The organism is Streptomyces sp. NPDC054047 (assembly GCF_055585065.1).
The window spans coordinates 352933-410603 of record NZ_JBVJKV010000001.1; the positions used below are offsets into that span (position 1 = coordinate 352933).

The 57671-nt window shown below is 70.8% G+C and carries 51 protein-coding genes (2 of these 51 only partly in view); 20 read left to right on the forward strand and 31 right to left on the reverse strand.

Annotated elements, in window-relative coordinates; translation table 11 throughout:
• Positions 1–215 carry the beginning of a histidinol dehydrogenase gene (gene hisD, locus ACZ6ZP_RS01660; protein ID WP_361463727.1) on the reverse strand. It extends 1111 nt beyond the left edge of the window, so 215 of the gene's 1326 nt are visible here — the first part of the coding sequence; its start codon is at positions 213–215; its stop codon lies off the left edge, out of view.
• A gap of 237 nt (positions 216–452) precedes the next feature.
• Here hisD and ACZ6ZP_RS01665 point away from each other — a divergent pair, with 237 nt between their 5' ends.
• From ACZ6ZP_RS01665 to ACZ6ZP_RS01685, 5 genes are all read left to right on the forward strand, one after another.
• Positions 453–1967, forward strand: a complete 1515-nt coding sequence (locus ACZ6ZP_RS01665) for an oxidoreductase (protein ID WP_383819935.1) — start codon at positions 453–455, stop codon at positions 1965–1967.
• Positions 1968–2185: 218 nt separating this feature from the next.
• Complete coding sequence (locus ACZ6ZP_RS01670) at positions 2186–3193, forward strand: hypothetical protein (RefSeq protein ID WP_383819499.1); 1008 nt, start codon at positions 2186–2188, stop codon at positions 3191–3193.
• 11 nt (positions 3194–3204) lie between these two features.
• Entirely contained in the window at positions 3205–3945 is a 741-nt protein-coding gene (locus tag ACZ6ZP_RS01675; protein WP_361463731.1) for an LON peptidase substrate-binding domain-containing protein, read from the forward strand.
• A gap of 32 nt (positions 3946–3977) precedes the next feature.
• On the forward strand, positions 3978–4481 hold the full coding sequence (gene ybaK, locus ACZ6ZP_RS01680) for a Cys-tRNA(Pro) deacylase (protein WP_361463733.1): 504 nt from the start codon (positions 3978–3980) through the stop codon (positions 4479–4481).
• Between the two features lie 40 nt (positions 4482–4521).
• Positions 4522–4596: a hypothetical protein gene (locus tag ACZ6ZP_RS01685; protein WP_467690357.1), complete on the forward strand. Its 75-nt coding sequence runs from the start codon at positions 4522–4524 to the stop codon at positions 4594–4596.
• Positions 4597–4603: 7 nt separating this feature from the next.
• Here ACZ6ZP_RS01685 and ACZ6ZP_RS01690 read toward each other — a convergent pair whose 3' ends face one another.
• The 4 genes from ACZ6ZP_RS01690 to ACZ6ZP_RS01705 all read right to left on the reverse strand — a co-directional run bounded on the left by ACZ6ZP_RS01690 (position 4604) and on the right by ACZ6ZP_RS01705 (position 8580).
• On the reverse strand, positions 4604–5260 hold the full coding sequence (locus ACZ6ZP_RS01690) for a DUF2567 domain-containing protein (RefSeq protein WP_351162345.1): 657 nt from the start codon (positions 5258–5260) through the stop codon (positions 4604–4606).
• Between the two features lie 34 nt (positions 5261–5294).
• On the reverse strand, positions 5295–6113 hold the full coding sequence (locus tag ACZ6ZP_RS01695; RefSeq protein WP_383819494.1) for an ABC transporter permease: 819 nt from the start codon (positions 6111–6113) through the stop codon (positions 5295–5297).
• 40 nt (positions 6114–6153) lie between these two features.
• Positions 6154–7188 carry an ABC transporter ATP-binding protein gene (locus tag ACZ6ZP_RS01700; protein WP_383819491.1) on the reverse strand — a complete coding sequence of 345 codons (1035 nt, stop codon included), beginning with the start codon at positions 7186–7188 and terminating at the stop codon, positions 6154–6156.
• Positions 7189–7323: 135 nt separating this feature from the next.
• Positions 7324–8580 carry an NYN domain-containing protein gene (locus ACZ6ZP_RS01705; RefSeq protein WP_361463736.1) on the reverse strand — a complete coding sequence of 419 codons (1257 nt, stop codon included), beginning with the start codon at positions 8578–8580 and terminating at the stop codon, positions 7324–7326.
• Positions 8581–8838: 258 nt separating this feature from the next.
• On the opposite strand from ACZ6ZP_RS01705, the gene ACZ6ZP_RS01710 reads away from it, so the two are divergent.
• A complete protein-coding gene (locus ACZ6ZP_RS01710) occupies positions 8839–9024 on the forward strand; it encodes a hypothetical protein (protein ID WP_351162349.1) in 186 nt (61 codons plus the stop codon).
• A 73-nt stretch (positions 9025–9097) separates the two neighbouring features.
• Here the strand turns inward: ACZ6ZP_RS01710 and dnaE are convergent, their stop codons facing one another.
• A complete protein-coding gene (dnaE, locus tag ACZ6ZP_RS01715; protein WP_351162351.1) occupies positions 9098–12634 on the reverse strand; it encodes a DNA polymerase III subunit alpha in 3537 nt (1178 codons plus the stop codon).
• Positions 12635–12823: 189 nt separating this feature from the next.
• On the opposite strand from dnaE, the gene ACZ6ZP_RS01720 reads away from it, so the two are divergent.
• The 4 genes from ACZ6ZP_RS01720 to ACZ6ZP_RS01735 all read left to right on the forward strand — a co-directional run bounded on the left by ACZ6ZP_RS01720 (position 12824) and on the right by ACZ6ZP_RS01735 (position 17401).
• Positions 12824–14152, forward strand: coding sequence for a DUF2252 domain-containing protein (locus ACZ6ZP_RS01720; RefSeq protein ID WP_351162353.1), 1329 nt, complete (start codon positions 12824–12826; stop codon positions 14150–14152).
• A gap of 79 nt (positions 14153–14231) precedes the next feature.
• Positions 14232–14918 (forward strand): hypothetical protein, encoded by a 687-nt coding sequence (locus tag ACZ6ZP_RS01725; RefSeq protein WP_351162355.1) that lies wholly within the window; start codon positions 14232–14234, stop codon positions 14916–14918.
• Positions 14919–14962: 44 nt separating this feature from the next.
• The gene (locus ACZ6ZP_RS01730; RefSeq protein ID WP_469405191.1) at positions 14963–15781 is read left to right on the forward strand and encodes a thioredoxin domain-containing protein; all 819 of its coding nucleotides are present in this window, start codon (positions 14963–14965) and stop codon (positions 15779–15781) included.
• Positions 15782–15892: 111 nt separating this feature from the next.
• Entirely contained in the window at positions 15893–17401 is a 1509-nt protein-coding gene (locus ACZ6ZP_RS01735; protein ID WP_469405193.1) for a serine/threonine-protein kinase, read from the forward strand.
• A gap of 58 nt (positions 17402–17459) precedes the next feature.
• Here the strand turns inward: ACZ6ZP_RS01735 and ACZ6ZP_RS01740 are convergent, their stop codons facing one another.
• Complete coding sequence (locus tag ACZ6ZP_RS01740) at positions 17460–18029, reverse strand: dienelactone hydrolase family protein (protein WP_351162361.1); 570 nt, start codon at positions 18027–18029, stop codon at positions 17460–17462.
• Between the two features lie 30 nt (positions 18030–18059).
• Between ACZ6ZP_RS01740 and ACZ6ZP_RS01745 the strand changes: the two genes are divergently transcribed.
• Complete coding sequence (locus tag ACZ6ZP_RS01745; protein WP_351162363.1) at positions 18060–19151, forward strand: mechanosensitive ion channel family protein; 1092 nt, start codon at positions 18060–18062, stop codon at positions 19149–19151.
• Positions 19152–19178: 27 nt separating this feature from the next.
• On the opposite strand, the gene ACZ6ZP_RS01750 is transcribed toward ACZ6ZP_RS01745, so the two are convergent.
• The 5 genes from ACZ6ZP_RS01750 to ACZ6ZP_RS01770 form a co-directional block, all read right to left on the reverse strand.
• The gene (locus ACZ6ZP_RS01750; RefSeq protein ID WP_351162365.1) at positions 19179–20768 is read right to left on the reverse strand and encodes a Na+/H+ antiporter; all 1590 of its coding nucleotides are present in this window, start codon (positions 20766–20768) and stop codon (positions 19179–19181) included.
• Between the two features lie 91 nt (positions 20769–20859).
• A complete protein-coding gene (locus ACZ6ZP_RS01755; protein WP_351162367.1) occupies positions 20860–21330 on the reverse strand; it encodes a GNAT family N-acetyltransferase in 471 nt (156 codons plus the stop codon).
• Positions 21327–22268 (reverse strand): RluA family pseudouridine synthase, encoded by a 942-nt coding sequence (locus ACZ6ZP_RS01760; RefSeq protein WP_351162369.1) that lies wholly within the window; start codon positions 22266–22268, stop codon positions 21327–21329. Before ACZ6ZP_RS01760 ends, ACZ6ZP_RS01755 begins: the two co-directional genes overlap by 4 nt.
• A gap of 94 nt (positions 22269–22362) precedes the next feature.
• Positions 22363–23067, reverse strand: a complete 705-nt coding sequence (gene lspA / locus ACZ6ZP_RS01765) for a signal peptidase II (RefSeq protein WP_361463744.1) — start codon at positions 23065–23067, stop codon at positions 22363–22365.
• Between the two features lie 78 nt (positions 23068–23145).
• Positions 23146–24081 carry a TraR/DksA family transcriptional regulator gene (locus tag ACZ6ZP_RS01770; RefSeq protein WP_469405195.1) on the reverse strand — a complete coding sequence of 312 codons (936 nt, stop codon included), beginning with the start codon at positions 24079–24081 and terminating at the stop codon, positions 23146–23148.
• Between the two features lie 305 nt (positions 24082–24386).
• On the opposite strand from ACZ6ZP_RS01770, the gene ACZ6ZP_RS01775 reads away from it, so the two are divergent.
• Together ACZ6ZP_RS01775 and ileS are read left to right on the forward strand one after the other, a co-directional pair.
• Positions 24387–24578 carry a DUF1059 domain-containing protein gene (locus tag ACZ6ZP_RS01775; protein ID WP_160504522.1) on the forward strand — a complete coding sequence of 64 codons (192 nt, stop codon included), beginning with the start codon at positions 24387–24389 and terminating at the stop codon, positions 24576–24578.
• A 391-nt stretch (positions 24579–24969) separates the two neighbouring features.
• Positions 24970–28110, forward strand: a complete 3141-nt coding sequence (gene ileS, locus ACZ6ZP_RS01780) for an isoleucine--tRNA ligase (RefSeq protein ID WP_361463823.1) — start codon at positions 24970–24972, stop codon at positions 28108–28110.
• Between the two features lie 161 nt (positions 28111–28271).
• Here the strand turns inward: ileS and ACZ6ZP_RS01785 are convergent, their stop codons facing one another.
• From ACZ6ZP_RS01785 to rsmH, 16 genes are all read right to left on the reverse strand, one after another.
• Positions 28272–29369, reverse strand: coding sequence for a DivIVA domain-containing protein (locus tag ACZ6ZP_RS01785; protein ID WP_351162375.1), 1098 nt, complete (start codon positions 29367–29369; stop codon positions 28272–28274).
• Between the two features lie 46 nt (positions 29370–29415).
• Positions 29416–29700, reverse strand: a complete 285-nt coding sequence (locus tag ACZ6ZP_RS01790; RefSeq protein WP_249590439.1) for a YggT family protein — start codon at positions 29698–29700, stop codon at positions 29416–29418.
• Between the two features lie 70 nt (positions 29701–29770).
• On the reverse strand, positions 29771–30415 hold the full coding sequence (locus tag ACZ6ZP_RS01795) for a cell division protein SepF (RefSeq protein WP_351162378.1): 645 nt from the start codon (positions 30413–30415) through the stop codon (positions 29771–29773).
• A 125-nt stretch (positions 30416–30540) separates the two neighbouring features.
• Positions 30541–31260 (reverse strand): YggS family pyridoxal phosphate-dependent enzyme, encoded by a 720-nt coding sequence (locus ACZ6ZP_RS01800; protein WP_351162380.1) that lies wholly within the window; start codon positions 31258–31260, stop codon positions 30541–30543.
• A 6-nt stretch (positions 31261–31266) separates the two neighbouring features.
• Entirely contained in the window at positions 31267–31977 is a 711-nt protein-coding gene (gene pgeF / locus ACZ6ZP_RS01805) for a peptidoglycan editing factor PgeF (RefSeq protein WP_383819471.1), read from the reverse strand.
• Between the two features lie 17 nt (positions 31978–31994).
• On the reverse strand, positions 31995–33218 hold the full coding sequence (ftsZ, locus tag ACZ6ZP_RS01810; protein WP_351162384.1) for a cell division protein FtsZ: 1224 nt from the start codon (positions 33216–33218) through the stop codon (positions 31995–31997).
• Positions 33219–33493: 275 nt separating this feature from the next.
• Positions 33494–34282 (reverse strand): cell division protein FtsQ/DivIB, encoded by a 789-nt coding sequence (locus ACZ6ZP_RS01815; RefSeq protein ID WP_351162386.1) that lies wholly within the window; start codon positions 34280–34282, stop codon positions 33494–33496.
• A 34-nt stretch (positions 34283–34316) separates the two neighbouring features.
• Positions 34317–35411 (reverse strand): undecaprenyldiphospho-muramoylpentapeptide beta-N-acetylglucosaminyltransferase, encoded by a 1095-nt coding sequence (gene murG, locus ACZ6ZP_RS01820; RefSeq protein ID WP_361463752.1) that lies wholly within the window; start codon positions 35409–35411, stop codon positions 34317–34319.
• A 6-nt stretch (positions 35412–35417) separates the two neighbouring features.
• Positions 35418–36740 (reverse strand): putative lipid II flippase FtsW, encoded by a 1323-nt coding sequence (gene ftsW / locus ACZ6ZP_RS01825; protein ID WP_351162390.1) that lies wholly within the window; start codon positions 36738–36740, stop codon positions 35418–35420.
• An 81-nt stretch (positions 36741–36821) separates the two neighbouring features.
• Positions 36822–38246: a UDP-N-acetylmuramoyl-L-alanine--D-glutamate ligase gene (murD, locus tag ACZ6ZP_RS01830; protein ID WP_361463755.1), complete on the reverse strand. Its 1425-nt coding sequence runs from the start codon at positions 38244–38246 to the stop codon at positions 36822–36824.
• Positions 38228–39298 carry a phospho-N-acetylmuramoyl-pentapeptide-transferase gene (gene mraY, locus ACZ6ZP_RS01835; protein ID WP_351162394.1) on the reverse strand — a complete coding sequence of 357 codons (1071 nt, stop codon included), beginning with the start codon at positions 39296–39298 and terminating at the stop codon, positions 38228–38230. The genes murD and mraY overlap by 19 nt, the downstream gene beginning before the upstream one ends.
• On the reverse strand, positions 39295–40707 hold the full coding sequence (locus ACZ6ZP_RS01840; protein ID WP_351162396.1) for a UDP-N-acetylmuramoyl-tripeptide--D-alanyl-D-alanine ligase: 1413 nt from the start codon (positions 40705–40707) through the stop codon (positions 39295–39297). Before ACZ6ZP_RS01840 ends, mraY begins: the two co-directional genes overlap by 4 nt.
• A 4-nt stretch (positions 40708–40711) precedes the next feature.
• Positions 40712–42364 carry a UDP-N-acetylmuramoyl-L-alanyl-D-glutamate--2,6-diaminopimelate ligase gene (locus ACZ6ZP_RS01845; RefSeq protein WP_351162398.1) on the reverse strand — a complete coding sequence of 551 codons (1653 nt, stop codon included), beginning with the start codon at positions 42362–42364 and terminating at the stop codon, positions 40712–40714.
• Between the two features lie 19 nt (positions 42365–42383).
• Positions 42384–44342, reverse strand: coding sequence for a peptidoglycan D,D-transpeptidase FtsI family protein (locus tag ACZ6ZP_RS01850; RefSeq protein WP_351162400.1), 1959 nt, complete (start codon positions 44340–44342; stop codon positions 42384–42386).
• Positions 44343–44347: 5 nt separating this feature from the next.
• Positions 44348–44911, reverse strand: coding sequence for a cell division protein FtsL (gene ftsL / locus ACZ6ZP_RS01855; protein ID WP_351162402.1), 564 nt, complete (start codon positions 44909–44911; stop codon positions 44348–44350).
• A gap of 48 nt (positions 44912–44959) precedes the next feature.
• On the reverse strand, positions 44960–45916 hold the full coding sequence (rsmH, locus tag ACZ6ZP_RS01860; RefSeq protein ID WP_469405200.1) for a 16S rRNA (cytosine(1402)-N(4))-methyltransferase RsmH: 957 nt from the start codon (positions 45914–45916) through the stop codon (positions 44960–44962).
• A 358-nt stretch (positions 45917–46274) separates the two neighbouring features.
• On the opposite strand from rsmH, the gene ACZ6ZP_RS01865 reads away from it, so the two are divergent.
• The 4 genes from ACZ6ZP_RS01865 to ACZ6ZP_RS01880 all read left to right on the forward strand — a co-directional run bounded on the left by ACZ6ZP_RS01865 (position 46275) and on the right by ACZ6ZP_RS01880 (position 51992).
• Positions 46275–46895, forward strand: coding sequence for a beta-class carbonic anhydrase (locus tag ACZ6ZP_RS01865; protein ID WP_469405203.1), 621 nt, complete (start codon positions 46275–46277; stop codon positions 46893–46895).
• Positions 46896–47120: 225 nt separating this feature from the next.
• Positions 47121–48140 carry an AAA family ATPase gene (locus ACZ6ZP_RS01870; protein WP_351162408.1) on the forward strand — a complete coding sequence of 340 codons (1020 nt, stop codon included), beginning with the start codon at positions 47121–47123 and terminating at the stop codon, positions 48138–48140.
• Entirely contained in the window at positions 48140–49507 is a 1368-nt protein-coding gene (locus tag ACZ6ZP_RS01875) for a DUF58 domain-containing protein (RefSeq protein WP_469405204.1), read from the forward strand. Before ACZ6ZP_RS01870 ends, ACZ6ZP_RS01875 begins: the two co-directional genes overlap by 1 nt.
• Before the next feature lie 52 nt (positions 49508–49559).
• On the forward strand, positions 49560–51992 hold the full coding sequence (locus tag ACZ6ZP_RS01880; protein WP_366462272.1) for a transglutaminase TgpA family protein: 2433 nt from the start codon (positions 49560–49562) through the stop codon (positions 51990–51992).
• Between the two features lie 146 nt (positions 51993–52138).
• On the opposite strand, the gene ACZ6ZP_RS01885 is transcribed toward ACZ6ZP_RS01880, so the two are convergent.
• The 3 genes from ACZ6ZP_RS01885 to ACZ6ZP_RS01895 all read right to left on the reverse strand — a co-directional run bounded on the left by ACZ6ZP_RS01885 (position 52139) and on the right by ACZ6ZP_RS01895 (position 54265).
• The gene (locus tag ACZ6ZP_RS01885) at positions 52139–52552 is read right to left on the reverse strand and encodes a DUF3040 domain-containing protein (protein ID WP_351162414.1); all 414 of its coding nucleotides are present in this window, start codon (positions 52550–52552) and stop codon (positions 52139–52141) included.
• A 272-nt stretch (positions 52553–52824) separates the two neighbouring features.
• Positions 52825–53601, reverse strand: coding sequence for a methyltransferase (locus ACZ6ZP_RS01890; RefSeq protein WP_351162416.1), 777 nt, complete (start codon positions 53599–53601; stop codon positions 52825–52827).
• A gap of 127 nt (positions 53602–53728) precedes the next feature.
• The gene (locus ACZ6ZP_RS01895) at positions 53729–54265 is read right to left on the reverse strand and encodes an SAV_6107 family HEPN domain-containing protein (RefSeq protein WP_469405206.1); all 537 of its coding nucleotides are present in this window, start codon (positions 54263–54265) and stop codon (positions 53729–53731) included.
• 162 nt (positions 54266–54427) lie between these two features.
• On the opposite strand from ACZ6ZP_RS01895, the gene ACZ6ZP_RS01900 reads away from it, so the two are divergent.
• The 3 genes in view from ACZ6ZP_RS01900 to ACZ6ZP_RS01910 are tightly spaced (at most 50 nt apart) and all read left to right on the forward strand, a layout consistent with a single transcriptional unit that may run on beyond the window.
• The gene (locus tag ACZ6ZP_RS01900) at positions 54428–55243 is read left to right on the forward strand and encodes an ATP-binding cassette domain-containing protein (protein WP_469405209.1); all 816 of its coding nucleotides are present in this window, start codon (positions 54428–54430) and stop codon (positions 55241–55243) included.
• A complete protein-coding gene (locus ACZ6ZP_RS01905; RefSeq protein ID WP_383819453.1) occupies positions 55215–57299 on the forward strand; it encodes a YhgE/Pip family protein in 2085 nt (694 codons plus the stop codon). The genes ACZ6ZP_RS01900 and ACZ6ZP_RS01905 overlap by 29 nt, the downstream gene beginning before the upstream one ends.
• A 50-nt stretch (positions 57300–57349) precedes the next feature.
• Positions 57350–57671: the 5' portion of a TetR/AcrR family transcriptional regulator gene (locus ACZ6ZP_RS01910; protein WP_351162424.1), read on the forward strand. Its footprint extends 296 nt past the window's final position; only the first 322 of its 618 coding nucleotides appear in the window; the start codon lies at positions 57350–57352; its stop codon lies off the right edge, out of view.

Below are 57671 nucleotides of genomic sequence, written 5' to 3' on the forward strand. Positions count from 1 at the left end.
GCGCTCGCGGGGACGCGGATCCGCGTCAGGACCACCCCGTCGAACCTCTCCGCGTAGTCGATCAGCGCCGCGTCGCCACGATGATGCACGTCCTCGCAGATGGGCCGCACCTTCTCCAGGGCGGCCGCGACGTCGAAGTCGGCACGGGGCAGCAGGGCGCGCAGGGCGGGGCCCTCGGGGAGGGCGTCGCCGCGCAGATCGATTCGGGAGATCACAGGGCCAATTCTCGCAGACCCTGATTGCGGGTCGAACGCCGTATCACTGGCTGATATAGATCCCGGAAGACACCGTTCACCACTAGCGTTCAGGCCGTCACGGAACGGGCATGAAACAGGTGTACGAGACACGGGCGCATCGCGGCACGGGATCGCAGTACGGGGAGGACAACAGCAGTGGTCGACGACACCGGCATCGGGGACCCGCCGGACGGACTGACTGCCGCCGAGATCGGCATGTGGCAGGCCTTCCGCAACGGCAGCGTCTACGACCTCCGGTCGGGGGACGCGATGGCGGACGATCCGCACGGCGGCCACCCCTGGGGTCCCGAGCGCAGCGTGCGCGCCCGCATCGTGTGCTGGCTGCTGCTCGAAGGGCCGCCCGCGCTCTCCGGCCGGGTCTCGTCGCTGAAGCTCTCGGGCCTCCAGATCACGGACGTGCTCGATCTCGCGGGCGGCGAGATCCTGCCCTACGCCGAGCTGAAGCACTGCCGCTTCGAGAAGGAAGTCCTCGTCCCCGAGGCCAAGTTCACCACCCTGCGCCTGGTCAACTGCTCGATCCCGCGCGTGGAGGCGGCCCGCGTGCACACGGAGGGCGACCTGCATCTGCCGCGCTGCCGGATCCACAACGGCATGCGGCTCACGGACGCCCAGATCGGCACCGACCTGCTGATCAACCAGGCCGTGATCTACCGCGACCGGCGCGGCAACTCGATCATGGGCGACGGCCTCTCGGTCGGCCAGGACCTGCAGGCCGAGATGATGGAGTCGCACGGCCAGCTGAGCCTGCGCGGGGCGAAGGTCGGCGTCTCCTTCAGCCTGCGCGGCAGCAAGCTCGCCAACCCCTACGGCCAGCGGGCGCTCAACGCCCCGCAGATGACCGTGGAGCGCACGCTCTACATGACGCCCGCCGCGCTCGGCGATCCCCCCATGACCAGTGGCACCACTCCCCCGCGCGGCACCCGCGTCCAGCGCTTCGAGTGCCAGGGCGGCATAAGGCTCGACGACGGGCGCTTCGGCGACGCCGTGGACCTGGCCCAGGCCCGCTTCACCCTGGAGAACGACCAGGAGGTGTCGCTGCGCCGCGTCCAGACCCCCGAGCTGCGCTTTCTCGGCGAGGCCCCGCAGCGCGGCAAGATCATTCTGTCCGGCGCCAAGGTCGTCAACCTCATCGACAAGTCGACCAGCTGGCCGGGGCCCGGCGGCCTCCAGATGGGCGGCTTCAGCTACGAGAACCTCGTCCCGCAGGGCAGCTTCCCGCTCTCCCGGCGGCTGGCCTGGGTGGCGGCGGCGACCGCCGAGTACAACCCCGAGCCGTACGAGAAGCTGGCCACCGTCCTGCGCAACGGCGGCGAGGACGCCGACGCCCGCGAGGTCCTGCTGGCCAAGCAGCGCCGCCGCCGCGAGACCCTGCCGCTCGCGGCCAAGCTCTGGGGCTTCGCCCAGGACTGGACGGTGGCCTACGGCTACCGGCCGGGCCGGGCCGCCCTGTGGATGGCGGTGCTCTGGGCGGTGAGCGCGGTGGCCTTCACGCGCGCCGACCACCCGGCGATCAAACCGGGCGAGCACCCGAACTGGAACCCCGCGCTCTTCTCCCTCGACCTGCTGCTCCCGGTCATCAACCTCGGCCAGGACAGCTACTGGCAGCTGCGCGGCGGCTGGCAGTGGTTCGCGGCGATCCTGATCTTGCTCGGCTGGGTGCTCGCGACGACGGTGGCGGCGGGGGCGACGAGGCTGCTGCGGAGGAACTGACGGGGCCGGAGCGGCTCCGGGGGCGGCCGAAAAGCCGCAGGGAGCCGCAGGGAGCCGGCGAAAGCCGAGGGAAGCCGACGGGAGCCGCAGGGCAGCTGACGGGGGCCAGATATTTTGCCTTCCCTTGACCATCGGGCAGGCAACCTGACGACCGATGCAAAAGCTTCACCGGCCACCCCCTGGTACTGCCCCGACCTGCGGTTTTCAATACCCACACGATGGCACTCCTGCGCGCCCTGATCCGCACCGCACGAATGGTCAGGAACACCCCCCTCCTGGCCGCCGACCTGACCCCCGACGACGAGGTGCTCCTCGACGCACCCGACGACCGGCTCGGCCCCGCCCTGGTCGCCGCGGGCCGGGGCGACTACGACCCCGCGGCCAAGCTCCTCGCGATGACCCGCGAGGGCAACGAATGGGAGAACCGCGACCGCTACACCACGCGCCTCGCCACCTTCGCCCGCTCCCGCCCGGAGTGGTTCGACGCCTGGCAGTGCGCCGCGCCGCACGACCCGGACGCGCTGCTCGTCAAGGCCGAGCTCGCGGTCGTCCGCGGCTGGGAGTCGCCCGCCCACGCCGAGCTGCTGCGCGAGAGCGCGCCGCTGCTCGTCGCGGCCACCGAGGCCGACCCGCGCGACCCCGTCCCGTGGCGCATCGCCCTGGACCACGCGCGCGGCACCCATGCCCCGCACACGGTCTTCGACGAGATCTGGGCCGAGGCGGTGCACCGCTCCTCGCACCACTACGGCTGCCACACCTCGGCGCTCCAGTACCTGTCGGCCGCCTGGTACGGCTCGCACCGCCAGTGCTTCGACTTCGCCGAGCGCGCGGCCCGGGACGCGCTGCCCGGCTCGCTGATCCAGGCGCTGCCCGCGCGGGCCGCGCTCGCCTACCTCACCAGCGCGTCGGGGAGCGTGCCGCGCGAGCGCCTGGACGCCGCCGCGGACCTCGGGATCGCCGTCTCCCACGAGTACGACGCCGGGGACCCCTGGCCCGCGGAGGTGCGCAACCTCCTCACCTACGTCCTCGTACGCCTGGAGCGGTGGACCGACGCCCTCGAACAGGTGCGCCTCATCGGGCCGCACGCGACGTCCTTCCCCTGGGACCGGATGGCCGACGATCCACTGGGCCAGTTCCTCGAACTGCGCGACGGCATCCGCATCGAGGTGGCCTCCGAGACCCCGCTGCGCACCGGTGGCGGACGTCCCCGCTCCGGCGACCATTAGGCTTGAGGCTCGTGACCACCGTCCGGCTTCCGCTCTTCCCGCTCAACTCGGTGCTGTTCCCGGGACTCGTGCTCCCGCTGAACGTGTTCGAGGAGCGTTATCGCGCCATGATGCGCGACCTGCTCAAGACTCCCGAAGAGGAGCAGCGCCTCTTCGCGGTCGTCGCGATCCGTGACGGGCTCGAGGTGGCGCCGAGCGCCCCGGGCCTGCCCGACCCCACCGCCCAGCCCGAACAGGGGCCGACCGCCGGCTTCGGCGACGACCCGCTCAAGGCCTTCCACGCGGTGGGCTGCGTGGCGGACGCGGCGACGATCAGGGAGCGCGCCGACGGCGGCTTCGAGGTCCTCGCCACCGGCACCTCGCGCGTGCGCCTGCACTCGGTCGACGCGTCGGGCGCCTTCTTGACCGCCGAGGTCGAGGAGCTGCCCGAGGAGCCGGGCGAGGAGGCCGGCGCGCTGGCGGCGGGCGTGCTGCGGGCGTTCCGCGCCTACCAGAAGCGGCTCGCCGGGGCGCGCGAGCGGTCCCTCTCCACGGGCGCCGACCTGCCGGACGACCCGTCCGTGGTGTCGTATCTGGTCGCCGCCGCTGCCGTCCTCGACACCCCCACCAAGCAGCGGCTCCTGGAGGCGCCGGACACGGCCTCGCGCCTGCACGAGGAGCTGAAACTCCTTCGCGCCGAGACCGCGATCATCCGTAATCTGCCGTCGTTGCCCGCGACGGACCTCACGCGCGGCACCACGAGCCTCAACTGAACGAGCCGCAACTGACGTAAGGCGCGAGCGCTTTGGCGAAGAAGCAGAAGAAGCAGTCGGGCACGGGCGGCACCCCCGCGACGGTCGCCCTCACCGCGGCGGGCGCCGACTACACCGTGCACGCCTACGAACACGACCCCGCGCACCCCTCGTACGGCGAGGAGGCGGCGCAGGCCATGGGCGTCTCCCCCGACCGGGTCTTCAAGACCCTGGTGGCGGAGGTCGACGGCGAGCTGACGGTGGCCGTGGTCCCCGTGGCGGGCACCTTGAACCTCAAGGCCCTGGCCACGGCGGTCTCCGGCAAGCGCGCGGTGATGGCGGACCCCGCGGCCGCCGAGCGCACCACGGGGTACGTGCGGGGCGGCATCTCGCCGCTCGGCCAGCGCAAGAAGCTCCGCACGGTCCTGGACGACTCGGCCTCCGCGCACGCCACGATCTGTGTCTCCGCGGGCCGCAGGGGTCTGGAAGTGGAGCTGGCCCCCGGCGACCTCGCCCGTCTCACCGGCGCGGTACTGGCACCGATCGGGCGTGAATAGGCCCTCGACGGGGGCCCCGGGCTCGACTAGTACCACCCTCATGTCGAAGAAGACGCGCAAGAGGAAGTGGCGGGTGCGCAAGGGCAAGGCGAACCACGGGAGGCGCCCCGCCTGACGTCAGCTCAGCTGCCGTCGGCCCGTCCGGGGTCTCCGTAGGGCAGGGGGTACGGCTCGGGGTCGCGCGGCCCGAAGAGCGCGGTGAGACCGAGGTGGACCAGCAGGGCCGCCACGGGCCAGGCCAGCAGCGCGCCCTTGGCCTTGAGCTCCAGGGGCGCGTCGAACACGACGCCCTTGCCCACCGCCTTCGCGTGGGCGACGACATCGGTCTCCGGCCCCAGGAAGATCCCGAGCCGCCAGCCGAGCACCGCGCCGAGCAGCCCGCCGGCCGTGAGGCCGACGACGAGCGGAATCCCGCCGCGCTTGCGCAGCAGGAACACGACGGCGCCGCTCACCGCGCCGAAGGCGAGCGCGAGCAGGGTGAACGTTCCGTCGACCCCGATCGCCTGCTCTCCCTCGGTGTCCTTGAGGTACACCGCGTCGCTGTCGGTCACCAGCGGGACCCGTGGCGCCAGCCACAACCACAGGAGGCCGAGCAGTACGCCACAGACAGCGACCGCGACCATGATCACAGCGGCCTGCCGCACTTCGGTCTTCATGCCGGGACCGTCCTCCTCGTGCGCCGACAGGGGAACGGCTCCGGACGGCTCAGCGGCTTGCTGCCAGGGGTCGTGCGGGGGCTGGTCACGGGGCGGCTGGGAGGGCGTCAGCGGTGCAGTCACCCCAACATGGTGCCAGTCCTGCCTGAGGACCGCGTCACCGCACAGCCGCTCGGCGGTAGGCCCAGGTGGCGATCGCCAGCGAGGCGACGCCGACCCCCGCGCAGACCGCGAGATCCAGCGCGACGGCGGCCCAGTCGGGATGCGGTCCGAAGGTGCGGGCGAACGCCTCGACCCCGTACGTCGAGGGCAGCAGGTCACGGGCGTACTGCAGGAAGCCGGGCATCCGCTCGGCCGGAAGCACACCGAGGAGCAGCGCCGCCGACATGCCCAACTGTCCGAGCAGCGTGGCCAGTTCGGGCCGGGGCGCGAGCAGTCCGAGGGCGGCGCCGAGACCGGCGAGCGCGGCACCGGCCAGCGGGATCACCGCGGCGAGCACCCACAGGTTGGCCAGCGGAAGCCCGAAGAGCCCGCATCCGACGACCGCGGTGACCAGCGTGCCCGGCACGGTGAACGAGGCGTAGGCGGCCGCCGCTCCCAGGACCACCGACGCGGGCGGCACGGGCAGGGTGGCGTAGTGGTCCAGGCCGCCGTCGGCCCGCAGCTGCCCGAAGTACTGCGCGAGCAGGTTGAGCGCGACGAACGCGACGACGAGCACGGAGGAACCGGCGACGACGGCACGCGCCTCACCGCCCCCGTCGACGACGCCCCGCATCAGGATCATGATCCCGACGGACTGGAAGGTCGCCACGAAGAGCAGCGGGATGCGCGCGACCCGCGCCCGGGACAGCTGTGCCCGGTAGACGGCCGCGAGCGCGGGAAACAGCCGCGCACGGGGCCCCAGGGGCGCGGCGGCGTCGGCCTGCCGCTCGCGGTCGTCGGCCCGCACCGCGGCTTCCAGGGGAACGGCACTCACCGAACGACCCTCCTGTTGCTGTTCCTGCGCCTGGCGAAGGTCACGCCTTCACCAGCCCTTCCCCGTTCCCGCCCAGCGCGAGATACACGTCCTCCAAGCTCGGTGTGGCCAGTGTGAAGTCGTCCAGGGCGGAGAAGGCGGCTCCGCCGGTGACCGCCGCGACAGCGGCGCGCGCCTCGTCGGGGGCGAGCCGCAGGGACCACCGTCGCCCGGATTCCACCGCGGATGAGCGCAGCGCGGCGACCTCGGGGACGTCCAGCGGCGCCCGCTCCCGCCAGACGAGCTCCACCCGGACCTCGCCCGCGACCTGCTCCTTCAGCCCCAGGGGGCTGTCGCAGGCGATGACCTTGCCGTGGTCCAGGACGGCGACGCGGTCCAGGACCGTCTCGGCCTCGATGACGTTGTGGGTGACGAGCAGCACCGTGGTGCCGCGCTCGGCCCGGCGCCGGTCGACCGCGCCCCACACGGCGCGCCGCGCGATGGGGTCCATGCCGGTCGTCGGCTCGTCGAGGACGAGCAGCGGCCGCTCCCCCACCAGGGCGGTGGCGAAGCAGGCGAGCCTGCGCTGCCCGCCGGAGAGCTTCTTCAGGGGGCGCGACGCGAGCGGGAGGAGCGCGAGCTCTTCGAGTACGGCGTCCCGCTCGGCCCGCGCGGCGCGCACATCGAGGCCGCGCAGCCGCGCGGTCGTCTCGACGGCGAGCGAGACGGTCAGTTCGTCGAGGGCGGTGGACTCCTGCCCCAGGTAGGCCAGGATTCGCGCGGCCCGCTCGGGGTGGCGCAGGATGTCGTGCCCGAGGATCTCGACGCTCCCGCTGTCGGGCCGCATCAGGCCGGTCAGCTGGCGTACGAGGGTGGACTTGCCGGCGCCGTTGGGTCCCAGGAGGCCGAAGATCTCGCCGCGCCTGACCTCGAGGCTGATGCCGTCGGTGGCGCGCACCTCGGGCGTCGCGGGCGTGCCGCGCCTGCCACGGGCGGCGGGATACGTCTTGACGAGGTCGCGCACCGCGCAGACGACATCACTGCCGTGACCCTGTCGGAGCCCTTGTCGGACTGCCTGTGCCGAGCGCGTACTCACGAAGGACGAGGGTACGGGGTCCCGTGCCCGCAGCGACGCCCGGGGCGCCCCGTACGCCCCGTATCAGTCGTCTGCGGACGTGTTCGGTCACTCATCTGCGGACGTGCCCCGCTGTTCGTTCGCGTATCCGTTCGGTCACTCGCCGGAGCGGTCGCCCACCGGTGCGTGCTCGACGGCCGTGTGGACGTCGATCTCGCGCCAGAAGCCCGCCCGGATCGCGTACCGGTCGTGCTCGTCGATCTGGTCGTCCTTGTGGGCGAGCAGACCGAAGCGGGCCGCGTACCGCAGGAGCTCGCCGTCGACGCGGTGCGGGATGCGCGGGTACATCGTCGAGAGCTTCTGGAGGTTGTGCTGTTCCGGCAGGCGGGCCATCCAGCGGCGCGCGAACACCTGCCCGACCTCGAAAGGATCACCACCGACGGTGGTGATGTCCTCCTCCCGGTCGGCCCAGCGCTGCTCGGCCGTCGTCAGCTGGGCGAGCGTCGGCAGGGCGGCGGCCTCCGGGCTCTCCGCGGCGCCGCCGGGGCGCTCGACCCAGCCCTTGTCGGAGGACCAGCGCAGCGTGGCGTTGGTGGGGTGCGGGGCGGCCTGGGTGCCGGGGCCGCGCAGGGCGGCCAGGTCCTTGGGGGTGGGCACGCCCTTGCCCGGCGGGTGGTGGGCGCCGGCGCCGTCTCCGTTGGCCCCGGCCTCGGCGTGCTGTCCGTGCTGGGCGTGGTGCACTCCCGCGGCCTCGTCGGCGGCGCGCTGGGCGCTGGCGGCGAGCGCGGACTCCGGCAGGGGCGCGGAGAGGATCGCGGCGATCTCGGGGCGCGGGGCGGGAGGGGGCGCGCAGACGCCGGTGAGCTCCTTGGGGCGTACGGCCTTGGTGATCCAGGCGCGGTCCAGGACGCGGCGCTCGTCGGCCTCGGCGACGAGGTCCTCGGACTGGTTGTAGTCCCCGTCGGCGGCCTGCACGGCCCACAGGTGGACGGCGACGCCGTGCTCCTTGGCGGCCATCATGCCGGGCAGCAGGTCCCCGTCGCCGGTGACGAGCACGATGTCCGAGCAGGCGCGGTTGCGGGCCAGTTCCGTCAGCTCGGCGTGCATGGCGGCGTCGACGCCCTTCTGGGCCCACCGTCCGTCGCTCCGGGTCAGGGCGCCGAGCCGGACCGTCACGCGGGGCATGACGCGCAGCCTGCGGTGCTCGGGCTGCGGGACGCGGTCGGGGGCTCCGTCGAACCAGTAGATCCGCAGCAGGGGGCGCTCGGTGTCGGATTCGGCGCGCTCACGGATGCCCTGGATCAGGGCGGTGTGATCGACGGTGATCCGGGACCGCGACGGCTCGCCCGCGAGGAGACTCGCGGCCGCACCCAGCAGATACCCGGCGTCCACCAGGACGATGCAGCGGTCCACGCGATCCACCCTCTTTCCCTGGAGATTCCCTGGAAGCAATGGTTCGGGTTTCCTTCGAGTCTGCCCGACCCTGCGGAGGTTAACGGCCGGAACTCGATCTTCGGCGTGGCGTAGCTCCACTTCATTTTCCGGCGGGGCTCCGACGGGCCTCCGACAGGGCTTATTACGCACGGTAATTCTCTGAAATGCGCAGCTTGTCGCCATATGTGAATCTGGTCGCATCCTGGCCCCCAGATCCCCCTCAGGAGGAAGATCACTATGGCCAAGAACAAGAACCGCAAGCAGGGCGGCGACGAGAACCGCGCCTCGGCAGCGGAGCAGGCGTCGGAGCAGGCCAAGTCGTCGGCGGAGCAGGCCGAGTCGCGGATGAAGGACGCCGTGCAGTCGCAGGGCAGCCCGGCCGAGGTCGCGCGCAAGCACCAGCGTCGCTTCGGCCACAACTGACGCGCGCACAGGCGCATATGCGTGAAGGGGCGCACCCGGACTTCCGGGTGCGCCCCTTCGACGTGGATCGGACCTACCCGGCCAGACAGGACGCGCCGAGCAGCACCTTCAGGTCACCGAAAAGGGCGGGATCCGGCTGTACGCGGTGGCGGTCGAGCCGCAGCACCGTCGTCTTCTGCGCCCCCTGGAGCTTGATCCGCACCTCGCTGTTGCCGCGGTGGTGGCTGAGGATCTCGCCGAGGCGGGTGACCATCGGCGGGGTCACCTTCACCGTCGGAATGGTGATCAGGACGGGCGCGTTGGTGCCCGCGTTCGACAGGTCGGGGACCTGCATCTCCATCGCGACCAGGCGCGGCACGTCCTCGCGCTTGTCGAGGCGGCCCTTGACGAACACCACCGCGTCCTCGACGAGTTGGGTCGACACCAGCTGATAGGTCGCCGGGAAGAACATGCACTCGATGGAGCCCGCGAGGTCCTCGACCGTGGCGATGGCCCAGGCGTTGCCCTGCTTGGTCATCTTGCGCTGGAGGCCGGAGATGATGCCGCCGATGGTGACGATCGAGCCGTCCGAGTAGTCACCGCCGGTGAGCTGCCCGATGCCCGCGTCGGCCTTGTCGGACAGCACGTGCTCCAGGCCGAAGAGCGGGTGGTCGGAGACGTACAGACCGAGCATCTCCCGCTCCTGGGCGAGGAGATACGTCTTTTCCCACTCGTCGGTGGAGAACTCCACGTCGAGCCCGAAGCCCGGCTCGTCCCCGCCGTCCTCGCCCCCTCCGAAGAGGTCGAACTGCCCTTCCGCCTCCTTGCGCTTGACCTGCACGACGTTGTCGATCATCGGCTCGTACTGCGCGGTCAGGCCCTTGCGGGTGTGCCCCATGGTGTCGAAGGCGCCCGCCTTGATCAGCGACTCCGTGGTCCGCTTGTTGCAGGCGGCGGCCTCGACCTTGTCGAGGTAGTCCGGGAAGGAGGCGAACTTCCCCTTCGCCTTGCGCGAGCGGACGATCGACTCGACCACGTTCGTACCGACGTTGCGGACCGCCTCCAGGCCGAAGAGGATCACGTCGTCGCCCTGCGCGGCGAAGTTGTGCACGGACTCGTTCACGTTCGGCGGCAGCACCTTGATGCCCATGCGCCGGCACTCGTTCAGATAGACGGCCGACTTGTCCTTGTCGTCCTTGACCGAGGTGAGCAGCGCGGCCATGTACTCGGCGGGGTAGTTCGCCTTGAGATAGGCCGTCCAGTACGTGACCAGGCCGTACGCCGAGGAGTGCGCCTTGTTGAACGCGTACCCGGCGAAGGGCACCAGGACGTCCCACAGCGCCTGGATCGCGGCGTCCGAATAGCCGTTCTTCTTCGCTCCCTCCTGGAAGAGGACGAAGTTCTTCGCCAGCTCGTCGGGCTTCTTCTTGCCCATCACGCGGCGCAGGATGTCGGCTTCGCCGAGGGAGTAGCCGGCGATGATCTGCGCGGCCTTCTGCACCTGCTCCTGGTACACGATGAGGCCGTAGGTCAGGCCCAGCGTCTCCTTCAGGGGCTCTTCGAGCTCCGGGTGGATCGGCGTGATCTCCTGGCGGCCGTTCTTGCGCTCCGCGTAGTTGATGTGCGAGTTCATGCCCATCGGGCCCGGCCGGTAGAGGGCCGATACGGCGGAAATGTCCTCGAAGTTGTCGGGCTGCATCTGGCGCAGCAGCGAACGCATCGGGCCGCCGTCGAACTGGAAGACGCCGAGCGTGTCACCGCGGCAGAGCAGCTGGAAGGTCTTCGGGTCGTCGAGCGGGAGGGAGAGCATCTCCAGGTCGATGCCCTTGCCCGCCCGCACCATCTTGACGGCGTCGTCCATGATGGTGAGGTTTCGCAGGCCAAGGAAGTCCATCTTGAGCAGGCCGAGCGACTCGCACTGGGGATAGTCCCACTGCGTGATGGTGACGCCGTCCGTGTGGCGCGTCCAGAGCGGCGCGTGGTCCACGATCGGCTCGCTGGACATGATCACGCCGGCCGCGTGCACGCCCATCTGCCGGACCAGGCCCTCCACACCCTTGGCGGTGTCGATGACCTTCTTCACGTCCGGCTCGTTCTCGTACATCCCCCGGATCTCGCCCGCCTCGCTGTAGCGCGGGTGCTTGGTGTCCGTGATGCCGGAGAGGTCGATGCCCTTGCCGAGGACGTCGGCGGGCATCGCCTTGGTGAGGCGGTCGCCCATCGCGTACGGATATCCGAGCACGCGCGCGGAGTCCTTGATGGCGTTCTTCGCCTTGATCTTGCCGTACGTGCCGATCATGGCGACCTTGTCGGCGCCGTACTTCTCGGTCACGTACCGGATGACTTCCACGCGCCTGCGCTCGTCGAAGTCGATGTCGACATCGGGCATGGAGACGCGCTCGGGGTTGAGGAACCGCTCGAAGATCAGGCCGTGCGTGATCGGGTCGAGGTCGGTGATGCCCATGGCGTACGCGACGATCGAGCCTGCCGCGGAGCCACGCCCTGGGCCCACCGCGATGCCGTTGTTCTTGGCCCACATGATGAAGTCGGCGACCACGAGGAAGTACCCCGGGAACCCCATCTGGATGATGATGTCCATCTCGTACTCGGCCTGCTTCTGCCGGTCGTCGGGGACACCGCCCGGGTAGCGGCGGCCCATGCCGACCCGGACCTCCTCCTGGAACCAGGTGACTTCGGTGAAGCCCTCCGGGATCTCGAACTTCGGCATGAGGTCGCGCTTCTCGAACATCCCGGTGGTGTCGATCTGCTCGGCGACCAGGAGCGTGTTGCGGCAGCCTTCCTGCCAGGCGTCCGAGGAGTCGATGGCGTACATCTCGTCCGTGGACTTCAGGTAGTAGCCGGTGCCGTCGAAGCGGAAGCGGTCGGGGTCCGAGAGGTTCTTGCCGGTCTGGATGCAGAGCAGGGCGTCGTGCGCGGTCGACTCGTGGGCGTACGTGTAGTGCGAGTCGTTCGTGACCAGGGGCGGGATGCCCAGTTCCTTGCCGATCTTCAGGAGGTCGTCGCGGACCCGGCGCTCGATGTCGATGCCGTGGTCCATCAGCTCCAGGAAGTACCGGTCCTTGCCGAAGATGTCCTGGTACTCACCGGCGGCCTTGCGGGCCTCCTCGTACTGGCCCAGGCGCAGGCGGGTCTGGAGCTCTCCGGAGGGGCAGCCGGTGGAGGCGATCAGGCCCTCCGACCACTGGGAGATCGTCTCCTTGTCCATACGCGGCCACTTCTGGAGCCAGCCCTCGGCGTACGCGTCCGAGGAGAGCCGGAAGAGGTTGTGCAGGCCGGTGCTGTTCGCCGCCCAGATCGTCTTGTGGGTGTAACCACCCGAACCGGACACGTCGTCACGCTTCTGGTGCGGCTGGCCCCACTTGATCTTCCGCTTGTTGCGGCGGGACTCCGGGGCCACATACGCCTCGATGCCGATGATCGGCGTGACGCCCGCCTTCTGCGCCGAGTGGAAGAAGTCGTACGCCCCGTGCAGATTGCCGTGGTCGGACATGGCGATGTGCGTCATGCCCATCTCATTACAGGCGTTGAACATGTCCTTCAGCCGCGCGGCACCGTCCAGCAGCGAGTACTGGGTGTGGACGTGGAGGTGCGTAAAGGGCGGCTTGGTCACGGCGGGAGGCCTCCGGAGAACATCGGCAACGGACTGCGGGCAGTCTGGGGGGACAGCGTGGAAGTCTAATCCGGAGCACTGACAACCGGCGGGCACTCGGGGGTACCGTCGTGCGTTGGACAGGTCGGAACACCTGTCCCAAATGTCATGCACGACCTGGCACCACCCGTTATCTGGAGGCACCCCGCGATGTCGGACCCGCAGCCCACCGCTGAGCAGCGCGGCGAGCAGATCCTCTCCGTCTTCGACACCGCGTTCGGCGAGCTGCTCGCCGCGGACCCCGCCGCGTTCCGGGTGAAGTTCCGGAAGATGGCCGCCTCCGCCTTCGCGTTCTACCGCGGCACGGCCTGCCTCTTCTACGGGGACCTGGAGCGCGAGCAGCACGGCGGTCCGTACCTGGACGAGCGCACGGGACGGGTGTGGATCCACGGCGACCTGCACGCGGAGAACTTCGGCACGTACATGGACGCCCAGGGCCGCCTGATCTTCAACGTGAACGACTTCGACGAGGCGTACGTCGGTCCCTTCACCTGGGACCTGAAGCGCTTCGCCGCCTCCGTGGCCCTGATCGGGTACACGAAGGCGCTCAGCGACGAGCAGATCACCGACCTGGTACGGATCTACGCGGCGGCCTACCGCGAGCGCATCCACGACCTGGCGGCCGGCGCCAAGAGCGACGAGGTGCCGCCCTTCACGCTTGACACCGCCCAGGGCCCGCTCCTGGACGCACTGCGCGACGCGCGCTCGCTGACCCGCTTCGGGCTCCTGGAGTCCATGACGGAGATCCGCGACTTCGAGCGCCGCTTCGCCCCGGGCGGCGGCTCCATCGAGCTCGACGCGGCCACGCGCTACAAGGTGCTCGCGGCCTTCGACGGCTATCTGGAGACGCTGCCCGAGTCCTCGCTCACCCGGCCCGACTCCTACCGGGTGAAGGACGTCGTCGGACGCCGCGGCATCGGCATCGGCTCCGCGGGGCTGCCTTCGTACAACATCCTTCTCGAGGGCAACAGCGACGCGCTGGAGAACGACGTCGTGATCTACCTCAAGCAGGCCCAGACCCCGGCCGTCTCGCGGCACATCACCGACGGCGCGGTCCGCGACTACTTCCAGCACGAGGGCCACCGCACGGTGATCTCGCAGCGCGCGCTCCAGGCGCACGCCGACCCGTGGCTGGGCTGGACCGAGCTGGACGGCGCGGGCCAGCTGGTCGCCGAGGTCTCTCCGTACGCGGTGGACCTGGACTGGTCGGACATCGACGACTGGGACGAGATCGCCGCGGTCATCGCCGACCTGGGCCGCGCGACCGCCACGATGCACTCAGCAGCGGACGACGAGAGCGGCCACTCGGACCTGGTGCCCTTCTCCACGGAGCGCGCGATCGACGCCGCGATCGCGGCGGACGAAGAGGGCTTCGCGGGCCTCCTGGTGGACTTCGCGCACGAGTACGGCGCACGGGCCCGCAGGGACCACCAGATCTTCGTCGACCTGTTCCGCAACGGTCGGATTCCGGGTCTGTAGGCACGAAGAGGGCGCCGCGTAACTCATAGCCACCCTTTAGGGCTGCCTTATGGGAGCACATGGCACACTCGGCTGCGCGATGGACATATCCGGGACCCAGCTCAGAGCCGTGCGCGCGGCGCTCTTCACGACGCTCGTCGTGACGCTCTCCGCCGCGTCGCACGTCCTGCTGTCCCGCGTTCCGCTTCCGCTGACGACCGTCGCCGTGATCGCCGCGGCGGTCTTCGTCATCGCGTACGCGCTGGCGGGGCGCGAGCGCGGCTTCGGCCGCATCGCCGCCCTGCTGATCCCGCTGGAACTGGCCGCCGACACGGTGTTCACCACGGGGCAGCACGTCTGTTACGGCCAGGCGGGCGGCCCCGTCGCGGGCCCGCTGCGCTCCGTCGGCTTCGACGTGCTGTGCGGCGGTACGAGCGTCGGCACCCCGCTGGCGCAGATGACCGGCGGCGACGGACACCGTGCCGCCGTGCTGCTCGCCGACGCCGATCCGGGCGCCGCCTGGCTGCTGCTCGGCGCGCACATCGGGATCGGCCTGCTCGCGGCGGCCTGGCTGCGGCGCGGCGAGCGCGCCCTGGCCCAGGTGCTTCACGCGATGGCCGCGGCCACCTTCCGGCCGCTGCTGATCGCGGTCGCCGCGGTCGGCGTCCGCCTTCGTCCCGTACGCCGCCTGCCGCGCCCCGTCCGCCGGGTGCGGACCGCGCGTACGCGGCTTCTGGTGCACTGCGTGGGACGGCGTGGACCGCCGTGCTCGGCCGTCTTCGCCTGAGCACCACCGTCCCCACGCATGTCACCCCTACGGAGAACATCACCATGAGCAAGCGCAACAGCCAGGCCGCCAAGTCCGCGGCCCGCGAGCGGATCCGCGCCCAGCAGGAAGCCGAGCGCAAGCGGCAGAAGCGGAAGCGGTCGATGATCGTCGGCGTCTCGGTCGTCGCGGTCCTCGCGATCGCGGGCGGCATCGGCTACGCCGTCATGCAGGCCAACAAGCCCGACCACTGGGAAGCCGCCAAGGACGAGAAGCTCGTCAAGCCGGCGAACTCCTCGGGCACGGACGGCACGACCGTCGTCATCGGCAAGGAAAGCGCCAAGAAGACCCTCAAGGTCTACGAGGACCCGCGCTGCCCGATCTGCGCGAGCTTCGAGCAGACGGTCGGCCCGACGGTCGAGAAGGACGTCGAGGACGGCAAGTACAAGATCCAGTTCATCGGCGCCTCGTTCCTCGACCGCAACCTCACGGGTGAGGGCTCCAAGAACGCGCTCAGCGCGCTCGGTGCCGCCCTGAACGTCAGCGACCAGGCCTTCGTCGACTACAAGAAGGCGCTGTTCTCCAAGGAGAACCACCCCTCCGAGACGGAGGACAAGTTCAAGGACGACGCGTACCTGACCAAGATCGCGAACGAGGTCCCGGAGCTCAAGAAGAGCAAGACCTTCGCGAAGGACGTCAAGAACGGCACGTACGACCGCTGGGCCCTGGAGATGTCGAAGAAGTTCGACGACAACAAGGACGACGTCGACGGCACGCCCTCCTTCGTCATGGACGGCAAGAAGCTGACCGGCGCCGACAAGAAGAACGCCCCCTCGACGGTCGAGGAGTACAAGACGGCCATCGACGCGGCGCTCAAGGGCTGACCGGCCGGAAAGGCTGCCCCGCGGCGGCGGCGCCCCGAGGGCCGGGCGCGCCTCGCCCCCGGGGCGCCGACCCGGGTCACGCGTGCCGTCGGCGCCCCTTACCCTTGCGGCATGAGTGGCCAGGGGGACGTGGTGGACGGGCGCTTCGAGCTGCTGGAGCGGCTCGGCAGCGGCGGTATGGGCACGGTGTGGCGAGCGCGCGACACCGTGCTGCACCGCGAGGTGGCCATCAAGGAGGTGCGGCCCACCGAGCGGGAGCTGACGGTCGAGGAGTCGCGCGTCCTGCGGGAGCGCGTGCTGCGCGAGGCCAGGGCCCTTGCCCGGCTCAACCACCCGCATGTGGTGACGATCCATCACATCGTGGACACGGGCCCGCACCCCTGGCTGGTGATGGAGCTGCTGCCGGGCCGCACCCTCCAGGACCTCCTGGAACAGGGCACGTTGCCCCCGCACGAGGCGGCGCGCATCGGCCGCGAGCTGCTCTCGGCGCTGCGCGTCGCCCACGCGGCGGGCATCCTGCACCGGGACGTGAAGCCCGCCAACGTCCTGCTGCGGGGCGAGGTCCCCGGCGGCGCGGGTCCCTCCGTGGTCCTCACGGACTTCGGCATCGCCTCGCTGCACGGCTCCACGCAGCTCACCGCGACCGGCGACCTGATCGGCTCGCCGGAGTACATGGCGCCCGAGCGCATCCGCGGCACGGACCAGGGCCCGGCGGCCGACCTCTGGTCGCTCGGCCTCGTCCTCTACCTCGCCGTGGAGGGCGTCAGCCCGCTGCGCCGCGCCACGACCCTGGCCACGCTCGCCGCCGTGCTCGACGACCCCGTGCCGCCGCCGGTGCGCTCCGGGCCGCTCGCCCCGGTCCTGAGCGCCCTTCTGGTGCGGGATCCTGCGCTGCGCCCGGACGCGGCGCGGCTGGACGCGATGCTCGCCGCGGTGGCGAACGGCATCGCCTGGCAGCCGACGGAGACCGCGGAGCGCCCTCCCGTCACGGTGGGGCCGCTGCCCGCCGTGCCCCGCAGGCGTACGCCGGTGATCGCCGCGGTGGTCGCCGTGGCGCTCGCCCTGGCGGGCGGTGCCGCGCTGGTGCTCGCGCTGAGCGGCGGGGACGAGACGGGCGGCAAGGAGGGCAAGGGCGGCGGGAGTTCCTCCGCCTCGGCTTCCGCGTCGGCCTCCACGGCTGCCTCCTCCTCGGCGTCACCGAGGCCCACGAAACCGTCCAAGAGCCCCGAGCGGAGCGAGAGCCCCGACCCGAGCACGTCACCGCCGTCCTCGCCGGGCGCACCGCCCGCTTCGGGCAGCTGGATCGCCCAGCTCTTCTCCGAGCCCGTCGGCACGGGCGCGGACGCCCGCGACCGCCGGCTCGCGGCGGTGCGCAAGGACGTGCCGGAGGCGGAGTACCTGCGCAGCGACGACTACGCGTCGCTGCGGCCGGGCTTCTGGGTGATCTACGCTCCCGGGCCGTTCGCGGACGGCAGGGCCGCCCTGCGGTTCTGCGACGAGCGCGGCAGGTCCGCGGGCAACGAATGCGTCGGGCGGTACGTCAGCTCCAGCGGCGGCGACTACGACCTGCAGTGCAAGCCGCCCGCGAGCGCCCCGGTCGGCCGCTGCACGCGCGCGTGAACCGCGGCGGGAGCGTGCGGGGCGTGCGCGACCGAGGGCGCCGGCTCCGGCTCCGGCGCTAGAGCGTCTCCAGGAAGCCGATCGCCGTGCGCCACGTCGACTCCGCCGCCTCGGCGTCGTAGTCGTCCAGGTCGGGGTCGGTGTAGAGGTGACCGGCGCCCGCGTAGCGGTAGACCTCGACGTCGGCTCCGGCCCGGCCCATCTGGAGGTACCACGCGCTCAGCCAGTCGTCCGTCTCGAACTGGTCCGGCTCGGCGACGTGCAGCTGCACCGGCAGCTCGTCCACCGTCGTGTTCTCCGCGATGTCGGACGTGCCGTGCAGGAGCAGCAGCCCGCGGGCCTTGTCGTCGCCCAGGGCGAGGGTCTGCGCGGTGGCCGCGCCGAGCGAGAATCCGGCGTAGACCAGGCCCCGCTCGGAGTAGGGCGCCGCGGCCAGGATCGCCCGCTTCAGGAGCTCGTCCTTGCCGAGCTCGTCCTTGAAGGCCATGCCTTCCTCGACGGTGTCGAAGGTACGTCCGTCGAACAGATCCGGCGTCCACACCTCGTGCCCTGCGGCGCGCAGCCGGTCGGCCGCCGCGTGCACCGCGGGCCGCAGCCCGTACGTCGAGTGGAAAAGCATGATGTTCATGAGGCCATCGTGCCACCTACCCTCGGGGGCATGGAGAACGTACTGCGTCCGTTGATCGTGGTCGGCGGCTCGGTCGTGCTCACGCTGGCCGTGGTTTGGCTGGCCGATGTGCTGCTGCGCCGGACCGATGACCGCCACCCCGACAACCCACTGTGGGGTCTGCTGCGCCGCTGCCGACTGCCGCTCCAACTTGCCCTCTGCGCCGCCCTGCTGCGCGGCTCATTCGAACAGGCGAAGATCGCCGAGGACCATTCGGCGGGCCTCGCCCAGACACTGACCCTGGTGCTCATCGGGTCGGTGGCCTGGCTCCTCGTCCGCATCGCGACCGCCATCGTCGAGGCCTCCTACGCGCGCTACGCGGGCGCCCACCGCGATCCGGCCCGTGTTCGCCGTGTGCGTACGCAGGTCACCCTCATCCAGCGGGTGGTCACCGCGATCGTCGGTGTCGTGGCCGTCGGCGCGATGCTGCTGACCTTCCCCGCCATGCAGGCCGCCGGGACATCGCTGCTCGCCTCCGCGGGCGTCCTGGGCATCGTCGCGGGCGTCGCGGCCCAGTCCACGCTCGCCAACCTCTTCGCGGGGCTGCAGATCGCCTTCGGCGACATGGTGCGGATCGGCGACACGGTCGTCGTGGACGGCGAGTGGGGCACGATCGACGAGATCACCCTGACCTTCCTGGCCGTACGGACCTGGGACGAGCGCCGGATCACGATGCCGGTGTCGTACTTCGTGTCGAAGCCCTTCGAGAACTGGTCGCGCGGCGGCTCCCAGATGACCGGCACGGTCTTCTTCCAGCTGGACCACACGGCGCCGATCACCGAGATGCGCGAGAAGCTCCAGGACATCCTGCGCGAGTGCGCCGCCTGGGACGGCAGGGACTGGGGCCTGGCGGTCACGGACACCACGCCGAACACGATCCAGGTCCGTGCCCTGGTCACCGCCAAGGACGCGGACGACATCTGGACGGTGCGCGTCACGGTGCGCGAGCACCTGGTCCGCTGGCTGGCCGAGCACCACGCGTACGCGCTGCCGCGGGTCAACACGGCCTGGGCCGAACCGCCGCCGGACGGCGACCACCCGCATCCGCCCCCGCCGATCGTGCCGCGCACGGGCCGGGGCTGAGCCGTATCCGAAGGCCCGCCCCCCGGGTCAGGACCGCAGGCTGCGTACGTCGAGGTGGTGCAGGACCCGGTCGACGATCTCGGGGTCGGCGCCGGGTTCGCTGCGGGCGGCGAGGATCTCGTGGCGGGCGGCCGACATCATGTCGCGCTGGATGCGCTGGACCGCCTTGAGGCGGTCGGCGCGCTTGGAGTACCGCTCGCGCCGTTCGTCGTCGACGATGTCGGGGCTGATCCTGGCCCCGATGTCGAACGCCCCGCGCAGCAGCCGCTCCGAGAGGTCCTCCGGCAGCTCCTCGACCTCTTCGATCTCCTTGAGGCGGCGCTTGGCCGCCTTGGCCGCCCGGATGGCGAGCTCCCGCTCGATGGCCCGCTCGGCGTCGGTGTCCGCGCGCACCCCGAGCTTCCGTACCAGCCAGGGCAGGGTGAGCCCCTGGACGACGAGGGTCGCCATGATGACGCAGAAGGCGATGAAGATGATCTCGTCCCGGGCCGGGAAGGGATCTCCGTTCTCCGTCTTGAGCGGAATGGCGAGGGCGAGGGCGACCGACGCCACGCCACGCATCCCGGACCACCACATGACGACGGTCTCGCGCCAGGTCGTCGGGATCTCCTCGTCGACGTCCCGCAGCTTGTGCAGCCGCTTGGCCAGCCAGGTCGCGGGCAGCAGCCACAGCAGCCGTACGCCGACGACGACCGCGACGACCACCGCGCCCCAGCCGAGCATCTGCGCCTCCCGGCCGCTCGCCGTGCCGAAGACGTTGTGCAGCTCGAGCCCGATGAGTCCGAAGGCGACGCCGGTGACCAGGGTGTCGACGATTCTCCAGAACGTCTGCCCGGTGATCCGGCCGAGCACGTCGTCCGCGTCGGCGGCGTGCTCCGCGAGGTAGAGCGCGGTGGTCAGTACGGCGAGCACTCCGGAGCCCATCAGCTCCTCGGCCAGGACGTAGCTCACGAAGGGCACGAGCAGCGTCAGGCCGGTCTGCAGGGTGGCATCGCCGAGCAGCCCCATGAGCTTGTTGGTGAGCCAGCCGAGCGCGATGCCCATGGCGACGGCGACCACCGCGGAGAGCACCAGCTGCCCCACCGCCGACGGCCACGAGAACGTTCCGCTCACCGCCGCCGCGATCGCCACGTGGTAGAGCACGATCGCCGTGACGTCGTTGAAGAGCCCCTCGCCCTCCAGGATCGACACGAGCCGCCGCGGCAGCCCGAGCGACCCGGCGACGGCGGTCGCGGCCACCGGGTCGGGCGGCGCCACGAGCGCGCCGAGCGCCACGGCGGCGGCGATCGGCAGTCCGGGGACGACCGAGCCCGCGATCGCGGCGACGGCCGCTGTCGTCACGAAGACGAGCGCGACCGCGAGCAGGAAGATGGGGCGTCTGTTCGCGGCGAACTGCCGCCAGGAGGTGCGCTGGACGGCCGCGTACAGCAAGGGCGGAAGGACCAGCGGAAGGATGTAGTCGGGCGGGATCTCGACGTTCGGGACCCAGGGGGCGAAGGCGAGAACGATCCCGGCCAGCGTCATGAGGACGGGCGCGGGCAGCCCGAGCCGGTCCCCCAGCGGCACCGTCACCACGGCCCCGAGCAACAGAACGAGCAGCAGCGCCAGTTGGTCCACGGTGCGCCCTCCGGCGTTTCGAGACAGGTCAGGACTCGGACGATCAAGACCTCAACCCTGCCACGCGCTCCCCGCGAACCGGGCGAATGCCCTAGGTCAGCGTCTTTTGCATCGCCCGGTGCGGGATGCCCGCGTCGGGGAATTCGGGGCCGTAGACCTCGTACCCCAGGCGTTCGTAGAACCCCAGTGCGTGCGTCTGGGCGTGCAGGTCGACCGCGGTGAGGCCACGCGCGCGTGCCGCGTCCTCGATCGCCCGCACCAGGGCGGCGCCGACGCCGAGTCCGCGCGCGGCCCGCGTCACCGCGAGCCGGCCGAGCGCGCCCACGTCGGGGTCTCCGCCGTTCTTGGCCGCGGCCGCCGCGCCGGAGAGGAGGCGTCCGGTGCCCAGCGGCGTCCCGTCGTCGCGGACCGCCAGGACGTGCACCGCCCCGGCGTCGTACGCGTCGTACTCAAGATCCTCGGGGACCTGCTGCTCGACGACGAAGACTTCCTTGCGGACGGCGAAGCAGGCCTCCAGGTCGTCGGTCTCGACCGCGACCCGGCAGGTGACCCCGGCGCTCATGAGCTCTCGGCCCGCACCCGGTCGAGTGCCAGCTGGAGGTCGTCCGGGTAGGTGCTCTCGAACTCGACCCACTGCCCGTCACCGGGGTGCTCGAAGCCGAGCCGCACCGCGTGCAGCCACTGGCGCGTGAGGCCGAGCCGCTTGGCGAGGGTCGGGTCCGCGCCGTACGTCAGGTCGCCCACGCACGGGTGCCGGTGGGCCGCCATGTGCACGCGGATCTGGTGCGTGCGGCCCGTCTCCAGCTTGATGTCGAGCAGCGAGGCGGCCCGGAACGCCTCGATGAGGTCGTAGTGCGTGACGGAGGGCTTGCCCTCGGCGGTGACCGCCCACTTGTAGTCGTGGTGCGGGTGGCGGCCGATGGGGGCGTCGATCGTGCCGCTCATCGGGTCGGGGTGGCCCTGCACCAGCGCGTTGTAGCGCTTGTCGACCGTGCGCTCCTTGAACTGGCGCTTCAGGGAGGTGTACGCGCGCTCCGACTTGGCGACCGCCATCAGACCGGAGGTGCCCACGTCGAGGCGGTGCACGATGCCCTGGCGCTCGGCGGCGCCGGAGGTCGAGATGCGGTACCCGGCGGCCGCGAGGCCGCCGATCACCGTGGTGCCGGTCCAGCCGGGGCTCGGGTGCGCGGCCACGCCGACCGGCTTGACGATCACGAGGATGTCGTCGTCGTCATGGATGATCTCCATGCCCTCGACGGGCTCGGCCACGATCTGCACCGGAGCGGGCGCCTGCGGCATCTCCACCTCCAGCCAGGCGCCGCCGTGCACACGCTCGGACTTGCCGACCACGCTGCCGTCGACCATCACCTTGCCTGCCGCCGCCAGCTCGGCGGCCTTCGTGCGGGAAAAACCGAACATGCGAGAGATGGCGGCGTCTACGCGCTCGCCCTCCAGGCCGTCCGGCACGGGCAGGGTACGGATCTCGGGAATCGTGCTCACCCATTGAGTATGCAGGAGGCCACTGACACTCCCGCACCACGAGGCTCCGCCATGAGCCCGGTCCGTGATCGGTCCTTGCTCGTTCCCGTGCGGCTCAGTCCTTGTGGACGGTCCCGTCCGGGTCCAGGCCGCGGAAGGACAGGATCACGATCAGGAAGCCGCCGCACACGATCGCCGAGTCCGCGAGGTTGAACACCGCGAAGCCCTTCGGCGCGATGAAGTCGACCACCGCGCCCTCGAACACTCCGGGGGCCCGGAAGATCCGGTCGGTGAGGTTGCCCAGGGCGCCGCCGAGCAGCATGCCGAGGGCGATCGCCCAGGGCATGCTGTAGAGCTTGCGCGCCAGGCGGGCGATCACCACGATCACGGCCGCCGCGATGCAGGTGAAGATCACGGTGAAGGCCTCGCCGATCCCGAAGGCGGCGCCCGCGTTGCGGATGGCGTTGAACTGGAGCCAGTCGCCGATGATCTCGATCGGCTCGTGGTGCTCGAGCTTCGCGACGACGATCATCTTGCTGACGAGGTCCAGGGCGTACGCGAGCACGGCCACCACGAACAGGACGAGGATCTTGCGCTTGCCCTTGGACGGCTGCTCGTCGGGCGAGGCCTGCTCGTCCGGCGAAGCCGTCTCGCCGGACGAAGCCGTCCTCTCGGACAAGGCCTGCTCGTCCTTGGAGGCCCGCTCGCCCTGCTCGTCCTGCCCCGCCGCCGCGCCGGAGCCCGAGGCGGACTGCTCCGGCTCGGCCCCAGCCGCCTCAGGGGTATCCGGCGTACCGATGATGCGCTCCGCCTCTGCCACGTGAGTCCCTCAACCTAGGTACCTGACTGGGGACGAGAGTACGGCACACACGTACGGCACCAGGTGGTCAGGCCGCGTTCAGTAGCGCCGTTCCTGCTTCTGCTTGCAGTCCATGCACAGGGTCGCGCGAGGGAAGGCCTGCATCCGGGCCTTGCCGATGGGATTGCCGCAGTTCTCGCAGATGCCGTACGTACCGGCGTCCAGCCGCTCCAGGGCGCGCTCGGTCTGGACGAGCATCTCGCGCGCGTTGGCGGCCAGCGACATCTCGTGTTCCCGCGTGATGTTCTTGGTGCCGGTGTCGGCGTCGTCGTCGCCCGCGCCGTCCCCGGAGTCCCGCATCAGCCCCGCCAGGGCGTCCTCGGAGGAGGAGATCTCACTGCCGAGCCGCAGTGCCTCGCTCTGGAGCTCCGCGCGGGCCTCCTCGACCTCCTCCGGGGTCCAGGGGTCCTCGCCCGGCCTGACCGCGAGCTCACCGGGCTCCGCGGCGGCGACACGCGCCTTGGGCACCGCCGTCGGCTTCTTCGCTGCCGTCGCCGTGCCCGGAGTCTTCTTCGTGACCACTGTCGTGGCTCCCGTCGTCTCCGCGGCCTGAGCCGCACCATCGGCCGCACTCGCGGCCGTCTTCTTGGCTGTGCTCTTCTTGGCCGTGCTCTTCTTGGCAGCTGTTTTCTTCGCCGGCGGGGCCTTCTTCGCGGCGGGCGCCTTCTTCGCCGCGGCGGACTCCTTGACGGGGCCTTCCCCGGCCGGTGTCTTCTTGCCGGCATCGGCGACCTTGACGACCGCCTTCTTGGCGACGGCCTTCTTGACTGCCGCCTTCTTGGCCACGGCCTTCTTGGCCGCCGCCTTCTTCGTGGTCTTCTTGGCCGCGGACTTCTCGCCCGCGGCCTTCTCGTCCGTCGGCTTCACGCCCTCGTGCGCGCCGTGGGAACCGTGCGTCCCGCCTGCTCCCTGTGTGGCCGCGCCCGTGGATCTGCCTGACGCCGAATGCTGTACGGCGGTCTTCTTCGCCACCATGGCCGCGGCCCCTTCACATTTTGTGATCTTGCTCGCGCAATCGTGCTGGGACGATAAATCGACTCAGGGCCCGCGGCAACGGGGCACGCCGCTCCATACGCCCGCCCCACGGGTTCAGCGCGGCAGGCATGCATGCGTTGTGCCCAGCTCCCAGCCGGGTAATCCGGCCGGACGAGGGGTCGGGATCCGCACGCTCCGGATGGCGGCATTCGGGTCAGTCACCGCGGTCCCGTCGGCATCGGCCGCCGGTCCGCCGCAAGGCTGAAACCAAGCATAAAATGGGACATGACACAAGAAGGTGCGCCATGCGCAAAACAGCCGACTGCCGAGAATTCCCGAGCGAGACCAACTGCACCCTCGCCATCTCCGGCGAGGAGGAGGAAGTGGTCCGCGCCGCCAGCGAGCACGCCGTGTCCGTCCACGGGCACACCGACAGCCCGGAGCTGCGGAAGATGGTCCGCGACTCCCTCCGCGACGAGATCCCCCAGCACGCCTGAGCAGCACGCCCCAGCAGCACGCTGAGGGCGCCCGAATAACCGGTCGGCCGCGTCCGCCCCGGCCCCGTACACTGGGCCCAGCGAGAAGCGTGGATGGGGACGAGTAGCGGCGTACGCGGCCATGAGCGACCCGGGGACGGTGTGAGCCCGGGGGCAGGCACGACGCGAAGATCACCCCGGAGCCGCCGGAAGAACCACCGGCAGCGGGCCCTCCAGCCCGCCACCGGCCAGTAGACCCGGCATCGCGACCCCAATGAGGGGGCTTTCCCGAGCGCCACCCGCGCATCAGGAAGGCCAAGGAGGGTGGTACCGCGGGAGCGCGACAAGCGGCTCTCGTCCCTCCGACGGAACGGAATCGTCCGCCGGAGGAAGCGCGTTGAACACGCAGCCGTTGCACACGCAGCCGCAGTACCGCCAGGTGCCCGCCCAGGTCGACCTGCCCGCCCTTGAGCACGCCGTGCTCGACTTCTGGCGCGAGCAGAAGATCTTCGCCAAGAGCCTGGAGCAGTCCGAGGGGCGCCCCGAGTGGGTGTTCTACGAGGGCCCGCCCACCGCCAACGGCATGCCGGGCGCCCACCACATCGAGGCCCGCGTCTTCAAGGACGTCTTCCCGCGCTTCCGCACCATGCGGGGCTACCACGTCGCCCGCAAGGCCGGCTGGGACTGCCACGGCCTCCCGGTCGAGCTCGCGGTCGAGAAGGAGCTGGGGTTCAACGGCAAGAAGGACATCGAGGCGTACGGCATCGCCGAGTTCAACGCCAAGTGCCGCGAGTCCGTGACCCGGCACACCGACGCCTTCACCGACCTCACGAACCGCATGGGGTACTGGGTCGACCTCGACGACGCGTACCGCACCATGGACCCGGAGTACGTCGACTCCGTCTGGTGGTCCCTGAAGGAGATCTTCAACAAGGACCTCCTGGTCCAGGACCACCGCGTCGCCCCCTGGTGCCCGCGCTGCGGCACCGGCCTCTCCGACCACGAGCTGGCGCAGGGCTACGAGACGGTCGTCGACCCGTCCGTCTTCGTCCGCTTCCCGCTCACCGGCGGCCCGCTCGCGGGCGAGGCGGCCCTCCTGGTGTGGACGACCACTCCGTGGACCCTCGTCTCCAACACCGCGGTCGCCGCGCACCCCGACGTCACGTACGTCGTCGCGACGAACGGCGAAGAGAAGCTCGTGGTCGCCGAGCCGCTCCTCGAGAAGGCGCTCGGCGAGGGCTGGGAGAGCACGGGACAGACCTTCACCGGCGCCGAGATGGAGCGCTGGAACTACCAGCGCCCCTTCGAGCTCGTGGAGTTTCCGGCTCCCGCGCACTATGTGGTCAACGCCGACTACGTGACCACCGAGGACGGCACCGGTCTGGTCCACCAGTCCCCCGCCTTCGGTGAGGACGACCTCAAGGTCTGCCGGTCGTACGGCCTCCCCGTCGTGAACCCGGTGCGCCCCGACGGCACCTTCGAGGAGGACGTCCCGCTCGTGGGCGGTGTCTTCTTCAAGAAGGCCGACGAAAAGCTGACCGAGGATCTCCAGGAGCGCGGTCTGCTCTTCCGTCACATCCCGTACGAGCACAGCTATCCGCACTGCTGGCGCTGCCACACGGCGCTCCTCTACTACGCGCAGCCGTCCTGGTACATCCGCACCACGGCCGTCAAGGACCGCCTCCTCCAGGAGAACGAGAAGACCAACTGGTTCCCGGACTCGGTCAAGCACGGCCGCTTCGGCGACTGGCTGACCAACAACGTCGACTGGGCGCTCTCCCGCAACCGCTACTGGGGCACCCCGCTGCCCATCTGGCGCTGCGAGGAAGGCCACTTGACGTGCGTGGGTTCGCGCGCCGAGCTCTCCGACCTGACGGGCACCGACCAGTCGGAGCTCGACCCGCACCGCCCGTTCATCGACGCGGTGACCTTCCCCTGCCCGACCTGCCAGGAGACAGCGACGCGCGTCCCCGAGGTCATCGACGCCTGGTACGACTCGGGTTCGATGCCGTTCGCGCAGTGGGGCTACCCGCACAAGAACAAGGAGCTCTTCGAGAGCCGCTACCCGGCGCAGTTCATCTCGGAGGCCATCGACCAGACCCGCGGCTGGTTCTACACGCTCATGGCGGTAGGCACCCTGGTCTTCGACAAGTCGAGTTACGAGAACGTCGTGTGCCTCGGCCACATCCTCGCCGAGGACGGCCGCAAGATGTCCAAGCACCTGGGCAACACCCTGGAGCCGATCCAGCTGATGGACCAGCACGGCGCCGACGCGGTGCGCTGGTTCATGGCGGCCGGCGGCTCCCCGTGGGCGGCCCGCCGCGTGGGCCACGGCACGATCCAGGAGGTCGTGCGCAAGACGCTCCTGACGTACTGGAACACGGTCGCCTTCCAGGCGCTGTACGCCCGTACGTCGAAGTGGGCCCCCGGCGACGCCGACCCGGCGCCCGCCGACCGCCCGCTCCTGGACCGCTGGCTGCTCAGCGAGCTGCACGCGCTCACCGACCAGGTCACCCAGGCCCTGGAGGGCTACGACACCCAGCGCGCGGGCAAGCTCCTGTCCACGTTCGTCGACAACCTCTCGAACTGGTACGTACGCCGTTCGCGGCGCCGCTTCTGGCAGGGCGACAAGGCGGCCCTGCGCACCCTGCACGAGGTCCTGGAGACGGTCACGCGCCTGATGGCCCCGCTGACGCCGTTCATCGCGGAGCGCGTCTGGCAGGACCTGGTGGTGCCGGTCACCCCGGACGCCCCGGAGTCGGTCCACCTGACGTCGTGGCCCGAGGCCGACCTGTCGGCGATCGACCCGGACCTGTCGCGCCAGATGGTGCTCGTGCGCCGCCTGGTGGAGCTGGGCCGCGCCACGCGCGCCGAGTCGGGCGTCAAGACCCGCCAGCCGCTCTCCCGCGCCCTGATCGCGGCCACGGGCTTCGAGTCGCTCAACCCGGAGCTGCACGCCCAGATCACCGAGGAGCTCAACGTCTCCTCGCTGGCGTCACTCTCCGAGGTCGGCGGCTCACTGGTCGACACGACCGCGAAGGCCAACTTCCGTGCCCTGGGCAAGCGCTTCGGCAAGGGCGTCCAGGCGGTCGCCAAGGCCGTCGCCGACGCGGACGCGGCAGCGCTGTCCCTGGCCCTGCGCGAGGGCACGGCGTCGGTCGAGGTCGATGGCGAGAAGGTGACGCTGGCCCCGGACGAGGTCATCATCACGGAGACCCCGCGCGAGGGCTGGTCGGTGGCGTCCGACTCCGGTGCCACGGTCGCCCTCGACCTGGAGATCACCGAGGAGCTGCGCCGGGCGGGCCTGGCCCGTGACGCGATCCGCCTGATCCAGGAGGCCCGCAAGAACAGCGGCCTGGACGTCGCGGACCGGATCGCCCTGCGCTGGACCTCCACGGACCCGGCCGTGATCACGGCCCTGTCCGACCACGCCGACCTCATCGCGGACGAGGTGCTCGCCACGGACTTCTCCCAGGGCGAGGCCGACGGCGCGTACGGCGAGACGTTCACGGACGAGTCCCTGTCCCTGACGTTCCGCCTCCGCAAGGCGTAGCCACCGAGAACCGGCGAAGGCCCGGTCCCGCCAGAGATCCTGGCGGGACCGGGCCTTCGGCGTTCCGGGCAGAGCAGGTGGAGACGGAAAAGGGCGAGGCCCCCAGGAGTACTGGGGGCCTCGCCCTGAACGCTGCCGACGCCTAAGGCGTGGAACGGCCGTCAGTTGTCGTCCTCGTCGATGAGGAAGCCACGCATCGGCGACGGGGCCTGCTGCATGGGCTGCGGGGCCTGCGGCCGCACCGGCGCCATCGGCTGGGTCATCGCCGGGGACATCTGCTGCTGGCCGCCGTAGGACGGACCGGCGTTCTGCTGGTTGCCGCCCATCGACTGGTTGCCGCCGTACGACGGGGCGCCCGCGCCGGCCGGTGCCATGGAAGGCGCCGGGGACGGCGGAAGGGAAGCCGTGGCCGGCGTCCGCGGCGGGGCCAGCGAGTCGTCGGCCTGGGTCTCCAGCTGACGGAGCTGCGACTCCAGGTAGGACTTCAGACGCGTGCGGTACTCGCGCTCGAAGCCGCGCAGGTCCTCCACCTTGCGCTCCAGCGTGGCGCGAGCGGACTCCAGGGAGCCCATCGCCACGCGGTGCTTCTCCTGCGCGTCCCGCTCCAGGGCGTCGGCCTTGGCACGGGCGTCACGCTCGAGGCCCTCGGCACGCGAACGGGCCTCGCCGACGATCTTGTTGGCCTCGGAACGGGCCTCCGCGATCGCCTGGTCGGCGGTCTGCTGCGCCAGGGAGAGCACACGCGCGGCGCTGTCGCCGCCGGGGCCCTGACCGGGCTGGGGCATCTGCGGACCGTGGCCGCCCATGGGACCGCCCATGGGGCCGCCCATCGGACCCTGACCCATCGGGCCGGGTCCCTGCGGACCCCCCTGCGGGCCGTGCCCACTGGGGCCTGCGGGCAGCTGCGGCGCACCACCGGGAAGCTGCGGCGGACCGCCCATCTGCTGGTGCTGCTGCGGGTGCTGCTGCTGCGGCGGCACCGGCTGCGGGCCCGATATTGCGGCGGGCACCGGGGCGCCCGGACCGCGCTGGTCCTGGGGTTCCGGAGGCTTTCGCATCCCGCCCTGTTGCTGGTTCTGCGCAGCGGCGCGGGTCGCTGCGGCCAGCTTGGCGCGCAGGTCCTCGTTCTCGCGGAGCAAGCGAGTCAGTTCGGCTTCGACCTCATCGAGGAAGGCATCGACCTCGTCCTCGTCATAGCCTTCTCGGAGGCGGACGGTCGTGAACTGCTTGTTCCGCACGTCCTCGGGGGTCAACGGCATCTCTTCACCTCAACGTAGTCGTCGGCATTCGGCAAGACCGTATCGTTCACAAGCCGCTCACGACGGTGATCAGGATGTAGACGATGATCATCAGTACGAAGAAGGACAGGTCGAGCGCCACGCCCCCGAGACGCAGCGGCGGAATGAACCGCCGCAGAAGCTTGAGCGGTGGATCAGTGACAGTGTAGGTGGCCTCCAGAACGACCACCATCGCCTTGCCGGGTTGCCATGAGCGGGCGAACTGGAAGACGTAGTCCATGACCAACCGGAAGATCAGCACGATGAGGAAGCACATCAGCGCGATGTAAAGCACTTGCAAGACCACGCTCATGTTCGCGGTTCCCTCTCCCCTGTTACTCGTGCTGCGTCTGCCGGTTCTGCGTTACTGCGTCACTTACGTCTCAGCTCTGGTTGAAGAACCCGCCCTCTGCGATGCGAGCCTTGTCCTCCGCCGTTACATCGACGTTAGCAGGCGACAACAGGAACACCTTCTGCGTCACTCGCTCAATGCTGCCATGGAGACCGAACACGAGACCGGCGGCAAAGTCGACAAGTCGCTTCGCATCCGTGTCGTCCATCTCGGTCAGATTCATGATCACCGGAGTGCCCTCGCGGAAGTGTTCCCCGATGGTACGGGCCTCGTTGTACGTCCGCGGGTGCAGCGTGGTGATGCGGTAGGGCTCCCGCTCGGACACGACCTTGGGCATGATCACCGGTGCGTTCTTCTCCAGGCTCTGGCGTTCAGGTGTGATGGATGCCACGGGGGCGATTCGTGCCGGACGTCCGGATTCCGCGGCTAGCGAAGCGGAATGGGCGACCGGCTCACGCTGTGCGGGGGGCTGTACCACTCGTACCGATTCGTCCCTTTCGGGCACGTGTGCCTGACGGGATTGGTGCGACTGGTGGGGCGGCTCATGCCGCCGGCGGTCCCGCTCGGGCTCCGGCTCGGGTTCGAACTCGTCATCGGGGTCGAACCCCGGACCGTCGTACCCGTCGTCCTCCACGAGGCCGAGGTAGACCGCCATCTTGCGCATCGCGCCGGCCATGCTCTGAGTCCTCCGCTCTGTGGTGGATCGGCTGTCGTCAACCAACTGCCCGCGATCCACGAGGTCTCCCCGCCCAACAGCGAGAATGACCATATTTTCTGCTGTGGTCCGACTTCTTGGCGACGTTACCCGAGCCCGGGTCGGACTCCGAGTACCGCCGTACCGACGCGCACATGTGTCGCTCCGGCCGCCACGGCCTGTTCGAGGTCCGCACTCATCCCTGCCGACACCATGTTCGCAGCCGGATGAGCCGCGCGCATGAGGGTTGAGAATTCCATCAGCCGCTCGAACGCCGCCTGTTGCCGCCCCGCGTACGGACCGGTGAGCGGCGCCACGGTCATCAGACCGTCGAGCCGCAGCCCCGGGGCCCGCGCCACGAGTCCGGCCAACTCTTCGATGCCGCCGGGGCCCACGCCCCCGCGCTCGCCCCGACCGTTCTCCTCGGCGTCGAGGGCGACCTGGATCAGACAGCCGAGCTCCCGCTCCGCGCGCACGGCGCCCGCCGACAGGGCCGTGACGAGCTTGGGACGGTCCACGGACTGGACCACATCGGCATAACCGACCACAGAACGGACCTTGTTGGTCTGCAATTGACCCACAAAGTGCCAGGCAAGGGGAAGATCCGCGCAGTCGGCGGCCTTGGGGGCCGCGTCCTGGTCACGGTTCTCGGCGACATGGCGCACACCGAGCTCCGAGAGAATCCGCACATCGCTCGCGGGGTAGGTCTTGGTGACCACGATCAGGGTCACCTCCTCCCGCTTGCGCCCGGCCGCCGCGCACGCCGCGGCGATGCGCTCTTCGACCTCCGCCAGATTTGCGGCGAGTTGAGACTTACGGTCCGTCATGCCCTATCAGTCCAGCCAGACATAGCCCGCGAGACGACCGGTGGTCCGGTCGCGGCGGTACGAGAAGTGGTCACCGGATTCCAGGGTGCACACCGGCGACTGCTCCCGGTCGCGCACCCCGAGCCGCTCCAGCTGGGCGTGCACCCCCGCGGTCACGTCGACCGCCGGAGTGCCCCAACTCGTCTCGGCGTACGCCGCGGGCTCGATCGCGGCGGCATCGGCCCGCATCTCCTGGGGCACTTCGTAGCAGCGGCCGCAGACGGCGGGTCCGGTGCGGGCGATGACACGGGCCGGGTCCGCGCCCAGCTTCACCATCGCCTCGACGGCGGCGGGGACGACCCCCGCCAGCATGCCCGGCCGTCCCGCGTGGGCCGCCGCCGCGACCTTGGCGACCGGGTCGGCGAGCAGGACGGGCGTGCAGTCCGCGGTGAGGACCGCCAGGGCCAGGCCCCGGCGGGCGGTCACCACGGCGTCGACCGCCGGGATCTCGGCGTCGGAACCCCAGGGTCCGTCGACCACGACGACGTCGGGGCCGTGCACCTGGTTCATCCAGACGACCCGCGCCGGGTCGATGCCCAGCGACGTGGCGGCCAGCGCGCGGTTCGTCCGCACGGCCCGGGGGTCGTCGCCGACCGCGCCGCCGAGATTGAGCTCTTCGTACGGAACGGCGCTCACCCCGCCCCACCTGTCGGTGAAGGCGAAGTGCGCGCCGCTCACAGTGCTGTGCTTGCTTATCACTTCAGGAAGTCCGGCACGTCCAGCTCTTCGGCCTGGCTGTCCGAGTACGGACGGGCCGGCGGCACCTGCGGCGGGGCCACGGGCGCGGACGGGGTCTCGTTCACCGGAGTCACCTCGACGGGCTCCGGGGTGGAGGGCTCGTCGTGCGACGTGACGCTGCCCAGACCGCCGTACGGCGAACGGGACTCGGCCGGACGGCTGGTGGCCGCGGGCTGTTCGTCGCGCTGCTTGCCCGACGACGCGCTCAGGACGGTGTCCCGCTTGGACGGCGGCTGGCCGCCGTCGAAGCCCGCCGCGATGACGGTGACCCGGACCTCGTCGCCCAGGGCGTCGTCGATGACGGCGCCGAAGATGATGTTGGCCTCGGGGTGGGCCGCCTCGCTGACCAGTTGGGCCGCTTCGTTGATCTCGAAGAGGCCGAGGTCGGAGCCGCCGGAGATGGAGAGCAGGACTCCCCGCGCTCCGTCGATGGACGCCTCCAGGAGTGGCGAGGAGATCGCCATCTCGGCGGCGGCCACCGCGCGGTCGTCGCCGCGCGCCGAACCGATGCCCATCAGGGCCGAACCGGCCTCGGACATGACCGACTTGACGTCGGCGAAGTCGAGGTTGATCAGACCCGGGGTCGTGATGAGGTCGGTGATGCCCTGGACACCGGAGAGCAGGACCTGGTCCGCCGACTTGAAGGCGTCCAGAACGCTGACCTGCCGGTCCGAGATGGACAGGAGCCGGTCGTTGGGGATGACGATGAGGGTGTCGACCTCTTCGCGCAGCTCCGCGATCCCGTCCTCGGCCTGATTGGCGCGACGACGGCCCTCGAAGGTGAACGGCCGGGTGACGACGCCGATGGTGAGGGCGCCCAGGGAGCGAGCGATGTTGGCGACGACAGGTGCGCCGCCCGTGCCGGTGCCACCGCCTTCGCCGGCGGTGACGAAGACCATGTCGGCCCCCTTGAGGACCTCCTCGATCTCCTCGCGGTGGTCTTCTGCCGCCTTGCGGCCGACTGCCGGGTTGGCTCCGGCGCCGAGGCCACGGGTGAGTTCACGGCCGACGTCGAGCTTGACGTCGGCGTCGCTCATCAACAGGGCTTGCGCGTCGGTGTTGATGGCGATGAACTCGACGCCCTTGAGACCGACCTCGATCATCCGGTTGATGGCATTGACACCACCGCCGCCGACACCGATGACTTTGATGACTGCGAGGTAGTTCTGCGGTGCTGCCACGTCGAAGGCCTCTCGCCTCGAGTTACGTGTCGCCGCCTCGCGGTCAAGCGCCGCGACGACTGATGCCGAATGGGACGGTCCGAACGCCGACCCGAACCCTAACGCTGAAGTTTAGGGTTACCAGTGTGTCTGTTCCTTGGACTCTTCCGAACAGGACACTAAGTCGACAAGTGGCGCACGTTCAACGAACACGCCGAACCTCCCGTTTTTCTTTTCACCCTATGTGATCAGCCGTAGCGCTGCCGAACCAGGGTGCTGGCCTGCGACGATATGCGTCAACTCGCCGATGACGCAGGGGCGGTGGGGACACTCACATCGAAGTGCCGTGCCTTGGGGGCGGCTTTCATCAGTGCGGTGAGTGTGCTTGCCTTCGTTCGGCCCTTCTCACTGCTGCCCCACGCTACGGTGCGTCCGCGGCTCAACTCCAGCGAGATCGAGTCGTACGAACGGACCTTTACGGACCGTGTATCGCGGGCCACCGCGGGCGGCAGCGCGCCCGCGACCCGTACCGACTCGCGCCGCAGGCGGTGGGAGTCGAAACGGCGCAGACTCGCCGCCGCGTTCTCCTGATCCGGGGTCAATTCCAGGAGCGGAACACCCTTCGGCGCGTGACCGACCGTGGCGAATCGCACTCCCTCGGCGTCCACTTCGACGAACTTTCCGCCCTTTTCGATAAGGAGAACCGGCTTGCGTTCGGTCACTTTCAGACCGATTCCGTGCGGCCAGGAACGGACGACGTCGACCGAATCGATCCGCGGAAGCTTCTTCCGCAGCCGGTTCTCAAGGGCGTCGGTGTCGACCGAGATCAGTGGTGCGCCGACCGGGGCCGCGGCGGCCTCGCGCACCTCCTCGGGCGTCAGGACCCGGGTGCCGGACGTCGTCACGCGCTCCACGCGCAGCCACTGCGAGCCGTAGAGCAGCCAGACGCCTCCCGCGCCGACCAGCACGAAGGCGATCAGCGAGAGGACCAGGGTGCGCGTCCGCGGCACGCGCAGGCGGGAGCGCGGTGTGCGGGGCGGGCCGGAGTCGAGCTTCTGCCGTTCGGCGGTGGTCGGTCCGGCCACGGTCCCTGCCTTCTGTATGCCTTCTAGTGCCGTCTCACGCGTTGCGGCGCGACGCGATCGCCTCGTACACCATGCCGACGAGGAGGTCGTCGGCATCCCTGCGGCCGAACTCCGAGGCCGCGCGGGACATCTCGTACAGCCGGTGCGGATCGGCGAGCACCGGGAGTACGTTGCCCTGCACCCACTCGGGCGTCAGTTCGGCGTCGTCCACCAGGAGTCCGCCGCCCGCCTTGACCACCGGCTGGGCGTTCAGCCGCTGTTCGCCGTTGCCGATGGGCAGCGGGACGTAGGCGGCCGGAAGCCCGACGGCGGAGAGTTCGGCGACGGTCATCGCGCCCGCACGGCAGAGCATCATGTCCGCCGCGGCGTACGCGAGGTCCATCCGGTCCACGTACGGTACCGGGATGTAGGGCGGCATACCGGGCATGTTCTCGACGTACGGCATTTCGTTCTTCGGGCCGACCGCGTGCAGGATCTGGATCCCCGCGCGCTGGAGCACCGGAGCGACCTGCTGGACGACCTCGTTGAGCCGCCGCGCGCCCTGCGAACCGCCGGAGACGAGCAGCGTCGGCAGGTTCGGGTCGAGGCCGAAGGCGGCACGCGCCTCCGGGCGGACCCGGGCCCGGTCGAGCGTGGCGATGGTGTGCCGCAGCGGGATGCCGATGTAGCGGGAGTTGCGCAGCTTGCTGTCCGGGGTGGCGACGGCCACCCCGTGGGCGTACCGCGACCCGATCTTGTTGGCGAGGCCGGGACGCGCGTTGGCCTCGTGCACGACGATCGGCGTCCCGGTCCGCTTGGCCGCGAGGTACCCGGGCAGCGCGACGTAGCCGCCGAAGCCGACCACGCAGTCCGCCTTCGTCCGCTCCAGGATCTGCTCGGCCGCCTTGATCGTGCCGCGCAGCCGTCCCGGGACGGTGATCAGCTCAGGGGTGGGCTTGCGCGGCAGCGGGACGGCCGGGATCAGCGCGAGTTCGTAGCCCCGCTCGGGTACGAGTCGGGTCTCCAGACCACGCTCCGTGCCCAGGGCCGTGATGCCCACGGTCGGGTCCTGCCTCCGCAGGGCGTCCGCGAGGGCGAGCGCGGGCTCGATGTGGCCGGCGGTCCCCCCACCGGCGAGTACGACATGCACCGAAATTCACCGCTCTCCGGACGAACGCGCCTTGACGCGCCGTCTCATCGTGTTCCATCTCACCCGAGGTTGCCGCATGGCCAGGGCCGCCTTTGCCGCCGGGTCCTCCCGCGCGAAGGCGATGAGGAGTCCGATGGCGAACATGGTCGGCAGCAGGGCCGAACCCCCGTAGGAGAACAGCGGGAGCGGGACACCGGCGATCGGCAGCAGACCGAGCACCGCACCGACATTGATCACGGCCTGCGCCGTGATCCAGGTGGTCACGCCTCCCGCGGCATACCGTACGAAGGGGTCCTCCGTGCGTCCGGCCACGCGGATACCCGCATAGCCTAGAGCCGCGAACAGAGCGAGCACCGACAGTGTCCCCGCCAGGCCGAGTTCCTCCCCCGTGATGGCGAAGATGAAGTCGGTGTGCGGTTCCGGCAGTTGACCCCATTTTTCCACACTCGCGCCGAGCCCGGAACCGAAGAATCCGCCGGAGGCCAGGGCATAGATCCCGTGCACGGCCTGCCAGCACTGGTCGCCAGGACCGGGATCGGTGGCACCGATGCAGGCGAGCCTCGCCATGCGGTTGGGGCTGGTCTTGATGAGGATCACGCCGAGCAGGGCCGCGATCGAGAGCACCCCCGCGAAGAGCCGGGTGGGCGCCCCCGCGAGCCAGAGCAGACCGAAAAGGATCGCCGTGAGAATGATCGCGGTGCCCATGTCGCCGCCCAGCATGATCAGTCCGAGCAGCATGAAGGCGACCGGCACGAGCGGCACCAGCATGTGCTTCCACTGGGTCAAAAGGCGCTTGTCCTGCTTGCGGGCGAGCAGGTCCGCGCCCCACAGGACCAGGGCGAGCTTGGCGAACTCACTGGGCTGGAGCTGGAACGGGCCGCCCAGGTAGATCCAGTTCTGGTTTCCGTTGACGCTGCGCCCTATCCCGGGGACCTGCACGAGCACCATCAGGAAGACGGTCACCGCGAGGATGGGATAGGCCAGCGCCCGGTGCAGCTTGATGGGCATGCGCATGGCCACGAGCAGCAGGATCGAGCCGAGCACGGCCGCCACGAACTGCTTGCGGAAGAAGTACGCGGCGGGCAGGTCAAGCTGCAGCGCCTGGATCATCGACGCCGAGTAGACCATCACCAGGCCGAGCACGGTGATCAGCAGGCTGCTGCCGAAGATGAGGTAGTACGCGGTCAGCGGCCGGTCCCAGGCGCGCTTGGCCCGGGTGTAGGACCGCCGAACCGGATTCTCCCGCGGCGGGCGCGGCGCGCCCGCGGAACGGACCGGCGCGGGGCGCCGTGCGAGGCGCGTGGGCGCTCGCCCGCTACTGCCTGCCATCAGGACCCCCGCCGAGACACCACGACGCTGCCACGTGCCCTCCTAAGGGTGCCGGGCGCCCCCGGACCGCTGGGGCCCGCGTCAGGCGCTCGCGCCGAGTTCGCGGACCGCGTCCGCGAACGCGTCACCACGCTTGTTGTAGTTGGTGAACATGTCCATCGACGCACAGGCCGGAGCCATCAGTACGGTGTCCCCCGGCTCGGCGAGCCGTGCCGCCTGCCGTACCGCCTCGGACATCGCCCCAGTGTCGGTCCGGTCGAGGTCGACGACCGGGACCTCGGGCGCGTGTCGCGCCAGGGCTTCGCGGATCAGCGCGCGGTCGGCGCCGATCAGGACGACACCCCGAAGTCGCTTGGCCGACTTGGTGACCAGCTCGTCGAAGGTGGCGCCCTTGGCGAGCCCGCCCGCGATCCAGACGATCGATTCGTACGCCGCCAACGAGGCTTCCGCGGCGTGGGTGTTGGTGGCCTTGGAGTCGTCGACGTACGCCACTTCGGCCACGTCGGCGACGTGTTCGATGCGGTGGGCGTCGGGACGGAAGGCGCGCAGGCCGTCGCGCACGGCCGTCGCCGGCACGCCGTAGGCGCGCGCGAGAGCGGCCGCGGCCAGGGCGTTGGCGATGTTGTGCGGCGCGGGCGGCTGCACGTCGGAGATCTCCGCGAGCTCCTGCGCCTGCTTCTGGCGGTCCGGCACGAACGCACGGTCGACCAGGATGCCGTCCACGACGCCCAGTTGCGAGGGCGCGGGCGCGTTCAGCGTGAAACCGACGGCGCGGCAGCCCTCTTCGACGTCGGCCGCGCGGACCAGGTCCTCGGTCGCCTTGTCGGCGACGTTGTAGACGCAGGCGACCTGATTGCCCTCGTACACCCGGCCCTTGTCGGCGGCGTACGCCTCCATGGAGCCGTGCCAGTCCAGGTGGTCGGGGGCGAGGTTCAGGACCGTCGCGGAGTGGGCGCGCAGCGAGGGCGCCCAGTGCAGCTGGTAGCTGGAGAGCTCGACGGCGAGCACGTCGTACGGCTCGTCGCCGGTGACGACGTCGAGCAGCGAGACCCCGATGTTGCCGACGGCGGCGGTGCGCAGCCCTGCCGCCTCCAGGATCGAGGCCAGCATGCGCACGGTCGTGGTCTTGCCGTTCGTGCCGGTGACCGCGAGCCACGGCGCGGCATCGGGGCCGCGCAGGCGCCAGGCCAGCTCCACGTCGCCCCACACCTCGACACCCGCCGCGGCGGCCGCCGCGAAGAGCGGCTTGTCCGGCTGCCAGCCGGGCGTGGTGACGATCAGTTCGGTGCCTTCGGGCAGGGTGGCCCCGTCGCCGAGGCGGACGGTGATGCCCTCGGCCGCCAGCTCGTCGGCCTGCGTACGGGAGCGCTCGTCGTCGCCGTCGTTGACGACCGTGACGACCGCGCCCAGGCCGTGCAGCACGCGGGCCGCCGGGATACCGGAGACACCGAGCCCGGCGACGGTGACGTTCTTCCCCTGCCAGCTGGTCACTTCTTGGCTGCCCATCCTGCGTAGAAGAGGCCGAGTCCGACGATCACGCACATGCCCTGGATGATCCAGAAGCGGACCACCACAAGGACTTCGGACCACCCCTTGAGTTCGAAGTGGTGCTGCAGTGGCGCCATGCGGAAGACGCGCTTCCCGGTCATCCGGAAGGAGCCGACCTGGATGACGACGGACATCGTGATCAGGACGAAGAGGCCGCCGAGCAGGGCGAGGAGCATCTCCGTGCGCGAGCAGATCGCGAGTCCGGCGAGCGCGCCGCCGAGGGCGAGCGAGCCGGTGTCACCCATGAAGATCTTGGCGGGCGAGGTGTTCCACCACAGGAAGCCGAAGCAGGCGCCCATCAGCGCGGAGGCCACGACGGCGAGGTCGAGTGGGTCTCTGACCTCGAAACACGCCTGTGGGTTGGTCAGCGTGACCGCGTTGGCACAGGACTCCTGGTACTGCCAGACACCGATGAAGGTATACGCGCCGAAGACCATCACGGAGGCGCCGGTGGCGAGTCCGTCGAGGCCGTCGGTGAGGTTCACGCCGTTCGACATCGCGAGGATCATGAACAGCGCCCAGACCACGAAGAGCACCGGGCCGATCGACCAGCCGAAGTCCGTGACGAACGACAGCTTGGTGGAGGCCGGGGTCTGGTTGCGGTTGTCCGGCCAGTTGAGCGCGAGCACGGCGAAGCCGATGCCGACGATCAGCTGGCCCGCCATCTTCGCCTTGGCGCGCAGACCGAGCGAGCGCTGCTTGACGATCTTGATGTAGTCGTCGAGGAAGCCGACGAGGCCCATGCCCGCCATCAGGAAGAGCACGAGGAGCCCGGAGAGCGTGGTCTCCGTGCCCGTGATGACCTTCGTGAGGAAGTACGCGATGAGCGTGGCGAGGATGAAGGCGATGCCACCCATGGTCGGCGTACCGCGCTTGCTGTGGTGCTCGCGCGGGCCGTCGTCCCGGATGAACTGCCCATAGCCCTTGCGGGCAAGGAACTTGATAAGGAGCGGGGTTCCGACCAGGGTCAGGAAGAGCCCGATCACACCCGCGAAGAGGATCTGCCTCATCGGCCGGCGACCTGCCCCTCGGACGACGCGGAGTCGTCGAGCAGCGCCGTGGCGACCCGCTCGAGACCGACCGATCTGGAAGCCTTCACCAGCACGACGTCTCCCGGGCGCAGCTCGCTGCGCAGCAGGTCGATCGCCGCCTGTGCGTCGGACACGTGCACCGACTCCTCACCCCACGAACCCTCGTTGTATGCGCCCAGTTGGAGCCAGGACGCTTCCCTGCCCCCGACTGCCACGAGCTTGCTCACGTTCAGTCGGACAGCGAGCCGTCCGACCGCGTCGTGTTCGGCGAGCCCCTCGTCACCGAGCTCGGCCATGTGACCGAGCACCGCCCACGTACGACGTCCCTTGGCCATGGCCGCGAGCGCGCGCAGGGCGGCTCGCATGGACTCGGGGTTCGCGTTGTAGGCGTCGTTGACGACCGTCACGCCGTCCGGGCGCTCGGTGACCTCCATCCGCCAGCGGGACAGCGTGCCCGCCTCGGAGAGCGCGCGGGCGATCTCGTCTGCGGACATGCCCAGCTCATGGGCGACGGCGGCCGCGGCAAGCGCGTTCGACACGTGGTGCTCACCGTACAGCCGCAAGGTCACGTCGCTGCACCCGGAGGGTGTGTGCAGCGTAAAGGCAGGCTGTCCGACGTCTGTGAGCCGGACATTCTCGGCGCGTACGTCGGCGTCGGCGCGCTCTCCGAAGAACAGGACGCGCGCCTTCGTGCGTGAAGCCATGGCGCGGACGAGGGGGTCGTCGGCGTTGAGGACGGCGGTGCCGTCGGCGGGCAGGCTCTCGACGAGTTCACCCTTCGCCTCTGCGATCTGCTCGCGTCCGCCGAACTCGCCGATGTGGGCGGTGCCGACGTTGAGCACGAGGCCGATCTTCGGCGGGGTGAGGCCGGTGAGGTAGCGGATGTGGCCGACTCCGCGGGCGCCCATCTCCAGGACGAGGAACCGCGTCTCGTCGGTGGCGCTGAGGGCGGTGAGCGGCAGGCCGATCTCGTTGTTGAGCGAGCCCGGCGTGAAGACCGTGGGCGCCTTGCTCCGCAGGACCTGGGCGAGCAGGTCCTTGGAGCTGGTCTTGCCGACGGAGCCGGTGAGCGCCACGAGCGTCGCGCCGAGGCGCTCCACGACGTGCCGCGCAAGGGCACCGAGCGCCGCCTGCACGTCGTCCACGACGATGGCCGGTACGCCGACGGGGCGCGAGGCCAGGACGGCGGCGGCGCCCGCTTCGACCACCGCCGACGCGTAGTCGTGGCCGTCGACGCGTTCACCGACGAAGGCGACGAAGAGGCTGCCGGGCTCCACTTCACGGGAGTCCCTGACGACCGGTCCGGTGACCTGGACGGACGGATCCGGTATGTCGTACGTCTGCCCGCCGACGACAGTTGCGATCTCGGCGAGGGAGAGGGCGATCACAGATTCATCCCTGGGTTTGCTGGATAGCTTCGCGAAGTACCTGGCGGTCGTCGAAGGGACGCACCACCCCGGCGATGTCCTGCCCCTGCTCGTGGCCCTTGCCCGCGACGAGCACCGTGTCGCCCGGTTCGGCCCGGGCGACGGCGGCGCGGATGGCGGCGGCGCGGTCCTCGAAGACGGCGACCTCGCCGCGCTCGTGGGCCGGCACGTCGGCGGCGCCGGCGAGCATCGTGGCGAGGATCGCCAGGGGGTCCTCGCCGCGGGGGTTGTCGGCGGTCAGTACGGCGGTGTCGGCGAGCCGGGCCGCGGCGGCGCCCATCGGCATCCGCTTGGTCTTGTCCCGGTCGCCGCCGCAGCCGAGCACGATGTGCAGCTTGTTCTCGGTGACCTTGCGCAGGGCGCGCAGGACCGATTCGACGGCGTCCGTCTTGTGGGCGTAGTCGACGACCGCGAGGTAGGGCTGGCCCGCGTCGATGCGCTCCAGGCGGCCGGGGACGCCCGGCACCGCGGCGACGCCGTCGGCGGCCTGCTGCGGGTCGATCCCCGCGACGGCCAGCGAGACGATCGCGGAGAGCGTGTTGGCCACGTTGAAGGGACCGGCCAACGGGGACTTCGCGGTGATCCGCTCGCCCTTCGGGCCGACCACGACGAACGTGGAGTCGAACGGCGTCACCTCGACGCCTTCCGCTCGCCAGTCGGCGTCGGGGTGGCCCTCGGCGGAGAAGGTGGTGACGGGGACCTCGGACTCGGTGATGAGCCGGCGCCCGTACTCGTCGTCGAAGTTGACCACGCCGAGCCGGGAGCGCTGTTTGGTGAACAGCTGCGCCTTGGCCTGGAAGTAGTCCTCCATGTCGGAGTGGAACTCCATGTGCTCCGGGCTGAGGTTGTTGAAGACGGCGACATCGAAGATGCAGCCGTCCACCCGGCCGAGCACGAGGGCGTGGCTGGAGACCTCCATGGCGACGGCCTCGACGCCGCGCTCGCGCATCACCGCGAACAGCGCCTGGAGGTCGGTCGCCTCGGGGGTCGTGCGTTCGGACTTGATCCGCTCGTCACCGATGCGCATCTCGACCGTGCCGATGAGGCCGGTCGACTTGATGCCCTTGAAGCCGCCCTCGACGAGGTAGGCGGTGGTGGTCTTGCCGGACGTTCCGGTGATGCCGATCTGCAGCAGATCGCGCCCCGGATGGCCGTACACCGTGGCCGCGAGCTCCCCCATGGAGCCGCGCGGGTCGGCGACGACCAGGACCGGCAGGCCCGTGACGGCCGCGCGTTCGGCGCCCGTCGGGTCGGTGAGGATCGCGGCGGCACCGAGGTCGGCGGCCTGCGCGACGAAGTCGGCGCCGTGCAGCCGGGCGCCGGGCAGGGCAGCGTAGATGTCGCCCGGCCGGACCGCGCGGGAGTCGTGCGTGATGCCGCTGACCTCCCCCGTGCCCGGGGCGGCGACGCCCAGCTGATCGGCGATCCTGGCGAGCGGCGTCGCGGAGACCTGGACCGGCCGCGGCGGTCCCGGATATGTCACGGGAACGCCCTTCTGGGTGGTTTGGGACTGATCGGCGTGTGGCACGGCGGTGAGCGTACCGGGCGCACCGGCTGTTGGGCGAAGCGGGCGGTGTGGCGGGGGCTGGTTCCCCGGCCGTGGGGTGATCGTTGTCACGGGTTTGTCCTGGTGGGGCTCAGGGTTCGAAGGTGACGGGGAGCCGGGCCGCGCCCTTGCCGGTGGGCGGGACCTGGAGCGTCTTGAGGGCGAACTGCATGACTTCCTTGTAGATGGGGCCGCAGATCTGGCCGCCGAAGTAGCTGCCCTTGGTGGCGTTCTGGATGGCGCAGTAGACGGTGACGCGCGGCTTGTCGGCGGGCGCGAACCCGGCGAACGACGAGGTGTAGCCCTTGTACCGGCCGGTCTCGGGGTCGACCCGGTTGGCCGTACCCGTCTTGCCCGCGACCCGGTAGCCGGCGATGCGGGCCTTGGTGCCCGTGCCCTCTTCGTCGTCGACGACGGACTCGAGCATCTGCGACACGGTCCTGGCGGTCTTCTCGCTCACCACGCGGGTCTTCTTGGGCTTGGGCGCGGGCGTGAAGCGGCCGTCGGGGCCCTTTATGCCGCGCACCAGCGTGGGCTCGACGCGTACGCCGCCGTTGGCGATGGTCGAGTAGACGGAGGTCGCCTGCATCGCGTTGATCGAGAAGCCCTGGCCGAACGGGATCGTGTACTGCTGCGAGGTGGACCACTTGTCGGGGGGCGCGAAGATGCCGGAGGTCTCGCCGGGGAAGCCGAGCCCGGTCTCCCTGCCGATGCCGAACTTGCGCAGGTAGGAGTAGAGCGACCGGTTGGCTTCCTTCTGGGTCTTGCCCAGCTCGCCGGTGGCCAGGATGGTGCCGATGTTGCTGGACTTGGCGAGCACGCCGCTGAGCGTGAGGTGCCAGGTCGGGTGGTCGATGTCGTCCTTGAAGAGCCGGTCGCCGCGGTGCAGCCGGTTGGGGACCGTGACATGGGTGCCGGGGGTGGCCGCGTTCTCCTCGAGGACGGCGGCCATCGACATGACCTTGGCGGTCGAGCCCGGCTCGAAGGCGTCCTGGAGCGAGGCGTTGCCCAGTGCCGTGCCGTCGGCCTGCGAGAGGTCGTTCGGGTCGAAGCCCGGCGAGTTCGCCATCGCGAGGATCTCGCCGGTCTTGTTGTCCTGCACTATCACGTAGCCGCGGTCCGCCCTGGACTTCTCCACCTGCTCGGTGATCGCGTTCTGGGCGGCCCACTGGATGTCGCGGTCGATGGTGAGCTCGACGTCCGAGCCGGGCACGGCGGGCGTCTCCGTGCTGCCGGCGGTCGGCACCTGGTGGCCGCCGGACTGGGCGTACCTGATCTTGCCGTCCTTGCCCGCGAGCTCCTTGTCGAGCTGCTGCTCCACGCCGCCCGCGCCCTTGCCCTCGGCGTTGACCCAGCCCAGTATCCCGGCGGCCAGGGTGTCGTTCGGGTACACGCGCTTGCTGCTGGGGTCCTGGAAGACGCCCGCCAGGACGTTGGCGCTCTTCTTGTCGGTGCCCTCCTTGTCGGCGAGCGCGCCGCGCAGGTCCTTGATCTGCTTCCAGACCTGCGGGGTCTGCCGGCGCGCGAGCAGGACGTAGCGCGTCTTGGGGGTCTTGAGCTGCTCGGTGAGCCGGTCGACGTCCTTGTCGAGGATCGGGGCGAGGAGCGCGGCGGCCTGCTCGGGCCCGTCCTTGATGCCCATCTCCTTGGCCGTGAACATCGTGGGGTCGGCCGTGATGTCGTACGCGTCCACGCTGGCGGCCAGCTCGACGCCGCGGCGGTCGGTGATGCCTCCGCGCTCGGCGGCCAGGACGTGGCTGAAGTAGCGGTTCTTCTCGGCCTTGGTGGTGTAGACGCTCGCGTCCACCGCCTGCACCTGCAGGAGGCGTACGACGAAGGCCAGCATCACCAGGGTCAGACCGAGGCTCACCATGCGCAGGCGGGGCCGCGGGCTGCCGAGCCGGATGGTGCGGGTCTTGGAGGCGGCCGTGCGCGGGCGGCGGGCGGGCCCGGCTCCCCCTCCTGTGCGGCGCTGCTGGCCGGGGCGGGCGGGGCGCGAGGGCCGCGCGGGACCCGGGACCCTGCGTCGCGGGGGTTGGCGGTCCGTCACTTACGTCACCTGCCGGAGGTCGTGGGGCCGGGCTTCGCGGAAGGGGTGGGCGTGGGCGTGGGCGGGGCAGCTGAGGGGGCCGATTCCGTGGCGGCGGGCGCCGGGGACGCCGGGAGCGGTTCGGGGGCGGGCGTCACCGGGATCGAGACCGAGGGGGCCGGTGAGGCCACCTCCTGCGGGCGCGGATCGGGCCCCGCCGCGGACTGCTCGGCGGCTCCGGGAACGCCGCGCACGGTGCCGTCCGGGTTCAGGAAGGCCGGGTCGCCGCCCGGCACCATGCCGAGCTCGCGGGCGCGGCGCTGGAGGGCGTCAGGAGCCGCGTAGGCGTCCACGTCCCGCTGGAGCTCCTGCTCCTGGTCCGTGAGCTCCGTCGTCTCCTTCTTGAGTTCGCTCAGCTGGAACGAGCCTTCGTTGAGCGAGGAGTTCAGGATGAGGAGGCCGATCAGACCGCCGCCGAGCAGCAGCACGACGAGCAGGACGAACGGCGTGCGCGCGGCCTGGCTCGGCCCCGACGGCAGCAGCCGGGCGAGCCGGGCGGCCCTTCCGCGCAGCTCGGGCTTCTTGCTCATGGGGCCTCCTCAGGGACGCCGATCACGGATGCTCCCGGCGGGCGCGCTTCACGGAGTCTCCTCGCGGATGCGCTGCGCACCCCGCAGCCGTGCCGGGGCGGCCCGGCGGTTCTCGGCGACCTCTTCCTCGGTGGGCAGTTCCGCGCCGCGCGTGAGGAGCTTGAGCCGGGGCTGGTAGCGCTCGGGGACGACGGGCAGGCCGGGCGGCGCGGTGGTCGCGGCGCCGGCCGCGAGGACCTGCTTGACCAGGCGGTCCTCGAGCGAGTGGTACGAGAGGACGGCGATGCGGCCGCCGACGGCGAGCGTCTTCACGGCCGCCGGGATGGCCGCCTCCAGGACGCTCAGCTCGCCGTTGACCTCGATGCGCAGGGCCTGGAAGGTGCGCTTGGCGGGGTTGCCGCCGGTGCGCTTGGCGGCCTGCGGCAGGGAGTCACGGATCAGCTCGACGAGCCGCGCGCTGTTGCTGAACGGCTCCTTCTCGCGCTCGCGCACGACGGCGCTCACGATCCGCTTGGCCTGCTTCTCCTCGCCGTACTGGCGCAGGATGCGCACCAGTTCGCCCGGCGCGTACGTGTTGAGGACCTCGGCGGCGCTGACGCCGGCCGTCTGGTCCATGCGCATGTCCAGGGGCGCGTCCTGCGCGTAGGCGAAGCCGCGGTCCGCCTCGTCGAGCTGCATCGAGGAGACGCCGAGGTCGAAGAGGACGCCCTGGACCTTGGCGATGCCGAGCCGGTCGAGCACCTCGGGGAGTTCGTCGTAGACCGCGTGCACCAGCTCGGCCCGGTCGCCGAACGGGGCGAGCCGCTCCCCGGAGAGCCGCAGGGCCTCCTTGTCGCGGTCCAGGCCGATGAGGCGGGCCGACGGGAAGGTGGACAGCAGCGCCTCGCTGTGGCCGCCGAGTCCCAGGGTGCAGTCGACGACGACCGCGCCCGGCTCGGCGAGCGCGGGGGCCAACAGGTCCAGGCATCGCTGGAGCATCACCGGGACGTGTCGGGTCTGGCTCAAAGGGCCCTCTCAGATCCGGCGCGGCGAGACGTGCGCACGGCCGGGTCCCCGCCCGCTCGGGAAGGGGAATGGCCTGCTGGCGCCGGGGAAGTGGCGTCAGCCGACCGGGAGCGGGAGGAGGCCGAGCCGTACGTACGCGCCGCGCACGCGGGGGGATTCGGGAATCCCCGGTGTGAACTGTCCAGCGGGGAGCAGGTCACGGCCCTCCCACTTCGCGTCACTTTAGTCCACCCTGTCGCCCGGTCAATCAACTGGCCTGCGCGTCGCGGACGGGTCCTCGACGAGCCGTGGAACGTGCCTCGTCACCCGTTCGGGGGTAGGCACCGCAGCTCTGTGGGTTAGCTCACAACAAGACTCATTGACGTTCTTTGTCCCTTCTCACAGCGGGCCCGGTCGATCAGTGCCGACTAACGTCATAGCCATGTCGACTTCCGCATCCCCTACGGGCCGCACTCCCGCAGAGCCGAGCGGTGACATAGCCGCCGGCACCGTCACGGACCGCCTCGTCGAGGCGAACCAGCGCTACGCCGCCGGCTTCACCGATCCCGGCATGGACGCCCGTCCCGTGCTCGGCGTGGCCGTCGTCGCCTGCATGGACGCCCGCCTCGATCTCCACGACGCGCTCGGCCTCGAACTGGGCGACTGCCACACCATCCGCAACGCGGGCGGCGTGGTCACCGACGACGTCATCCGCTCCCTGACGATCAGCCAGCGCGCCCTCGGCACGAAGAGCGTCGTACTGATCCACCACACCAGCTGCGGCCTGGAGAGCCTCACCGAGGAGTTCCGGCACGAGCTGGAGCTCGAGGTCGGCCAGCGGCCCGCCTGGGCGGTGGAGGCCTTCCGCGACGTCGACCAGGACGTGCGGCAGTCGATGCAGCGCGTTCGGACCTCGCCGTTCCTCCTGCACACCGACGATGTGCGGGGATTCGTCTTCGATGTGACCACGGGTCTGCTGCGGGAGATCGCCCCTGGGTGACCGGGTCCGGACCGGACCTTTCCGGACCGGCTCGACGGCCAAAAGGCCGCAAGACCCGACATATCGCCGCCAGTTATCCACGGGCGAGTGACACAACCCGGTATGCCCAACAAGAATGCGGGGTGGGCACCACGCTGAACGATTCGTGCGTGGTGTCCGTGATTCGGGGTGGGCCGGGCCGCACACACATGCGTCGGCCCGGAGAACGTGTCCGAGGAGGGCCGGGTGACGACCTATGACGATCGAGCGAGCCTCACTGATCTGACCGCCACAGCGGAGCGTGTCCGCAGGTCGGTCGAGGGTGTGATCGAAGGCAAGCCAGAGGTCGTACGGCTTTCGCTTACCGTGCTCCTCGCCGAGGGGCACCTGCTGATCGAAGACGTGCCTGGCGTGGGCAAGACCATGCTCGCCAAGGCACTTGCACGGTCCATCGACTGCTCCGTGCGGCGCATCCAGTTCACGCCCGACCTGCTGCCGTCGGACATCACCGGTGTGTCCATCTTCGACCAGCAGCGCCGGGACTTCGAGTTCAAGCCCGGCGCGATCTTCGCGCAGATCGTGATCGGCGACGAGATCAACCGCGCGTCCCCCAAGACGCAGTCCGCGCTCCTGGAGTCCATGGAGGAGCGCCAGGTCACCATCGACGGGCAGACCTACGAACTGCCGAGCCCCTTCATGGTGGTGGCGACGCAGAACCCCGTCGAGATGGAGGGGACCTATCCCCTGCCCGAGGCGCAGCGCGACCGCTTCATGGCGCGCGTCTCGATCGGCTATCCGAACCCGGAGGCCGAGCTGCAGATGCTGGACGTGCACGGCGGTGTCTCGCCGCTGGACGACCTCCAGCCGGTGGCGCACGCGCACGACATCGTGAAGCTCATCGACGCGGTCCGCACGGTCCACGTCGCGGACACCGTGCGGCGGTACGCCGTGGAACTGGTGGGGGCGACCCGCAACCACCCCGACCTGAGACTCGGGGCCTCCCCGCGCGCGACGCTGCACCTGCTGCGGGCCGCCAAGGCGTCCGCGGCGCTCAGCGGCCGCGAGTTCGCCCTGCCGGACGACGTCCAGGCCCTCGCCGTGGCGGTGCTCGCGCACCGGCTGCTGCCCACCGCGCAGGCCCAGTTGAACCGGCGTACGGCCGAATCGGTCGTCCTGGAGATCCTCCAGCGCACGCCCGTCCCGGCCGCCGTGCAGCCGGGCAGCGGCTACTTCAACCAGCAGCCGCCCGGCGCACGGAGGCTGTGATGGCGGCCGGGGGGCCGCAGCCGGCGCAGGCCGAGGAGGGGAAGGGCGGACTGCGGACCGCGCTCGCGGGTCTGACCACGCGCGGGCGTTCGTTCCTCGCGGCCGGGATCGCCGCCGCCGTCTGCGCGTACGTCCTGGGCCAGAGTGATCTGCTCCGGGTCGGGCTGCTGCTCGCCGTCCTGCCGCTGGTGTGCGCGACGGTGCTCTACCGCACCCGTTACCGCGTCGCGGGCAGCCGCAGGCTCTCCCCCGCGCGCGTGCCCGCCAGCTCGGAGGCCCGGGTCCATCTGCGGATGGACAACGTCTCGCGGCTGCCCACGGGCCTCCTCATGCTCCAGGACCGGGTGCCCTACGTCCTGGGGCCACGGCCCCGGTTCGTGCTCGACCGGGTGGAGGCGGGGGGCCGCCGCGAGGTGTCCTACCGCGTCCGCTCGGACCTGCGGGGGCGCTATCCGCTGGGTCCGCTCCAGCTCCGCCTGACGGACCCCTTCGGGATGTGCGAACTGACCCGCTCCTTCTCGACGTACGACACCTTGACGGTCATTCCGCGCGTGGATGCACTGCCTCCGGTGCGCCTCACCGGCGAGGCCAAGGGGTACGGCGACGGGCGGCACCGCTCGCTGGCCCTGGCGGGCGAGGACGACGTGATCCCGCGGGGCTACCGCCACGGCGACGACCTGCGCCGCGTCCACTGGCGCTCCACGGCCCGCTACGGCGAGCTGATGGTGCGCCGCGAGGAGCAGCCGCAGCGGGCCCGCTGCACGGTGCTCCTGGACACCCGGGCGCACGCCTTCCGGGGCGCGGGTCCGGACTCCGCCTTCGAGTGGGCGGTGTCGGGCACGGCGTCCGCCCTGGTGCACATGCTCGAACGGGGCTTTTCGGTACGGCTGTTGACCGACACCGGGAACTCCGTGCCCGGCGAGGGCTCGGACGGTTTCGCGGGCGCCAGCCAGGAGTCGGCGGACGCGGCGGGACTGATGATGGACACCCTCGCGGTGATCGACCACTCGGACGGCGCGGGGCTCTCCCCCGCGTACGACGTGCTGCGCGGGGGCAACGAAGGCCTGCTGATCGCCTTCTTCGGCGACCTCGACGAGGAGCAGACGACGGTGGCCGCCAAGATGCGGCAGCGCAGCGGCGCCGCCGTGGCCTTCGTCCTGGACAGCACGGCCTGGACCCAGGGCCCGGGCGGCGCCGTCCCGGGCCCCGGCGACGAGCGGGTCCGGATGCTGCGCGAGGCGGGCTGGACGGCCGTGGCCGTGCCTCCCGGGGTCGCGCTGGTGGACCTGTGGCGCCAGGCGGACCATCTGCGGGCGAGCACGGGCCCGGCTCCGGCGGCGGGGACGACGACCGGGGGCTGGGGATGAGCGGCCGAGCCCGCGCACGTACGACAGCACGTACGACAACAGGGGGAACCGCATGAGTGGGCGCACGCGACTGGCGCTCTGTGCCACGGCGGCCACACTGATGGCGTCGGGGGCGCTGCTGCCGCTCGTCGATCCGGCGACGTGGTTCATCCAGGCGGCGATCCTGCTCGCTCTCCAGAGCGGCGTGGGCGCGCTCACCCGGCGCGTCCCGCTGGCCCGGCCGGTCACGGTCGCGGTGCAGGCCCTGGTGACGCTGCTGCTGCTCACCCTGGTCTTCGCCCGTGAGCAGGCCGTCGCCGGTGTGCTGCCGGGCCCCGAGGTGTTCCGGGAGTTCGGGCTGCTGCTCGAGGCGGGCGGCAACGACGTCGGGCAGTACGCGATCCCGGCGCCGCTCAGTGACGGCATCCGGCTGATGCTGGTCGGCGGCGTCCTGGTGATCGGCCTCGCGGTGGACGCCCTCGCGGTGACCTTCCGTACGGCGGCGCCCGCGGGGCTTCCGCTGCTCGCGCTGTACTCCGTCGCCGCCGGGCTCTCCGGGGACGGGGCGGGGTGGCTGTGGTTCCTGCTCGCGGCCGCCGGGTATCTGCTGCTGCTCCTGGCGGAGGGCCGCGACCGGCTCTCCCAGTGGGGGCGGGTCTTCGGGGGCGCGGCGCGTGCGCCCGGCCGGGTCGCGGGAGGCCTGGAGACCGACAGCGGCGCGGTCGCACCGGTCCGCACGGGGCGGCGCATCGGCGCGGTCGCGCTGGGCATCGCCCTGGTGGTGCCGCTCGCGCTGCCCGCCCTGGACGGCGGGCTCCTCGACGGTTCCGGCGGCGCCGGGGGCTCGGGTTCCGGCGGTGGCGGCACGATCTCCGCGGTGAATCCGCTGGTCGCGCTCCAGGACAGCCTGAACGAACCGGACGACCGCGAGGTCATCTCGTACAAGACGAACGCCAAGGAGACCGAGAACCTCTATCTGCGGATCGTCTCCCTCGACCAGTTCGACGGCACGGCCTGGAAGACCACCGTCCGCAGCATCGAGGACGTGCCTCCGCGCCTCGAGGACCCGCCGGGGCTCTACCCCGACGTCCCCAGGAGCGAGATCCAGACGAACATCTCGGCCGCCGAGGGCTACGCGCAGAACTGGCTGCCGATGCCTTATCCGGCGAGCGAGGTCAAGATCAACGGCCGCTGGCGGTACGAGCCGGTGGGGCGCGCCCTGGTGGGCGACCGCGGTCAGACGACGCGCGGCGCGCAGTACGAGGTCAAGAGCCTGATCGTGCAGCCGACGGCCGAGCAGCTCGCGGGCGCCGCCGAGCCGCCCAAGCAGCTCGCGGACGAGTTCACCAAGGTGCCCGAATCGCTGCCGCCCGTGGTGGCGACCGAGGCCCGCCGGATCACCAAGGGCACGTCGAACGACTACGAGAAGGCGGTCAAGCTCCAGGACTGGTTCTCCTCGGAGGGCGGCTTCACGTACAACACGCAGGTACGGGCGGGCAGCGGCCCGGCGGCGATAGCCCGCTTCCTGGAGCAGAAGGAAGGCTTCTGCGTCCACTTCTCGTTCGCGATGGCCTCCATGGCGCGGACGCTGGACATCCCGGCGCGCGTCGCGGTGGGCTTCACGCCCGGTGCCGCGCAGGCGGACGGTTCGATGTCGGTCGGTCTGCGGGACGCGCACGCCTGGCCCGAGCTGTACTTCGAGGGCGTGGGCTGGACCCGCTTCGAGCCGACCCCGAACCGCGGCACGGTGCCCGACTACACGCGCCCGGACACCCCCTCCGACGGTGCGAGCGACCCGGCGGCGCCCGAGTCGAGCGAGTCGGCGGCTCCGTCGGACGCGCCGTCGGCCTCCACGAGCTGCCCACCCGACCAGCAGAAGCAGGGCGGCTGCGCGAGCACGGCCCCGGCGATCGCGGGCGGTTCGGGCGGCGAAGGGCCGCCGATCGGCATGATCGTGGCCATCGCCCTGGGGGCGCTGGTGGCGCTCGGCCTGCCCTTGCTGCCGATGCTGTGGCGCAAGCGGATCCGCGCGGTGCGCCTGGGCTCACCAGGGCGTACGGAGGCGGACGCGGGCGCACGGACCCTGGCCGCCTGGCTCGAGGTGACGGACACCGCCTGGGACCACGGGATCGCGCCGGACGAGTCGCAGACCCCGCGCAAGGCGGCGGCCCGGATCGTCCGCGTCGGGCAGCTCGCCGACGCACCCGCGCAGTCCGTCCACCGCCTGGCCGCCGCCGTCGAACAGGTGCTCTACGCGCCACGGCCCCAGCCGACGGCCGGCCTGGCCGACGACGTGCGCCGTGTCTGTGACGGCCTGGAGGCCACCTCCAGCCGTCCGGCCCGGCTGCGCGCGACACTGGCCCCGCGTTCGGCCGCACGGGTGGTGTGGGCGGTCTCGGACCGCTGGACGGCCCTCAAGGAGCGGTGGTCGGAGCGGATCACCAAGCGGTGGACGGCGCTGCGGAGGCCTTCGGGGCCGTCCCAGCCGTCGCAGCAGGAGGGCTGAGTCGCGGCAGGAGGCGCAGGGGGCTGCCAGAGGGCCACAGGGGGCTGAGCAGCCCATGCGTAAGGGGTGACCGCCTGGGCGGTCACCCCTTACGTGCAGCAGTACGTACTGCTGTGAACTGCTGTGAAGAACGAAAAGCTAGAAGCTCATTGGCCCTGTTCGTCGCGGCGACGCTGCCAACGCTGCTCGATCCGGTCCATCATCGACCGGCGCTGCCTGGTCTGCCGACGTGCGGCCGGGGCGCCGCCCGGTGCCGTGGGCGTGCCGGCGGCCGGCTGTTCACCTGGCTTGGGCGCTTTGCGCCATCCGGTGACGGCGAGCACCGCACATCCCAGCATGACGAGGAATCCCACCACGCTCACCCAGATCTGCTGGGCGACCATTCCGGCCATGAGAAGGGCGATACCTACAAGGAAGCCCGCGACCGCTTGGTAGACCCGTCGCCGGGTGTACGTACGCAGCCCGCTTCCCTCGAGCGCTGTCGCGAACTTGGGATCTTCGGCGTACAGCGCTCGCTCCATCTGCTCGAGCATGCGCTGCTCGTGCTCCGAGAGCGGCACGGAGTCCTCCTCATCGTGCAGTCGCCGGGGCGACCGGGGGTCCCCTTCAGGATAGGCAGGGAATCGCCCCCGTGAAACCCGCCCCTCTGCGCCAACTTCGCCAAACCGGACCGCCCTGCCGCTCCGGCTCGCTGAAGCGTGCATTCCCCAGCGGCCGATCCGGCATGCCGGACGGTCTGCCTCGATCATACGGCGCCCATAGCCCGTTCGGGGGGTATGTGCCGTACTCCATGTGCGGCTGCGCTGCTGATCAGCGGCCAGCCGGGCAGGTTTCAGGCCTCGTCGGCATCCCGGGTCTCACCGAGCACATGCAGCTGAGTGGCCACGGAGTGGAAGGCGGAGAGCTCCGCCGCTGCCGCCTCCAGCTTGAGGAGGGCCTCCAGGGCGCCGGGCTCGGTGTCCACCAGGACGCCGGGGACGAGGTCGGCGAAGACCCGCACTCCGTGCACCGCGTCGACCCTGACGCCCGAGGCCTCGACCAGGTCGGTGAGCTGCTCGGCGGTGAAGCGCCGCGGCACGGGGTCGCCGTCGCCCCAGCGTCCCGCCGGGTCGCCGAGCGCCTGCCTGGCCTCGGTGAAGTGCCCGGCCAGCGCCCGGGCGAGCACGGCTCCGCCCAGACCGGCGGCGAGCAGGCTGAGGGTGCCGGAGGGGCGCAGCGCGCCGACCGCGTTGCGCACGCCCTCGGCGGGGTCGTCCACGTACTCCAGGACGCCGTGGCACAGGACGGCGTCGAACCCGGCGCGCTCCACTACGTCGAACAGGCCGTGTACGTCGCCCTGGACACCGCGCACCCGATCGGCGACGCCCGCCTCGGCGGCCCGGCGCTCGAGCGCGAAGAGGGCGTTCGGGCTGGGGTCGACGACGGTGACGCGGTGGCCGAGCCGGGCGACGGGCACGGCGAAGTTGCCGCTGCCGCCTCCGGTGTCGAGCACGTCGAGGGAGTGTGACTCCCGGCCCGTGGCCTTGACCCGGCGGTCGAGGGCGTCCTTGAGGACCTCCCAGACCACGGCGGTACGGAGAGAAGCGCGGGGGCGCATCGGGTCCGACACGGCAGTTGACTCCTCGGCGCGTCCACCGCATGTCGGCGGCGGAGCTAGGGGGTTCCCTCCGCCTGCTCTTGCCGCAGACAGGAGGATGCGGGCGCTCCCACCCTATTGCCTTCGGCCGACTGCCCCGTCACCCGTCCCGGGTCGCGTCCGGCGGCTCCTGCCTGGGCTGGGGCAGCACGGGCTGGAGCACCAGCATCCGCTCGACGAGGCGTAAGAACATCGCCACGTCACGCAGCAGGTCGTCCGCGTCCCGGACGGTGGCCGCGCCCTGTATGCCGGCCTCCGCGCGGGCCCTGCGCGCCGCGCCGGAGGCGAACAGGGCGCTCCACTCGCTCAGTTCGGGCGCTATCTCGGGGAGCACTTCCCAGGCGCTGCGGATCCGCTGCCTGCGTCGCGGGGTCGCCTCGGGGCGGCCGCGGGCGGCGAGGACGGCGGCGGCGGTGCGCAGGGCGGCGAGGTGGGCCGTGGCGTAGCGCTCGTTCGGAGTCTCCAGGTGCGCGGCTTCGTCGATGCCGGCGCGGGCCTGGGCGAGCAGTTCGAGTGCGGCGGGCGGGGCCGTGGCCCGGCGCAGGACGGGGTGGACGTCGCTCGCGGGGCCGGTGGCTGCGGGGGCGGGGCCGACGGGGCGGTGCCGACGTGCGGCTGCTGCGGAAGTGCTGGCCATGACGAACCTCCTGTCGTCGCGTAACGGCTATGTGGCCGTATGTGCACATCGTGTAGTACGCCACTGACAATCGGCTCTGACCTGCGACTTTGCCCCGATCGCGGGTTCGCGTTAGTTTTTGCACTGACCAGTCAGTTCAAAAGAAGGTGCGAGGGGGGAACTGTGGACGGGCCGAACGACGGCGCGCGGGGAGCCGCCGTCACAGCGCAGGGGTTCGGGCTCAAGGGACCGCGGGGCTGGGCGTTCCGCGGGGTCGATGTCGAGGCCGGGGCCGGGGCGCTGATCGCGGTCGAGGGGCCTTCGGGATCGGGCCGGACCTGTCTGCTGCTCGCGCTCACCGGGCGGATGCGCCCCACGGAGGGAGAGGCTTCCGTGGGGGGCTTCCGGCTGCCCAAGCAGCTCGCGGCGGTGCGCCGGATCAGCGCGCTGGGGCCCGTGACCGGCGTGACGGATCTCGATCCGGCGCTGACCGTGGCCGAGCACCTGCACGAACGGGCGCTTCTGGAGCGGCGGTTCGGCGGCTCCCTGCGGGGGCTGCTGAAGCCGCGCGCCGAGCGGGCCGCCGAGGCGCGGCTGCGGGTGGACACCGCGCTGGCGGCGGCCGGGCTCGACATGGAGGCGCTGCCCAAGGGGCGCCGGACCTCCGTACGTGACCTGGAGCGCCTCGAGGCGCTGCGGCTCTCCGTGGCCCTGGCCCTGATCGGGCGGCCCCTGCTGCTGGGCGTCGACGACGTCGACCTCAAGCTGTCGGACGCCGAACGGGACGAGGCCTGGGCCCTGTTGAGGTCCATCGCAGAGAGCGGCACCACGGTCGTCGCCGTGTGCGCCGAGGCGCCCGACGACGCGATCTCCCTCTCCACGGACCGGAAGCCCACCGAGGCCCCGACCGAATCAGCCGACGCCAACGCCGACAACGCAGCCCCGAACGACGACGACAAGGAGACGGCGGATGCGCTCGCCGAAGCTGGCCGCTCTTGAGCTCAGGCGCTTCGGCAGGGGGAAGATGCCGCGTGCGGCGCTCGTCGCGCTCCTGCTGCTCCCCCTGCTGTACGGCGCGCTGTACCTGTGCTCGTTCTGGGACCCGTACGGCCGTCTCGACCGCATCCCGGTGGCCCTCGTCAACGACGACAAGGGCGCCACGGCCGCGGGCAAGAAGCTCGAGATGGGCGACGGCATCGTCGACGGACTCCAGGACAGCAAGACCTTCGACTGGCACGAGGTGAGCTCCGCCGAGGCGCGTGAGGGCATCGAGGACGGCACGTTCTACCTGTCCCTGACGATGCCGTCCGACTTCAGCAAGCGCGTCGCGTCGAGTTCGGGGGACTCCCCGGAGACGGGCGCGCTCCAGGTCCGTACGAACGACGCCAACAACTACATCGTCGGGCAGATCTCCCGGACGGTCTTCTCCGAGGTGCGCACGGCGGCCTCCACCAAGGCCTCGCGCTCCTTCCTCGACAAGATCTTCATCTCGTTCTCCGACATCCACGGGGAGACCGAGAAGGCCGCCAAGGGTGCCGACAAGCTCGACAGCGGCATCGGCGAGGCCAAGAAGGGCTCGAAGAAGCTCGTGACCGGCCTCAAGGACGCCAAGAAGGGCAGCGGCGACCTGGCCGGGGGCATCAAGAAGCTCGACAAGGGCGCCGGTGACCTTCAGAGCGGCTCGAAGAAGGTCTCGGACGGCACCCAGAAGCTGGCCGACAAGGTCAACGGCACCGCGGACCAGGTGCGGCCCTTCCTGAAGGACAACGGCAAGACCGTCGGGGACACGGCCCAGCTCGTCGCCGACTCCTCCAAGGCCCTGCGCGGCAACCTGGACACCTGGGTCAAGCTCGCCCCCGTGGCGGCCGACGGCGCCAAGAAGGGCTCCGAGACGATCGGCGACTTCTATACGAAGCGCTGCGAGAACCTCCCGGTGCCCGACCCCGCCTGCCCGGAGATCAAGAAGGCCAAGACGGCGGCGGAGAACGTGTCGACCATCGCGGACGACATGAACACCGTGGTCAAGGACCAAAGCAGCGACATCAAGAAGCTCGACAAGCACCTGGCCGCGCTCCAGAAGAAGTCCCAGGCGCTCGCCGACCGCGCACCGCACCTGAACGAGGACCTGGACAAGGCCGTCACCCAGATCAACGACCTCAACACGGGCGCGGGCAAGGTCGCCAAGGGCGCCAAGAAGCTGCACACCGGCCTCGGCACCGCCAAGACCGGCGCCACGGACCTCGACGCGGGCGTGGGCAGGCTCAAGACGGGCGCGACCGACCTCAAGGGCGGCCTGTTCAAGCTGGCCGACGGCTCGGAGAAGCTGTCCGGCGGGCTGCACGACGGCGTCAAGAAGATCCCCGACTACGACAAGAAGGACCGCGACGAGCGCACCGACGTCATGGCCGACCCGGTGCAGCTCGCCTCCCAGTCGATGCACAAGGCGCCCAACTACGGCACCGGCTTCGCCCCGTACTTCATCCCGCTGTCCCTGTGGGTCGGCGCGATGGTGGCGTACATGCTGATCCAGCCGCTCAACCGGCGCGCGCTCGCCGCGGGCGCGTCCGCCTGGCGGATCGCGTTCGCCGGCTGGCTGCCGGTCGCCGCCCTCGGCGTGCTCCAGGTGGCGGCCCTGATGTCGGTCCTGCACTGGGGCCTGGGCCTGCAGATGACGCGGGCGGCCGGGACGGTGGGCTTCCTCTGCCTGGTGACGTGCTGCTTCGCGGCGATCGTGCAGTGGCTGAACGCGCGCTTCGGGGCGGCCGGGCGAATCCTCGTCCTCGCGGTCCTGATGCTCCAGCTGACCTCGGCGGGCGGCACGTACCCCGTCCAGACGAGTCCGTCGTTCTTCGGCTGGATCCACCCCTTCTTGCCGATGAGTTACGTCGTCGACGCCCTCCGCAGGCTCATCACGGGCGGCGGTCTGGGCCCCGTCTGGCAGGCGTGCGCGGTGCTCACGGCCTTCACCGCGGGCGCCCTGGCGCTCACCGCGCTCTCCGCGCGCCGCAAGCAGGTGTGGACCCTGGACCGCCTGCACCCGGAGCTGAGCCTGTGAGACCTGGAACCGGGCCTGTCCGGGCGGCAAGACCTGTGAGAATCAGGCCCATGGACAGCAGCGCAACCAGCACCCGGCGTGAGGCCACCCGGCAGAAGCTCTACGAAGCGGCCGTCACCCTCATCGCGGAGCAGGGCTTCTCGGCCACGACGGTCGACGAGATCGCCGAGCGGGCCGGGGTCGCGAAGGGCACGGTCTACTACAACTTCGCGAGCAAGTCGGTCCTCTTCGAAGAGCTGCTGCGGCACGGCGTCGGCCTGCTCACCGCCTCCTTGAAGGAGGCGGCCGAGAAGGCGGCGGGGAGCGGCGGCAGGCAGGTCGACGCGCTGGACGCGATGATCCGGGCGGGCCTGGTCTTCATCGACCGCTATC

Bases quoted from the DNA above. Each gene is read 5' to 3' on its own strand.
- ACZ6ZP_RS01665 (WP_383819935.1), top strand. From the start codon at position 453: ATGTGGCAGGCCTTCCGCAACGGCAGCGTCTACGACCTCCGGTCGGGG.
- ACZ6ZP_RS01670 (WP_383819499.1), top strand. From the start codon at position 2,186: ATGGCACTCCTGCGCGCCCTGATCCGCACCGCACGAATGGTCAGGAAC.
- ACZ6ZP_RS01710 (WP_351162349.1), top strand. From the start codon at position 8,839: ATGGCCAAGAACAAGAACCGCAAGCAGGGCGGCGACGAGAACCGCGCC.
- ACZ6ZP_RS01720 (WP_351162353.1), top strand. From the start codon at position 12,824: ATGTCGGACCCGCAGCCCACCGCTGAGCAGCGCGGCGAGCAGATCCTC.
- ACZ6ZP_RS01725 (WP_351162355.1), top strand. From the start codon at position 14,232: ATGGACATATCCGGGACCCAGCTCAGAGCCGTGCGCGCGGCGCTCTTC.
- ACZ6ZP_RS01730 (WP_469405191.1), top strand. From the start codon at position 14,963: ATGAGCAAGCGCAACAGCCAGGCCGCCAAGTCCGCGGCCCGCGAGCGG.
- ACZ6ZP_RS01735 (WP_469405193.1), top strand. From the start codon at position 15,893: ATGAGTGGCCAGGGGGACGTGGTGGACGGGCGCTTCGAGCTGCTGGAG.
- ACZ6ZP_RS01740 (WP_351162361.1), bottom strand. From the start codon at position 18,029: ATGAACATCATGCTTTTCCACTCGACGTACGGGCTGCGGCCCGCGGTG.
- ACZ6ZP_RS01745 (WP_351162363.1), top strand. From the start codon at position 18,060: ATGGAGAACGTACTGCGTCCGTTGATCGTGGTCGGCGGCTCGGTCGTG.
- ACZ6ZP_RS01755 (WP_351162367.1), bottom strand. From the start codon at position 21,330: ATGAGCGCCGGGGTCACCTGCCGGGTCGCGGTCGAGACCGACGACCTG.
- ACZ6ZP_RS01770 (WP_469405195.1), bottom strand. From the start codon at position 24,081: ATGGTGGCGAAGAAGACCGCCGTACAGCATTCGGCGTCAGGCAGATCC.
- ACZ6ZP_RS01775 (WP_160504522.1), top strand. From the start codon at position 24,387: ATGCGCAAAACAGCCGACTGCCGAGAATTCCCGAGCGAGACCAACTGC.
- ACZ6ZP_RS01785 (WP_351162375.1), bottom strand. From the start codon at position 29,369: ATGCCGTTGACCCCCGAGGACGTGCGGAACAAGCAGTTCACGACCGTC.
- ACZ6ZP_RS01790 (WP_249590439.1), bottom strand. From the start codon at position 29,700: ATGAGCGTGGTCTTGCAAGTGCTTTACATCGCGCTGATGTGCTTCCTC.
- ACZ6ZP_RS01795 (WP_351162378.1), bottom strand. From the start codon at position 30,415: ATGGCCGGCGCGATGCGCAAGATGGCGGTCTACCTCGGCCTCGTGGAG.
- ACZ6ZP_RS01800 (WP_351162380.1), bottom strand. From the start codon at position 31,260: ATGACGGACCGTAAGTCTCAACTCGCCGCAAATCTGGCGGAGGTCGAA.
- ftsW (WP_351162390.1), bottom strand. From the start codon at position 36,740: ATGGCAGGCAGTAGCGGGCGAGCGCCCACGCGCCTCGCACGGCGCCCC.
- murD (WP_361463755.1), bottom strand. From the start codon at position 38,246: ATGGGCAGCCAAGAAGTGACCAGCTGGCAGGGGAAGAACGTCACCGTC.
- mraY (WP_351162394.1), bottom strand. From the start codon at position 39,298: ATGAGGCAGATCCTCTTCGCGGGTGTGATCGGGCTCTTCCTGACCCTG.
- ftsL (WP_351162402.1), bottom strand. From the start codon at position 44,911: ATGAGCAAGAAGCCCGAGCTGCGCGGAAGGGCCGCCCGGCTCGCCCGG.
- ACZ6ZP_RS01875 (WP_469405204.1), top strand. From the start codon at position 48,140: ATGGCGGCCGGGGGGCCGCAGCCGGCGCAGGCCGAGGAGGGGAAGGGC.
- ACZ6ZP_RS01880 (WP_366462272.1), top strand. From the start codon at position 49,560: ATGAGTGGGCGCACGCGACTGGCGCTCTGTGCCACGGCGGCCACACTG.
- ACZ6ZP_RS01895 (WP_469405206.1), bottom strand. From the start codon at position 54,265: ATGGCCAGCACTTCCGCAGCAGCCGCACGTCGGCACCGCCCCGTCGGC.
- ACZ6ZP_RS01905 (WP_383819453.1), top strand. From the start codon at position 55,215: ATGCGCTCGCCGAAGCTGGCCGCTCTTGAGCTCAGGCGCTTCGGCAGG.